A 54,737-nucleotide genomic window follows, 5' to 3' on the forward strand; every position below is an offset into this window, starting at 1 on the left:
GGGTAGAGATCATCATGAACTACGTAGGCGCGTCGGGCGCCATGGTGCGCAGCCTGGCCAAGGCGGGTGCCACGGTGCCGCCCCTGCGGGGCCTGGTGGTGGCGGGCACCGGCAACGGCACCTTGCATGGGGACCTGGAGGCCGCCTTGCTCGAGGTGCAGCAGCAGGGCGTGCAGGTGGTGCGGGCCAGCCGCTGCGCACGCGGGCAGGTGGTGGCAGGCGAGGCCACCGCCGCCTTGCCGCATTCACAGGGCTTGCCACCGGTGAAGGCGCGCATCGCGTTGATGCTGCAACTGATGGCGTAAAAAAAGCCGCGGATGCGGCTTTTTAGAGAGCGTTTGAGGCGCTTACTTGGTCAGCGCTTCAAACACCCGGCTGGTGATCGCGTCCACATCGCCCATGCCGCTGATGGCGCGGTATTGGGGAGCGGTGGCGGGGTCTTTCTGGGCCCAGCTGGAGTAGTACTCCACCAGCGGGCGGGTCTGGGCGCTGTACACGTCCAGACGCTTCTTCACGGTTTCTTCCTGGTCATCAGGGCGTTGCACCAAGGGCTCACCGGTCACATCGTCCTTGCCTTCCACCTTGGGTGGGTTGAACTTGACGTGGTAGGTGCGGCCCGAGGCGGGGTGCGAGCGTCGGCCGCTCATGCGTTCGATGATGGCGTCAAACGGCACATCGATTTCCACCACGTAGTCCAGCGCCACGCCGGCTGCCTTCATGGCGTCGGCCTGGGGAATGGTGCGGGGGAAACCGTCGAACAAAAAGCCCTTGGCGCAATCGGGCTGGGCGATGCGCTCTTTGACCAGGTTGATGATCAGGTCGTCACTGACCAGGCCGCCGGATTTCATGACGGCATCGGCCTGCAAGCCCAGGGGTGTGCCCGCCTTCACGGCAGCGCGCAGCATGTCACCGGTCGAAATTTGTGGAATTCCGTACTTTTGACAAATGAATGTGGCTTGCGTGCCTTTGCCAGCGCCAGGCGCGCCCAACAGAATGAGTCTCATGGATACCCTCGGATAAAACAAAACTTTTTGGCGTTGCGGTTGGCACCGCTTCGGTGCACTTTTTGAACGCGCGTACAGCGTCGGAGAATAGCACGGGCTTCCCCGCAGCCAGCTTACAGCTGCGCCTGCTGTCCCTGGATGATGGCGCGCACGCGGGCCAGGTCTTCTGGGGTGTCCACACCGGGGCCAGGTGCAGCGTCGCTCACGTGCACCGCAATGCGGTGGCCATGCCACAGCGCACGTAGCTGTTCCAGTGCTTCGGTCACCTCAATCGGTGCCTGCGGCAACAGGGGGAACTGGCGCAGAAAACCCACGCGGTAGGAGTAAATGCCAATGTGGCGCAACGGCGCGAGCGGCGGCAGCGACTGGATGCCCTGGGCAAACCCGTCGCGCCACCACGCGATGGGTGCGCGGCTGAAATACAGGGCCAGCTTGGCGGCGTCCAGCACCACCTTCACCACATTGGGGTTGGTGAAGTCGGCCACCTCGGTGATGGCGTGGGCCGCTGTACCCATGCTGGCCTGGGGCGTGGCCTGCAGCAGCGCGGCCACGGCGGTCACCAAGGCGGGGTCGAGCAAGGGCTCATCGCCCTGCACGTTGACCACGATGCTGTCGTCCGGCAGGCCCAGCAGATCGCAGGCCTCGGCCAGACGGTCGCTGCCAGAGGGGTGGTCTTCGCGCGTCAGCACGGCGTCGATGCCGTGCGCCTGGCAGGCTTGCAAAATGGAATCGCTGTCGCCAGCCACTACCACGCGGGTGCCGGGCGGCACGCCTTCGCGCACGCGCTGGGCCACGCGCACGACCATGGGCACGCCGCCCAGGTCGGCCAGGGGTTTGTTGGGCAGGCGCGAAGAGGCCAGGCGGGCCGGAATTAAAACGGTAAAGCTCATGGCCGGTGTTTACAGGCCGAGTTCGGTGTCGCTAAGCACGCGGGCTTCGTTTTCCAGCAGGATGGGGATGCCATCGCGCACTGGGTAGGCCAGGCGGGCGCTGCGCGAAATCAGTTCCTGCTTTTCGCGGTCATAGTCCAGCGGCCCCTTGGTCACGGGGCAAACGAGCAATTCAAGAAGTCTTGTGTCCATGGGGGGATGATAGCGGTGGCACCAGCGGCTGCAGGCACTGGTCTAGGTGGGTGTAGAAGTCGGCCGGCAGGGTTTGCAGCAGCGGAACGGCCAGGGCGTCTGGCACGCTTTGCCATAGCTTCACCGCATCCTTTTCGGTGCAAATCAGCTGGTAGCCCCCGTCGATACTGCGCGAGAAGCTATCAAAATCATAGTGATCCGGTAACGCCTGGGTGTTGGCAATGGGCATGCCTGCAGCCCGCAGCATGGCGAAGAAGGCCTCAGGCTGGGCGATGCCCGCCACCGCTAGTAGCGGCGCAGCGCCTTGCGCTCGCAAGGTGTGCAGGGGAGTCGCCTGGCCCTGAGCGTTCAGCGCATGGTCGGCCAGCGCGCGCTGGGCTTGCCAACCCGCCACTGCCGATGGGCCGGTCTTCAGTACCAACAGGCGCGCATCGTCTTGCCCCGCCGCGGCCAGGGCCTTGCGCGGCCAAGGCTCACGCAGCGGGCCAGCGGGCAGTACCCAGCCATTGCCCACGCCGCGGGCGTCGAACACGCAGACCTCCAGGTCGCGGTACAGCTCGTAGTGTTGCAAACCGTCGTCACAAACGATTAGTTGGGTGTTCGGATGCCGGGTCAGCAAGGCCGACGCGGCGGCGTAGCGGTCGCGGCCCACAAACACTGGCACCTGGGTCTTGCGACGCAGCAGCAGGGGTTCGTCGCCCACGGACTCTGGTGCGGAATCTGTCCGCACCTCCTGGCACTCCGTGCTGTTGCGGCCATAGCCACGCGACACGATGCCGACCTGTAAGCCCTGCGCCTGCCAATGCGTAACCAGTGCCAGCACGGTGGGGGTTTTGCCGGCACCACCCGCGATGGCATTGCCCACCACGACCACCGGTACAGGCAGGCGCTGAGACTTCTTGATGCCCCAGCGGTACAGCCACCAACGTAACGCGACGAGGCTGCGATACAGCAATGCGAGGGGGAGCAGGGCGCAGGCCAAGGCGCCGCGGCCCGTCCAAGCCCGCAGCAGGGCTTTTTCCAGGCCTGCGCCCATGGGGCTTATTTGCCGCCCGCTTGGGCGGAAGACTGGGTGGCGAAGGTGATCTGGTTCAGGCCCGCACGGCGCGCCGCTTCCATCACGGTGACCACGGCCTGGTGCTTGGCGCTGGCATCGGCGCTGATGATGACCACGGTGTCTTTGCCGGCCTTGGCGTTTTCGGTCAGGGCGATGGCCAGGCTCTCCAGGCTGCGGCCAGCCAGCGGGTTGCGGTTCACGGTGTAGGCGCCATCGGCGCTGACCAGCACGATCAGTTCCTTGGGATAGTCGCGCTGAGCGTCCGCGTCGGCCACCGGCAGCTTGAGCTGAAGCTCGGTGAACTTGCTGTAAGTGGTGGAGAGCATCAAGAAGATGAGCACCACCAGCAGTACGTCGATGAAGGGGATCAGGTTGATCTCGGGCTCTTCGTGGCGGCGGGGGCGAAAGTTCATGGCAGTTGGCTAGAGAATTCGCGCCTTATTTGCGCATGGCTTTCAGGTGCCGCGTCAGGTGCTCGGCAGCCAGTTCCAGCGTCAGCAAATACGCGTCCACGCGTCCGCGGAAGTAGCGCCAAAAGATCAGCGAAGGAATCGCCACGATCAGGCCAAACGCGGTGTTGTACAGCGCAATGGAAATGCCGTGCGCCAGCTGGGCCGGGTTGCCGCCGCTGGCGCCACCCGGTGCTTGCGAGCCGAAGATTTCGATCATGCCGACCACGGTGCCAAACAGGCCCATGAGCGGCGCAGCCGAGGCGATGGTGGCCAGCGCGCTCAGGTAGTGCTCCAGGCGCTGCGTTACCACGCGGCCTGCGCCTTCCATGGTGGCGCGCAAGTCGTCGTCAGAGCAATGCGGGTTGCTGTTCACGGCGCGCAGGCCACTGGCCAGCACCTCGCCCAAGGCCGAGTTCTTTTCCAACTGGGTCACCACATCGGGGGCGGGCAGGCTGGTGCGTGTCACGCTCAGCACTTCTTCCAACAGCCGGGGCGGCGCCACCTTGGAATCCTTGAGGTTGATGAAACGTTCAATGACGATGGCCAGGGCCAGGATGGAGCATGCAATCAGCGGCCAAATCGGCCAACCAGCGGCTTGTATGATGGAAAACAAAAGGTGAACTCCGCGCAGTTGAAAAGCTGGCCGATTATGGCGTACCGCTGACCACCAACCGCCCACAATTCTTGTGGATAACTTTGTGCAAAAGCACACCTGCGTGCCGCGCCAAGCCGCGCCAATGCGTGTTTTTGACACATTGATGACAAATGCAGCAGAAAAATACCTAATGAATTCAATAGCTTACAACGCAGCGCCGTGCTTCCCACGGGGGGCGGTCGTGCTGGGGGCTCACTCCCCCGAGGTGTGGAGCAATTGGGTGCGTGGCACCGGCAAGCTTCACCATGCTTGACACCACATCAAGTGCTCCCAGCGCGTCGGGTCGGCGTGTCTGGCAAGTCGCCGCCCTGTGTCAGGCGCTGGCGGACACGCTGAATGCGCGCTTCAACCCGGTGCGGGTGAGTGGCGAAATTGCCAGCTTTACCCGCGCCACCAGTGGCCATTGCTATTTCTCGCTGAAAGACCCCAACGCGCAACTGCGCTGCGCCATGTTCAAGCGCGCCGCCAGCCAGCTGGACTTTCAGCCCCGCGAGGGGGAGTTGGTCGAAGTAACAGGGCGCCTGGACGTGTACGGCCCGCGCGGTGATTTGCAACTGATTGTGGAAAGCATGAGCCGCCAGGGCCAGGGCAATCTGTTTGAGCAGTTCATGCGGCTCAAGGCGCAGTTGGAGGCCCAGGGGCTGTTCGATGCGGCCCGAAAGCGGCCACTGCCCGCGATGCCCCAGCGTGTGGGCGTGGTCACCTCGCTAGGCGCGGCGGCCTTGCATGATGTGGTGACGGCCTTGCGCCGGCGTGCACCCCATTTGCCGGTGCTGCTGGCACCCGCGGCGGTACAAGGCGCTGCGGCGCCCGCCGAGCTGGTGCGCGCGCTGGAGTCTCTGTACGCCTATGTGGACGCACAGGGGCAGGGTGTGGATGTGATTTTGCTGGTGCGCGGCGGGGGCTCGATGGAAGACCTCTGGTCCTTCAACGACGAGCAACTGGCCCACGCCATTGCGCGCAGCCCGGTGCCTGTTGTGGTGGGGGTAGGGCATGAGACCGACTTCACCATTGCGGACTTTGTGGCCGACCTGCGCGCGCCCACGCCCACGGCGGCGGCTGAACTGGTGTGCCCACCCACCCAGGCGCTGGAAAGCTTGCTGGACCAGACGCAGGACCGCATGCAGTCGGCATTGGAGCGCTATGCCGACCGACAGGCGCAGCGGCTGGATGTGGTGACCTCGCGTCTGGGCCGCCCCTCGTCGCTGGTAGCCCAGCGCCAGGCGGCCCTGGTGGCTGCCCACCAGCGCATGCGCCAAGCCCTGCGCAGCGATTTGCAGTGGAAGCAGTCGCAGTGGATGCAACAGCAGCAGCACTGGCAGCCTACGGCTCAGCGCGCACTGCGCACGCTGCAGGAACGCACGGCCCGGGCCGATTTGCGCTTGGGCTTGTTGGACCCGACGTTGGTCCTGCGCCGTGGTTACGCCTGGTTGCACGATGCCCAGGGCAATGCGGTAACGTCGGTAGCGCAGGCGCAGGCAGGCGACGCGCTGCGTGCATCCCTCGTCGACGGTACGGTTGATCTCCGTGTGGTCGATTCGTCGCCCAATTAGTTTCTACAATTCACGTTTACCCACCCACTTACCAACCGAGAGGATTTCATGGAACACACCTTGCCCGCTTTGCCTTACGCGATTGACGCACTTGCTCCCGCCTACTCCAAAGAGACATTGGAGTTCCACCATGGCAAGCATCACAACGCGTATGTGGTCAACCTCAACAACCTGCAAAAGGGCACTGAGTTTGAAAACCTGTCTCTGGAAGAAATCATCAAGAAGTCCAGCGGCGGCATCTACAACAACTCCGCGCAGATCTGGAACCACACCTTCTTCTGGAACTGCATGAAGCCCGCTGGCGGTGGTGAGCCCACCGGTGCGCTGGCCACGGCCATCAACGCCAAATGGGGCAGCTACGCCGCGTTCAAGGAAGCCTTCGTGAAGTCTGCTGTGGGCAACTTCGGTTCCGGCTGGACCTGGCTGGTGAAGAAGCCTGATGGCTCGGTGGACATCGTCAACACCGGCGCTGCGGGTACTCCCCTGACCACCGCTGACAAAGCGCTGTTGACCGTGGACGTGTGGGAACACGCCTACTACATCGACTACCGCAACATGCGTCCCAAGTTCGTGGAAACCTTCCTGGACAAGCTGGTGAACTGGGGCTTTGCAGAAGCCAACTTCGCCTGAGGCTGGTTCAGCTTCGCAAAAAGGGCTCGAGGGGTAACCTTCGGGCCCTTTTTGCTGGACGGCCTGGGCTTGTGCACAAAAAAATATTTCCTCCAATGGTTTTAAATTTCATTAAATGAAATTTCATTGCAAAAAAGCGGGTTCGGGTCAGACCGCTGAAAGCACAATCACGCACTATCCGACGACTACAGCTTGCGACCCCAGCAGGCAGGCGGCATTTGCCCTATCAATTTTTGGAGACAAAAGATGACTACCCAGCAACCCACCATCATCTACACGCTGACCGATGAAGCCCCGCGCCTGGCCACGGCCTCTTTCCTGCCCATCATTCGCGCCTTTGCGGCGCCCGCAGGTGTCAATTTTGCGGAGGCCGACATTTCGGTGGCTGCTCGTGTCCTGGGTGAGTTTCCGGAAAGCCTGACGGAGAGCCAAAAGCTGCCGAACACGCTGGCCGAGCTGGGCAAGAGGACTCTGAGCCCGGACGCCAACATCATCAAGCTGCCCAACATCAGCGCCTCGGTGGGCCAACTGCAGGCGTGCATCAAGGAATTGCAGTCCAAGGGCTACGCCATACCGGACTACCCCGAAGCACCCCAGACCGAAGAAGAAAAATCCATCCGTGCCCGCTACGCCCGCTGCATCGGCTCCGCCGTGAACCCCGTGCTGCGCGAAGGCAACTCGGACCGCCGCGCCCCCAAGGCCGTGAAGGAATACGCCCGCAAGAACCCGCACAGCATGGCTGAGTGGAGCCAAGCGTCGCGTTCACACGTGTCGCACATGCATGCGGGCGACTTCTACCATGGTGAAAAGTCCATCACGTTGGACCGCGCCCGTGACGTCAAGATGGAGCTGCTTACCAAGAGCGGCAAGACCATCGTGCTCAAGCCCAAAGTGTCGCTGCTGGACCGCGAAGTCATCGACAGCATGTTCATGAGCAAGAAAGCCTTGCTGGAGTTCTACGAAAAGGAAATCGAAGACGCACGCAAGACCGGCGTGATGTTCTCGTTGCACGTCAAGGCCACCATGATGAAGGTCTCGCACCCCATCGTGTTTGGTCACTGTGTCAAGATCTTCTACAAGGAAGCGTTTGAAAAACACGGCGCTTTGTTCAAGGAGCTGGGCGTCAACGTCAACAATGGTATGGCCGATCTGTACACCAAGATCGCCACCTTGCCGCAAAGCAAGCAGGACGAGATCAAGCGCGACCTGCACGCCTGCCACGAGCACCGCCCTGAGCTGGCTATGGTGGACTCTGCCAAGGGTATTACCAATTTCCACTCGCCCAACGACATCATCGTGGACGCTTCCATGCCCGCGATGATCCGCAATGGCGGCAAGATGTGGGATGCCAATGGCCGCTTGAAGGACGTGAAGGCCGTGATGCCCGAATCGACCTTCGCCCGCATTTACCAGGAGATCATCAACTTCTGCAAATGGCATGGTGCCTTCGACCCCAAGACCATGGGCACGGTGCCCAACGTAGGCTTGATGGCCCAGCAGGCCGAAGAGTACGGCTCGCACGACAAGACGTTTGAGATCGCCGAAGACGGTGTGGCCAATATCACCGATCTGGCCACTGGCGAAGTGCTGCTGAGCCAGAATGTGGAGGCGGGCGACATCTGGCGCATGTGCCAGGTCAAGGACGCCGCCATCCGCGACTGGGTGAAGCTGGCCGTCAACCGCGCACGCAACTCCGGAATGCCAGTCGTCTTCTGGCTCGATGCGTACCGTCCGCACGAAGCGCAGCTGATCACCAAGGTGAAGATGTACTTGCACGAGCACGACACCACCGGTCTGGACATCCAGATCATGAGCCAGGTGCGCGCGATGCGCTACACGCTGGAGCGCGTGATCCGCGGCCAGGACACCATCAGTGCCACCGGCAACATCCTGCGCGACTACCTGACTGACCTGTTCCCCATCATGGAACTGGGCACTTCGGCCAAGATGCTGTCCATCGTGCCCTTGATGGCCGGTGGCGGCATGTACGAAACCGGTGCTGGTGGCTCGGCCCCCAAGCATGTGCAGCAGCTGGTGGAAGAAAACCACCTGCGTTGGGATTCCCTGGGCGAGTTCCTGGCATTGGCGGTGTCCTTGGAGGACTTGGGTCTGAAAACAGGCAATGCCAAGGCCAAGGTGCTCTCGAAGACGCTGGACGCCGCTACGGGCAAATTGTTGGACAACAACAAGAACCCTTCGCCCAAGACCGGCCAGCTCGACAACCGTGGCAGCCAGTTTTACCTGGCTCTGTACTGGGCGCAGGAGCTCGCAGCCCAAACCGACGATGCGGCATTGGCCAAGCAATTTGCTTCACTGGCCAAGCAATTGGCCGACAACGAGCAAACCATCGTGGCCGAGTTGGCTGCCGTGCAAGGCCAACCCGCTGACATCGGTGGCTACTACCTGCCCGATGTGGCGAAGCTGGACGCCATCATGCGCCCCAGCGCGACGCTGAACAAGGCGCTGGCTTCTGTGAAGGCTTGAGGAGTTTCGCAGGCCAGGTGCCTGCGCCCCAACGCTTAAAGGCGATCCGGACTACTGTCCGGATCGCCTTTAAGCGTTGGGGGAGTGAAGCTTATTTAAACGGTACGCCGCCCAACTTGCTTCCGGCCTTGATGCCACGCTTGGTGAACCAGCCCTGGTTCATTTCCAACACGTAGCGTACCGGTTTGATGGCGCAGTGGGTGTCCGTGGTCTGCGGTTTCATGTCCGCCAGGTTGACGATGGTGCCATCGTCCGCCACGAACGCCGCGGTCAATGGCAGCACGGTGTTCTTCATCCAGAAGCACAAACCCGATGGCTGCTCGAAGACGAACAGCATGCCTTCTTGCTGGGGCATCTCGCGGCGAAACATCAGGCCCGTGGTGCGTTGCTCGGGCGCTTGCGCGACCTGTGCATCGATTTGGTAGATGCCGGCCGTGATCTGGACTCGCGGCAAATTAAGCTGGGGACTGTCCTGCGCCAAGACAGGACCTGCTAGTACCAGAGCGATCGGAATGAGGTAGTTGACTAAGGGTTTCATGCGTTGTGCGGTTGCCAATAGGGGGTGTCCAATAGCGTGGGGATTGTCTGTCATCCATGTAAAGGACAGGTTTCAATTTACAACTAAAATTGTTTGGCTAACGCGAAGGCTCCCACGAGGGGGCCGTAGTTCATTGTCATCGCACCGAACACGGAGTTCTATGTACCAGCACATTAAGGTGCCCGCCGAAGGCCAAAAAATAACTGTCAATGCCGACATGACACTGAATGTGCCAGATCAACCCATCATTCCTTTTATTGAAGGTGACGGTACCGGCGTGGACATCACGCCGGTGATGCTCAAGGTGGTGGATGCGGCTGTGGCCAAGGCCTATGGCGGCAAACGCAAGATTCAGTGGATGGAGGTCTATGCAGGTGAAAAATCCACAAAAATTTACGGCCCCGATGTGTGGTTGCCCCAGGAAACGCTGGATGTGGTGCGCGAATATGTGGTGTCCATCAAGGGCCCATTGACCACTCCGGTGGGTGGTGGTATCCGCTCACTCAACGTGGCGCTGCGCCAGGAGTTGGACCTGTATGTTTGCCTGCGCCCCATTCAATACTTCAAGGGCGTTCCCAGTCCGCTGAAGGAGCCCGAGAGGACCAATATGGTCATCTTCCGCGAAAACTCGGAAGACATCTATGCGGGCATCGAGTTCGAGGCTGAGTCTGACAAGGCTAAAAAGCTGATCAAGTTCCTGCAGGACGAATTCGGCGTCAAGAAAATTCGCTTCCCCAATACCTCGGGCATTGGCATCAAACCCGTGTCGCGCGAGGGAACCGAGCGTCTGGTGCGCAAGGCCATCCAGTACGCCATTGACAACGACAAGCCCAATGTGACGATTGTTCACAAGGGCAACATCATGAAGTTCACCGAAGGTGGTTTCCGTGATTGGGCCTACGCGCTGGCGCAAAAAGAGTTTGGTGCTGAACTGATCGATGGCGGCCCTTGGTGCAAGTTCAAGAGCCCGAAGACGGGCAAAGACATCACCATCAAGGACAGCATCGCAGACGCCTTCTTGCAGCAAATTCTGCTGCGTCCTGCCGAGTACAGCGTGGTGGCCACGCTCAACCTGAATGGCGACTACATCTCCGACGCGCTGGCCGCGCAGGTGGGTGGCATCGGTATCGCACCGGGTGCCAATCTGTCTGACACCGTGGCCATGTTCGAAGCCACGCATGGCACGGCACCCAAATACGCGGGCAAAGACTATGTCAACCCTGGTTCCGAGATTCTGTCTGCCGAAATGATGTTGCGCCACATGGGCTGGAAAGAGGCGGCGGACCTGATCATTAGTTCTATTGAGAAATCCATTGCCAGCAAAAAAGTGACGTACGACTTTGCACGTCTGATGGACGGTGCTAACCAAGTGAGTTGCTCCGGCTTCGGGCAGGTCATGATCGACAATATGTGACTGAACGCCGTGCCGCCCCTGTGCAGCGCGGTCGAATCCCGTAAAACCGCTGCGGTGCCTTGGCCTCGCAGCGGTTTTTTCTTCTGCTGCTTGAAATCGGCGTAACCGCCTCCAAGTCATCTTCAACGAGCAAGGCGGTCTGGTGCTCTATAGAATCTTTTGCATGGCTACCAACAACCCTCCCAAACCGGTTACTTCACCCCCATCTACCGGAGACGGCGCAGGCTCCGTGGTTTTGGAGCGGTTGACACAGCGTGTGCAGCCGCCTTCGATGTACCAGGTGGTCATGCTCAACGACGACTACACCCCCATGGAGTTTGTGGTGGTGGTCCTCCAGGAGTTTTTCAGCAAGGATTTGGAGGCAGCGACGCAAATCATGCTGAAGATCCACCTCGACGGTCGTGGAGTTTGCGGGGTGTATTCCAAAGATATTGCCGCCACCAAGGTCGATCAGGTGCTGGAAGCGGCACACAAGGCAGGACATCCCCTCCAATGTGTGTGCGAGCCAGTCGATTTGTAGGGTATTAATCTTTTAAGACCAAACGTCGGCCCAAAACGGATTACAGTTATTCAACACAGCAAGGCGAAAAAGGAATTCACATGATTGCCCAAGAATTGGAAGTCAGCCTGCACATGGCGTTTGTGGAAGCGCGGCAGCAACGGCATGAGTTCATCACCGTGGAGCACTTGCTGCTGGCTCTGCTGGACAACCCCAGCGCCGCCGAAGTATTGCGCGCCTGCGCGGCCAACATCGATGACCTGCGCAAATCGCTCAGCAACTTCATCAAGGACAACACGCCCCAGGTGGCGGGTACCGACGAGGTAGATACGCAGCCCACGCTGGGTTTTCAGCGCGTGATCCAGCGCGCCATCATGCATGTGCAATCCACCGGCAGTGGTAAAAAAGAAGTGACCGGCGCCAATGTGCTGGTCGCCATCTTTGGCGAAAAAGATTCGCACGCGGTGTACTACCTCCACCAGCAGGGCGTGACCCGCCTCGACGTGGTGAACTTCATTGCGCACGGCATCAAGAAGAGCGATCCTCCTGAAGCTACCAAGTCCAGTGAAAACCCCGCCGAAGCGGAAGAGGGGGGCTCCGAGAAGAGCGAGAAGGCCTCTCCGCTGGAGCAGTACACCCAAAACCTGAACCAGCTCGCCAAGGAAGGCAAGATCGATCCGCTGATCGGCCGCGAGTACGAAGTGGAGCGTGTGATTCAGATCCTGTGCCGCCGCCGCAAGAACAACCCGCTGTTGGTGGGTGAGGCCGGTGTGGGCAAGACGGCCATCGCTGAGGGCTTGGCATGGCGCATTTCGCAGAATGATGTGCCTGAAATTTTGGCCGATTCAGTGGTCTATTCCCTGGACATGGGCGCGCTGCTGGCCGGTACCAAGTACCGGGGCGATTTTGAACAACGTCTGAAGGGCGTTCTCAAGGCGCTGAAGGACCGACCCAATGCAGTGCTGTTCATTGATGAAATTCACACGCTGATTGGCGCGGGTGCAGCCTCGGGCGGCACATTGGACGCGTCCAATCTGCTCAAGCCCAGCCTGAGCTCGGGTCAGCTCAAGTGCATTGGTGCAACCACCTTCACGGAGTACCGCGGCATTTTCGAGAAAGACGCCGCACTCTCTCGCCGCTTCCAAAAAGTGGATGTGGTGGAACCCACCATCGACCAGACCGTGGAAATTCTCAAAGGCTTGAAGTCGCGCTTTGAAGAGCACCACAATGTGAAGTACGCCGTGGCCGCCCTGCAAGCCGCCGCGGAGTTGAGTGCCAAGTACATCAACGACCGCCATTTGCCGGACAAAGCCATTGATGTGATCGATGAGGCCGGTGCGGCACAGCGCATTCTGGCACCCAGCAAACGCAAGAAGACCATCACTAAGACCGAGGTGGAAGACATCGTGGCAAAGATTGCGCGTATTCCCCCGGCCAATGTGTCGAACGATGACCGCGGCAAGCTAAAAACGCTGGAGCGCGATCTCAAGAGCGTGGTCTTCGGCCAGGACAAGGCGCTGGACATATTGGCCTCAGCGGTCAAGATGGCACGCTCTGGCTTGGGCAAGGGCGACAAGCCGATTGGCTCCTTCTTGTTCAGCGGCCCCACAGGCGTTGGCAAGACCGAGGCCGCCAAGCAGCTGGCCTACATCATGGGCATCGAGTTGATTCGCTTTGACATGAGCGAGTACATGGAACGCCATGCGGTAAGCCGCCTGATTGGTGCGCCTCCGGGCTATGTTGGGTTTGACCAAGGTGGCCTGCTCACGGAAGCGGTAACCAAGAAGCCCCATGCCGTCCTGCTGTTGGACGAAATTGAAAAAGCCCACCCGGACATTTTCAATGTGCTGCTGCAGGTCATGGACCATGGCTCGCTGACGGACAACAACGGCCGCAAGGCAGACTTCCGCAACATCATCGTCATCATGACGACGAATGCGGGCGCCGAGACCATGAACAAGGCGACCATTGGCTTCACCAACCCGCGTGAGGCGGGCGATGAAATGATGGACATCAAGCGACTGTTTACACCGGAGTTCCGCAACCGTTTGGACGCCATCGTCGGCTTCAAGGCGCTGGACGAAGTGGTGATCCTGCGCGTGGTGGACAAGTTCTTGCTGCAGCTGGAAACCCAGTTGGCCGAGAAAAAGGTCGATGTGACCTTCACCGACAAGCTGCGCAAGCACTTGGCCAAGAAGGGTTTCGATCCGCTCATGGGTGCACGCCCCATGCAGCGGCTGATCCAGGACACGATTCGCCGGGCACTGGCCGACGAGTTGCTGTTTGGGCGCCTGGTGGACGGCGGTCGCTTGACGGTGGATATCGACGACCAGGAAGACGGCAAGGCCGAGGTCACGCTGGATATCCAGCCACTGCCGAAGAAAGAGGGAAAGTCCAAGCCCGAGGAAGCGACTGCAGGCTAAGCCCTGCAGCGCATTCGGTCTCAGTTCTGCATGAACTGGGACCGAATGGCTTCTACCCGGTTGCGGTTAACGCCCCAATCACCGCGTCCAATGCGGCTTGCGGAACGCACATGAATCACCTTCGCGGTGTCGTCTAGCCAAAACTCCACGTCGTCAGTAAAGCGCAGCCAGCGGGTGCTGCTTTGTGCATACAGATATTGGTCTGTGGCGGTAAGCACCACGGTACCGGTCGTATTTTTCAGAATGCCGGTGAGTTTTGCCATGGCCACCGGGCCGTCACCCTGGTACGCCAATGGCGCAATGCTGGCGTAGCCAAGCTGCGGATGATCGGGGTACAGGCTGGCTTGGCTGCTGACACTGTTAGGCGCCAAAGATGGAGGCTTGAGCCGGCCGGCTTTCACGCCAAGATCTGTCGGTGCAGTGCCCGCCAGGAACCCCAACTGTCCCACCACCAACAGCAGCACAGCCAAGACAGAGAGGGCAATCACAAACAGGCGCAGGGTTTTCATGGCCCCATCCTAGTATTTGGAAGGCACGCAGTCCATCGGTTTTTCCTTGCCACAGTCGACCGGGCCCGACCCGCCAGATAATGTCGGCTGGCGACGCACCACCATCCGCTTTCAGGCGGGCGAGAATTTCGGCCCCATCCGGGTGCCCTTGGTTTAAGCGCAAGTCATTTTTAACGAAACAGGGGCATTCATAGTGAAGTGGGACAGTGTTCGGGGTTGGTTGGCCGTTGCAGGCATGGGGTTGTTGTTGGCGGGATGTGCTTCCGCACCTTTGGTGGAGAAGAGTCCGGTGCCCGTGGTCATCGTGCCTCCGGTGGGGGACTTGCCACTCCTGGTGGTGCCGCCCAAGTTGCCACCGCGGATTGGCCTCGCCTTGGGCGGTGGTGCGGCCCGCGGCTTTGCCCATGTGGGGGTGATTCAGGTGCTGGAAGAAAACGGCATTCGCCCCGTGCTCGTCACCGGCACATCCGCCGGCAGCCTGGTGGCGGCTATCTATGCCAGTGGCAAGACCGGTGCCCAGCTGCAGCGTGTGGCGGAAACTATGGAGGAGGCCGCAATCACCGATTGGACCTTGCCCATTTTCAGCCGCGGCATGCTGCGCGGTGAGGCGCTGGCCCGGTATGTGAACAGCCAAGTGGGTTCGCGTCTGATTGAGGATTTGCCCATGCCGCTGGGTATTGTGGCCACCGACCTCAACACCGGCAAAGACATGGTGTTTCAACGTGGCGACACGGGCACGGCCGTGCGTGCTTCCAGCGCCGTTCCTGCCGTGTTCCAGCCGGTGCGGATTTCGGGGCACGACTATGTGGACGGTGGGCTGGTGTCGCCAGTGCCCGTGCGGGCGGCGCGGAAAATGGGCGCAGAGCTAGTGATCGCGGTGGATATTTCCAGCATGCCCGAGGGCAGCCTCACGGGAGGGACGCTGGAAATCCTGCTTCAGACCTTTTCCATCATGGGCAAGAGCATCAACAACTTTGAATTGCGCGACGCCGACATCGTGGTGCGCCCAGCGCTCATGGGCGTCAGCAGTGCCGACTTTAGTGCTCGCAAACGCTCGATCGAGGCGGGGCGCCAGGCCATGTTGCGACTGATACCGGATCTGAAGGCGGCGATTGCGGCGCGTATGCGCTGAGCTGTTCCTCAGTCTTGGAACCTACTCAACCGAAGGAGTGCTTATGTCCACAGTCCTGACCATCGTTTTGTTGCTTTTCGCCGCCGCGCTTGGCGGCTTGGTGTGGTGGCGGCTGTTCAACACCCCCGACGGAGAGCGTTATTTAAAGATGCGCACCCAAGGCCCGTTTGCCCCCATTCATTCGGATGATGCCGATCCAGTGCAGGTCGGCGATAAGGCAAATTGATCGGCCAAAAAAAAGGCCCCGTTTTGCAACGAGGCCTTGAAGGGATCCCTGAACCTGAAGGTTTCGAAAGGACCCGAGGAGACAACCGGGGGAAACAAAAATAAAGCTTTGTTTCCGTTGACTGAATTATCTCAGGGTTTTCCCTTGGTAGCTAGGGAAAAGGCTCAAATTTTTGAAAAATCTTTAAGCCCTTGCCTGAATTAACGCTTTTTGGCAGCGGCCTTGGTGGCGTTGGTCGCGGTGGCGGCCACAGCGTTGAAGTTGGCTTCGGCCACATCAGTCGCTTGCTTCACAGCCTTTTGCACGGATTCCAGAGCGTTGTTGGCAGCAGCCACCGAGCTCTTCAAGATCGCCACAGCGGCTTCGGAACCAGCGGGTGCGTTCTTGGCAGCGCTGTCGACCAGGCCGGCAAATTTCTTTTGGGCTTCAGCCGCTTGGCCTTCCACAGTCTTGGTCAGCTCGGCGCTGGCGCCGGAAGCGATGTCGTACAGGTGGCGGCTGTAAGCAGCAGTCTTTTCAGCCAAAGGCTGCAGCAGGCCGGATTGCAGGGCCAGCAGTTCTTGGGCGTCTTTCACGCTCAGGATGGACTGGGTGTGACCAGCGACTTCAGACAGGGCTGCCTTGGAAGCGGTCAGGTTCAGTTCAACGATTTTTTCCACGCCTTCGAAGGCCTTGTTGGTCAAGCCAAACAGGGTTTCGATGTTGGCTTTGTGGGATGCGATTACTTGTTCGACGGTCAGCATGTTCATTCTCCAGTAGTTAAGATGAAATTCACTATCTGCTCCGTAACCTGGCCCTGAGGCTTGTTTATGTTGCAGTGCAGCATGGGTTGAATTGTAGCGATGCTGCGGTGCAATGCAAGTATTATTTGTTGCGGTGCAACAATTTAGATGCAAAGGCCTAGAACCCCGGCAATTCACATCCGTGTCACGCCGCTGTGCCAGCCTGCCAAGCCGTGGCCATGGCACTGGCAAAATGGAACCATGGACAATGCCGCCCCCGCCAAACCCCACCCCGAACCGCGCAGCGCCTACAAGGCCTTTCGACCCATTGCCACCCGCTGGTCCGACAACGATGTGTACGGCCATGTGAACAACGTTGTGTACTACAGCTGGTTCGACACCGCGGTGAACGCCTACCTGATAGAGCAAGGTGTGCTCGATATCCACGCGGGCAGCACCATTGGCTTGGTGGTGGAGACGCAGTGCAACTACTTTGCTTCGCTGGCATTTCCGCAGACCGTACACGCGGGTATCCGCGTGGCCAAGCTGGGCACGTCCAGCGTGCGCTACGAGGTGGGCATTTTTGGCGACGGCGAGCTGACCGCGGCCAAGGGCCACTTTATCCATGTGTATGTAGACCAGGTGACCCGCAAGCCGGTGGCGCTGCCGGCCGACCTCAAAAAAGTACTGGAGACTCTTGTATGACCGCTTCCGTGGTGGACCACGCCATTACCTCGCGCATGTCGGCGCGGGCCTTCACTCCCCAGACCGTGGCACGCGCGGACATCGAGGCCATTCTGGAAGTGGCCAGCCGCGCACCCAGTGGAACCAACTGCCAGCCCTGGAAGGTGTACGTGCTGCAAGGCGCCAGCCGCGACAGCCTGGTGGAGCAGGTATGCACGGCACACGACGCCATCCGCGCGAACCCCGCGCTGGCGGCCGAATACCAGGAGGCCTACGACTATTACCCCGCGCAGTGGGTCAGCCCCTATATCGATCGCCGCCGCGAAAACGGCTGGGGCTTGTACGGCCTATTGGGCATTGGCAAGGCCGACAAGGACAAGATGCACGCCCAGCACCAGCGCAACTTCCGCTTCTTTGACGCGCCTGTGGGCCTGATGTTCACGGTGGACAAGGTCATGGGCCGCGGCTCGCTGGTGGACTATGGCGCGTTTTTGCAGAGCATCATGGTGGCCGCGCGCGGGCGTGGGCTGCACACCTGCCCGCAAGCCGCGTGGAATGGCTTTGCCAAGATCATCCTGCCGCACATTGGTGCGGGTGAGGGCGAAATGCTGGTCTGCGGCATGTCGCTGGGCCATGCCGACCCACAGGCGCCGGTGAACGAATTCCATACGCCCCGCGTGCCGGTGGCCGATTTCACGCGCTGGCTGGACTGAAGGCGCTGAATTTGTAAGAAAATGGGCTCTAGCCCCCGGGGACGCTGCGCAAGCAGCTACTAAAAGAATAGCAATCCATCGGCCCACTCATGGGCCTTCTGTCACACCATGATCATCACCAGCCTTCTGGACACGGACCTCTACAAGTTCACCATGATGCAGGTGGTGCTGCACCAATTCCCCGGTGCGCAGGTGGAGTACCGCTTCAAATGTCGCAACCCCGGCGTCAACTTGGCGGCGCACGCCGCAGAGATTCGGGAGGAAATCCGCTCGCTGTGCGGGCTGCATTTCCAGGACAGCGAGCTGGCCTACCTGCGCTCGATGCGCTTTATCAAAAGCGACTTTGTGGATTTTCTGGGCTTGTTCAAGCTCAACGAAAAGTACATCACCGTCACCCCGCTGCCCACGGGCGAGCTGGAGATCGTGATTGAAGGCCCCTGGCTGCACACCATCCTGTTCGAGATCCCGGTGTTGGCCATCGTCAACGAGGTGTACTTCCGCAACACCCAGCAGGTGCCTGATTTTGTAGAGGGGCGCAAGCGGCTGGACACCAAGATTGCCGAGCTGCACGCCGATGGCTTGGCCGAACTGAAGATTGCCGACTACGGCACACGCCGCCGCTTCTCGCGCGCCTGGCATGACGAGGTGTTGCGCGTGCTGACCGCCAAGCTGGGTACCTTGCAAAGCCCGGGCCAGGCCAAAGGCCAGCCGGGGCAATTGGCGGGCACCAGCAATGTGTTGCTCGCCATGAAGCTGGGGCTGATTCCGTTGGGCACCATGGCGCACGAGTATCTGCAGGCTTCACAGGCGCTGGGTCCACGGCTGCGCGACAGCCAGATTTTTTCGTTCGAATCGTGGGCGCGCGAGTACCGCGGCGACCTGGGCATTGCGCTCAGCGACGTGTATGGCATGGACGCCTTTCTGCGCGACTTTGACATGTACTTCTGCAAGCTGTTTGACGGCGCCCGCCACGACAGCGGCGATCCGTTCAGCTGGGGCGAGCGCATGCTGGAGCACTACAGTCGCAACCGTGTAGACCCGCGCACCAAGACACTCATCTTCAGCGACGGCCTGACTGTGCCGCGCACCATTGCGCTGTACCAGCAGTTTCGTGGCCGTTGCCAACTGGCGTTTGGCATCGGCACCAACCTGACGAATGACCTGGGTTACGAGCCTTTGCAAATTGTGATCAAGATGGTGCGCTGCAACGGCCAGCCGGTGGCCAAGCTGTCGGATACTCCTTCCAAGAACATGTGTGATGATGAAAAGTACCTGGCCTACCTGCGCCAGGTGTTCCAAATCGCCACGCCCGCCTGAGCGACTCCGCTGTCCCTGCCTGCTGTCACAACCCTTCGTACTGCCATGACCTTGCCCCGCATCCTCGTCACCCGCGCCATTTATCCCGATGTGCTGGCGCACCTGACCCAGCATTTCGAGGTCGAGTCCAACCAGGCCGACGAGGCGTGGAGTCCCCAGCAGCTCGTCGACAAACTGCAAGGCAAGGCAGGCGTGCTGACCACCGGCGGTGAGCGCATTGACGCGGCGTTGTTGGCGGCCTGCCCAGGCCTGAAGATCTGCGCCAACATGGCGGTGGGCTTCAACAACTTCGACGTGCCCGCCATGACGGCTGCTGGCGTGCAGGGCACCAACGCCCCCGACGTGCTGACCGAGACCACAGCCGACTTTGGCTTTGCGCTGCTGATGGCCACGGCCCGCCGACTGACGGAGAGCGAACACTATCTGCGCGCAGGCCAGTGGAAGCGCTGGCGCTACGACATGTTTTGCGGCACCGACATCCACGGCTCCACCCTGGGCATCATCGGTATGGGCCGCATTGGCCAGGCCATTGCGCGTCGCGGTGCGCTGGGCTTTGGCATGCAGGTGATTTACCACAACCGCAGCCGCCTGGACGCGGCCACCGAGGCCGCCTGCGGTGCCCGCTACGTGGACAAAGACACACTGCTGCAGACGGCCGACCACGTGCTGCTGGTGGTGCCGTACTCGGCCGCTTCGCACCACACCATCGGTGCGGCCGAACTGGCCCGCATGAAGCCCACGGCCACGCTCATCAATATTGCGCGCGGCGGTATCGTGGACGACGCCGCGCTGGCCGTGGCCCTGCGTGAGCGGCGCATCGCCGCGGCGGGGCTGGACGTGTTTGAGGGCGAGCCCAGCGTGCACCCCGACCTGCTCACCGTGCCGAATGTGGTGCTGACCCCGCACATCGCCAGTGCCACCGAGCGCACGCGCCGCGCCATGGCCAAGCTGGCGGCGGACAACCTTGTGGCCTTTCTGCTACAGGGCAAGCCGCTCACGCCGGTGAATGCCTTGCCCAGCGCGGTGGCTGCACCATGAGCAAGTGGCGCGCCCTCTGGCTGGAGGAGCCCGGCACGGCTGCAGTAGCCCCTGACGCGCAGGGCATGGCCGGCATAGGTGCCGTGGCGCGTGGCTTCAACGCCACCATCTTCCTGACCTGTGGGTTGGTGGTGGTGGTGGCCTATGTGCTGGGCCTGTTCTCGGATGCGCCCAACCTGGTCACCATGGCGGTGCTGGTGACTATGGCCGCGCTGGTGCAGGTGTTCCTGGTGCGCGGCTGGGTGCGATCCAGCTCGGTGGTGGTGCTGTTGCTGTTGTTCACCGGGGTGTTTTCTTCCATGGTGCGCTTTGGCACCATCAACATTGCCCAGGCCGCGCTGGCTGGCATTCCGCTGATTTACTGCGTGGTGATTTTGGGCGAGCGCGCGGGGCTGGCGCTGCTGCTGCTGTCGGCGGCGGGCAGTGGCTGGATCACCTGGGCGCAGGTGCATGGCACGCTCAAGCCTTCGGCCCCCACCATTCCTGCGGCGCAGTGGGTCATCCTGTCGATGGGCTTTGTGGTGGCCTACCGCATGGCGGTGCTGATCAAGCGGCATTTGCTGGACACCTCGCAGCGCGTCAATGCGGCGCAGAAGATGTTGCTCGACGAGCGCGAAGCCAGCAACGCGCGCGTGCTCAAGGCCCTGTCGGAGCTGGAGCGCCAGCGCTTTGTGATCGACCAGCACGCCATCGTCAGCATCATGGACCTGAACGGTCTGCTGACCTACGGCAACCAGAAGTTCGTGGAAGTTACCGGCTATGTGCCACAAGAGTTTTTGGGCAAGCACTACCGAATGATGGATTCGGGCCAGCATGGCGAGCGCTTTTTTGCCGACCTGATCCACACCATTTCGCAGGGCAAGGTGTGGCGTTCGGAGCTGTGCAACCGTGCCAAGGACGGCACGTTGTACTGGCTGGACACCACGGTGGCCGCCTTCATGAACAGCGACGGCACGCCACGCGAGTACATCACCGTGAGCACCGACATCACCCAGCTGCGCCAGGCCGAGCAGTCGGCCCACGCCGCCAGCCGGGCCAAGTCCGAGTTTTTGGCGAATATGAGCCACGAAATCCGCACGCCCATGAACGGCGTGGTCGGCATGGTGGACATCTTGCGTGCCACCGAGCTCACGCGCGAACAGCGCCGCATGGTCAGCACCATCCACGACTCGTCCATCGCGCTGCTGCAGATCCTCAACGACATTCTGGATTTTTCCAAGATCGAGGCCGACAAGCTGGAGGTCGAAGCCATGCCCACCCACCTGCGAGAGCTGGTGGAGGGGGTGGCCCAACTGATGGTGACCATCTCGGCCGGCAAAGACATTGACCTGTCGGTGCTGGTGGACCCCGACCTGCCCGAATGGGTGTGGGTAGACCCCACGCGCATGCGCCAGGTGCTCTACAACCTGTTGGGCAATGCGCTCAAGTTCACCCCCGGGCGGCCCGAGCGGCGTGGCAATGTGCGGCTGTATGTGCGCGCGGCGCAGCAGACGCAGGGGCCGTCCACGCTGGAATTCAGCGTGATGGACAACGGTATTGGCATGGGCCCCGAGCTGGTGGATCGCCTGTTCGAGGCCTTTACCCAGGCCGATGTGGGCACGGCGCGCCAGTACGGTGGTACGGGCCTGGGGCTGTCCATCAGTCGCCGCCTGGTGGAGATGATGCACGGCCGCATTCTGGTGCACAGCACGCTGGGCGAGGGCTCGATCTTCACCATCCTGCTCCCGCTGTACGTGGCCACGCCCGAGACCGCCACCCCGCGCAGCCTGAGCCTGGCCGGCGTGCAGGTGATGCTGGTGACCGACGACAACGACTGCGCCCAAGTGCTGCCCGGCCATTTGCGCGCAGCGGGCGCCATGGTGCAGACGGCGCTAAGCCCGCAGCAGGCGCAGGGCTGGCAGGCCACGGCGGTGGGGCCGGCGGTGCTGGTGCTGGATGTGGATACGCCCTGGGACGAATCGACCGATCTGTGGAGCCAAAGCACCACCGGGCGCGGCGTGGTGCGCCTGGTGCGGCAAAACCAGAGCAGCGTGCCGGGTCGCTCGGTCACGGTGTGCGCGCGGCCGCTGCAGGTCAACGAACTGGTGCGGGGCGTGGCCCTGGCCTGTGGCCGCCTGAGCGTGCCCGCCATGCTGCCCAGCCATCAGCTGACCGAGAGCGTGGCCTTGGTCGTGCCCTCGGTGCAAGAGGCGCGCGAGGCCGGGCGGCTGATCCTGCTGGTGGAGGACAACGAAACCAACCGCGATGTGATGCTGGAGCAACTGCGCATCCTGGGCTACGCGGCTGAGTGCGCGCCCGATGGCGCCACCGCACTGAAGATGTGGGTGGTGGGCCGCTACGGCCTGATGCTGACCGACTGCCACATGCCGCAGATGGACGGCTTTGCGCTGACCGAGGCGATCCGCCAGGCCGAAGACCCGCACGAACACATGCCCATCGTGGCCGTGACGGCCAACGCCATGGACGGCGAGCTGCAGCACTGCCTGGAACGCGGCATGGACGACTACCTGACCAAGCCCCTGCGCCTGAGCGAGCTGGGCGCGATGCTGCTCAAGTGGCTGCCGCGTGATACGGCGCCCGGGGAGGCGCTGCCCATGTGGGACGGTCTGGCCCTGAGTCGCATGGTGGGGGAGAACCCGACTATGCACCGCCGCTTGCTGGACCGCTACATCACCACCACCACCGAGCAGATGGCCGAACTGGATGTACTGCGTGCGGCGGGTGACCTCAAGGGCCTGGGCGCACTGGGGCACAAGCTCAAGTCGTCCTCACGCACCGTGGGGGCCATGCAGCTGGGCGCGCTGTGCCAGGCGCTGGAGTCGCTGGCGCGCGAAGGGCAGGGCGCTCAGGCGCTGGAGCAAGTGGCGGCCATCCAGCAGGCCTTTGCCGAGGTGGAGCCGCTGCTGCAAGGCAACTAGGGCGCTATCGAATCAGGAGCTGCTGGCGCATATTCCACGGGGGCTAGCGCCCTGTTTGATCTATATTTGAGTGAGAGTGAGGGCGGGATGCAAGGGCTGGAGTGGGTGTTGGTGGCGCTGGCGGTGCTGCAACTGGGGTTGTTGGCCTTTGGCCTGATGCAGCGCGGGCGGCCTGTGCCGCCCACGGCGCAGCAAGAGGCGCAGCGCCAGGAGTTACTGACGCTGGTGAAGGCCAGCAGCGAGCGGCTGGAGCGCGAATTGCGCCGCGAGGTGACCGAGTCTGCCCGCGACGGCCGCCAGGAGCTGTCGCACAACCTGGCCCTGTTTCAGAAGGCGCTGGTGGAACAAAGCGGCGAGGCCACGCGCACCCAAAACACCCAGATCGACGCCTTTGGCCAGCAGTTGGCCCTGCTGCAAAAAACGCTGTCTGACACTTTGACGAACCAGCTCTCCAACCTGAGCGAATCCAACGCACGGCGCATGAACGAGGTGCGTGAGACGCTGGAGAAACAACTCGCGCAGCTGCAAACCACCAACGCCGCCAAGCTCGACGAGATGCGCGCCACCGTGGACGAGAAGCTGCAAACTACGCTGCAGGCGCGCCTGGGCGAAAGCTTCAAACAGGTGGCGGAGCGGCTGGAACAGGTGCACAAGGGCCTGGGCGAAATGCAGACGCTGGCACAGGGCGTGGGCGATCTCAAGCACCTGCTGACCAATGTGAAAACCCGCGGCATCTTTGGCGAGGCCCAGCTGGCCAGCCTGCTGGAGCAGGTGTTTGTGCCCGACCAGTACGCGGTGCAGGTGGCTACGCGCCCGGGCAGCAAAAACGTGGTCGACTTCGCCATCAAGCTGCCGGGCCGTTCCGACAACGGCGAGCCACTGTGGCTGCCCATCGACGCGAAGTTTCCCAACGAAGACTACGAGCGCCTGCTCGATGCCCAGGGCCGGGCCGATGTGCTGGGTGCCGAGGTAGCCGGCAAGGCGCTGGAGATGCGCATTCGGTTGGAGGCCAAGTCGATTGCCGACAAGTACGTGGAGCCGCCCTACACCACCGACTTCGCCATTCTGTTTTTGCCCACCGAAGGCCTGTACGCCGAAGTGCTGCGCCGCCCTGGCCTGATGGAAAGCCTGCAGCGCGACTACCGCATCACACTGGCCGGCCCCACCACGCTGCTGTCCATGCTCAGTTCGCTGCAGATGGGCTTTCGCACGCTGGCGCTGGAGAAGCGCTCCAGCGAGGTCTGGCAGGTGCTGGGCGCGGTCAAGACCGAGTTCGGCAAGTTTGGCGATGTGCTGGCCAAGGTCAAGGCGCAAACCCAGACCGTGCTCAACACGCTGGACAACGCCGAAACGCGCAGCCGCGCCATGGGCCGGGCCCTGAAGAAGGTAGACGCCTTGCCCGAATCGCAGGCGCAAGCGCTGCTGCCCGCGGACCGCGACTTTGACCGCGACGCGGACACCAGCAACCTATGACCCCTGCCGAGGCAGACGCTAGCGAACCTGGCGGCGGCGAGCGCGTCTGGGGCCTGCTGCGCCTGGTGGCAGGCCAGGTGTGCCTGCACGCCAGCATGGCCGGCATGCGCATGGCCGCGCCGCTGTGGGCGCTGCAGCAGGGCTATGGCGCGCTGGCGGTGGGCTTTCTGCTGGCCCTGTTCTCATTGACCCAGGTGTTTCTGGCGCTGCCGGCGGGGCGCTATGCAGACCGGCATGGCCTGCGCCGGCCCGTGGCGCTGGGCATCGTGGTGGCTATGACAGGGGCTGCGCTGGCGGCGCTATTTCCACAATTTTCCGTGCTGTGCTTCAGCGCGTTGTGCATGGGCGGTGCCACGGGCACGGCCAACATTGCGCTGCAACGCCATGTGGGCCGCGCAGCACGCGGGGCGGAAGACCTGCGCCGTGTGTTCAGCTGGCTGTCCATCGGGCCGGCGGTATCCAACTTTCTGGGGCCAGTGTGCGTGGGCCTGTTGATTGACCACGCGGGCGTGTGGATGGGCGGGCAGGCGGCCGACCACAACGGGTTTGTCGCGGCCTTTGCGCTCACGGCGCTCGTGCCAGCCTTGGCCTGGCTGTGCGTGCGCCACACGCCCGAGCTGCCACCGACGCAGGTGGCCGATGGCGCGCACCCCAGCGTGTGGCCACTGCTGCGCGAGCCGCTGATGCGCCGTCTGTTGCTGGTGAACTGGTTGTTGTCCAGCTGCTGGGATGTACACACCTTTGTCGTGCCGGTGATTGGCCACGAGCGCGGCTTCAGTGCCTCGGTCATTGGCACCATCCTTGGTGCCTTTGCGGTAGCCGCTGCGTCGGTGCGGGTGTTGTTACCCCTGGTTGCCGCGCACCTGCGCGAGTGGGCGGTGGTAACCGGGGCGATGGTCGTCACAGCCCTGCTGTTTGGTGCCTACCCCTTCATGCCCACGGCTTGGGCCATGGGCCTGTGCTCGGTGCTGCTGGGGCTGGCGCTGGGCACGGTGCAGCCCATGATCATGAGCACGTTGCACCAGATCACGCCGCACGCACTGCATGGCCAGGCCATTGCGCTGCGGCTCATGAGCCTGAACCTCTCCAGTGTGCTCATGCCCATGCTGTTTGGCACGGCGGGCGTGGTGGTGGGCGTGTCGGTGGTGTTCTGGACCGTGGGCACCTTGGTGGGCCTGGGCGCCCACGCGGCCTGGAAACTGCGGCCTGCCTGAGCCGCACAGCACCCCGGCCCGCGCCGCGCGCTACAGCGGCAGGTCGTAGAAAGTGCGGATGATTTCCCAGGCTTCCTGCGGGTCGTCGGTGTAGTGGAACAGGTTCAGGTCTTCGGGCGAGACCGCGCCTTCCTCCACCAGCACATCCATGTTGATCAGCTTCTTCCAATACTCCGTGCCAAACAGCACGATGGGCACAGGCTTGGCCTTTTTGGTTTGCACCAGGGTGATGACTTCAAACAGCTCGTCCAGCGTGCCAAAGCCGCCTGGGAAGGCCACCAGCGCCTTGGCGCGCATCATGAAATGCATCTTGCGCGTGGCGAAGTAGTGGAACTTGAAGCTCAGTGACGGTGTGACGTACGGGTTGGCCTTTTGCTCGTGGGGCAGGGCGATGTTCAGGCCCGGCGTGAGTGCGCCCATTTCAAACGCGCCCCGGTTGGCCGCTTCCATGATGCCGGGGCCGCCGCCGGTGCAAATGAACAGGCGGTCCTTCAGCGGCTTGCGTGCGCTGTAGCCGGCCACCAGGCGGGCAAACAGGCGGGCGTTGTCGTAGTGCTTGGCATTGCGCACATGGCGCTCGGCCAGTGCCAGTTGCTTGGCATCGCCGCTGGCCTTGGCAGCCTTCAGTGCGGCGCTGGCATCTTCGGGGGAGGGAAAGCGGGCACTGCCAAACACCACCACGGTGTTCTCCACACCCTGCGCGGCCTGGTCCAGATCGGGCTTGAGCATTTCCAACTGGATGCGCATGCCACGGGTCTCGCGGCGCAGCAGAAACTCGGGGTCGGCAAACGCCAGTCGGTAGGCATCGGCCTCCAGCATATTGCCCAGGTCGGCGTGGGCTTGCAGGTCAGCCCAGGCGTTGGCCAGGCGGGCTTCGTTGAGGTTTTGGGTATTTTCCATGGGCGCATTGTCGTCCCATTTCAAGGCGGTTTGGCGCGCTGATAATTTGCATCTCCTCTTGTGCCCGCCACCCCATGCCGCCAGAACCTGTGAATCCCACTTCGCTACCGAATGAAGCCCCGGCCTGGGGCGAGCGTCTGCAGCATTGGCTGCAGGCCTTCTGGCCCGCGCCTGTGATGATTGACGCGCGTGAACGCTGGCGCTCGGTGCTGGGCGCACTGGTGGGTGTGGGGCTCACCGCGTGGCTCAGCCACTGGCTGCTGGGCACGCATCCCGGCAGTATCTGGATGTTGGCGCCCATGGGGGCCAGTGCGGTGCTGGTGTTCGGTGTGCCCGCCAGTCCGCTGGCGCAGCCCTGGGCCGTGCTGGGCGGCAACGGTGTTTCGGCGCTGGTGGGTGTGGCCTGCGCGCGCTGGATCGACAACCCGGTACTGGCAGCGTCTGTGGCCGTGCCGCTGGCCATCCTTGTCATGCTGCGGCTGCGTTGCTTGCACCCCCCAGGCGGGGCCATGGCCTTGTCGGCGGTGCTGAGCCATTGGGTAGGGCTGGACATCGCCTGGGTACCGCTGGCGGTGAATGGCGGTCTGATGGTTGCCGCCGGCGTGGCCTACAACAGCCTCACCGGCCGCCCCTATCCCCATGTGCAGCGGCGTGCGGTGGGGCCGGTGGTCAGTGCGCAGGGGCGGTTTACGCCCGGTGACCTGGACGCTGCGCTGACCCACTACAACCAGATTCTGGATGTGAGCCGCGACGACCTGGAGAACCTGCTGCAGCACGCCGAGATGGCCGCCTACCGCCGCAACCTGGGGGCCCTGCTGTGCGCGGATGTGATGTCCCAAAGCCCGGTGGCGGTGCAGTTTGGCACGCCGTTGCACGAGGCCTGGGCGCTGCTTCAGCAGCATGGTGTGAAGGCTTTGCCGGTGGTAGACCGGGTGCGGCGTATTGTGGGCATCGTCACCGTGGCCGACTTTATGCGCCATGCGGGGCTGGCGCAAGCAGACGGGCTGGGTCAGCGCCTGCGGGACTTTATCCGCCCCTCTGGCAAGGTGAGTGCCGACAAGCCCGAGGCCGTGGGCCAGATCATGACGCGCCAGGTGCGCGTGGCCAGCGCGCACCGCCCGCTGATGGAACTGGTGCCTCTGTTCTCTGAAGGCGGCCACCACCACATTCCTATCATCGACACTGAATCGCGGCTGGTCGGCATCATCACCCAGTCGGACCTGGTGCGGGCCCTGTACCGCGCGGTGCGGGTAGATGGCTAAGGCTGCGTTGGCGGCAATAAAAAAGGCTCCCGAAGGAGCCTTTTTTATTCGCGGCGTGGGTTAGACGCGTTTACGGTATTCGCCGGTGCGGGTGTCGATTTCGACCTTGTCGCCTTGGGCCACAAAGATTGGCACACCGATTTCGAAACCGGTGGCGATCTTGGCAGGCTTCAGAACCTTGCCCGATGTGTCGCCCTTGACGGCGGGCTCGGTCCAGGTGATTTCGCGTTCCACGCTGGTGGGCAGTTCCACCGAGATGGCCTTGCCTTCGTAGAACACCACTTCGGCCGTCATACCGTCTTCGAGGTAGTTCAGCGAGTCGCCCATGTTTTCGGATTCGACTTCGTACTGGTTGTAGTCCGCGTCCATCCAGACATACAGGGGGTCGGCGAAGTAGGAGTAGGTGCAATCCTTCTTGTCCAGAATGATCTGGTCAATCTTGTCGTCGGCCTTGAACACGACTTCGGTACCGAAGTTGGCGATCAGGCTCTTGAGCTTCATGCGCACGGTGGCAGAGTTGCGGCCGCCGCGGCTGTATTCGGTTTTCAGGACGACCATGGGGTCTTTGCCGTGCATGATCACATTGCCGGCGCGGATTTCTTGAGCGATTTTCATAGGGTTGCAGGAACGAATGTCGCGTGGTGCGACTGTAGGCCGCAGTCTGCGGCGGGGCATGACTTGCCCCAAAACTCAGGCGGCAAATTCAGCTAAGCCTCGGATTTTATCTTTTTTTCTGCACGAAATTGGTGAGCTGGCTGGTCAGGTCGTCCATTTGCAGCAGGCGGTGGCGCCAATCGTGTGCAGCAGCCGACCATTCCGCCAGGGGCAAGGTGCCCCAATCCAGCGTGGGCTGGTTGGACCCTGCCATGCCATTCAAGTCGTTCCAAGCCAGCTGTGCCGCGCGCAGCGAGGCGGGGGCCTGCATCTGGTCCAGCAGCGCGTTCAGCTTGTCGGCATGCGCCCCATCGTCCTGCGGGTAGATCTGCCAGAGCCAGGGCCTGCCGGCCCAGATGGCGCGCACCAAGGAGTCTTCCCCGCGCACCAAGTTCAGGTCGCAGGCCCACAGCAGCTCGTCAAATTCGGGTTGGGTTGACGGCTCCAGCCAGTGCAGGGCGAGTGCGCCCGCGCCGGTGGTGGGCAGATCCATCTGCGCCAACATGGTTTGCACCGCACGGTGGGCCCGGCCCGGCGTGACTAGCAGCAGCGTGGGCGTGGCCCCGTTTACCAGACCTTGCAGCAGCGCCGCCAGTGCAGGCGGGTCGTAGCAAAACAGCGATACCAGGCGCTGGCCCTGCCACGCAATGCCGCGCTGCGCCAACCAAGCCTGGCGTGCGTTGTCGTCAAACGCGGCCTGTCGTGCCAGATAGTCCGCTTCGCGCAGCAGGCCGCCGGTGCGTTCCGTGAAGCCGGGGTAATAGAAATGCTTGGTCCAGCCCTGGGCGGGGCCCTGCATCACGGGTGAGGGCAGGGCGTGGCAGCGCTCTACATAGGCCTCGGCTGACAGGTACTCCAGGTTGATCCACACCGGAGGTTTATGGCGTATTTGGCCGTTAGCCCCCGTATCCATTGTGCGAGCAGCTATGAATTCAGGAGCAATCTCGCAACCAAAACCTTCAATCCACACGTCTGCGGGCGGCAACTGCTGCAGCATGGCCGGGTTCTGCGCATCCGCCCAGTCGCGCACCTGCACGCCGGGCCAGCGGCCTTCTGCCGCACCTGGCGCCATCCAGGCCAGGGCGCTGGCGTCGTCCACCCACAGGCGCACCGCGTGGCCACGGCGGACCAGGTCCGCACACAGGCGCCAACACACGCCGATGTCGCCAAAGTTGTCGATGACCTTGCAGAAAATATCCCATTGCATGGCGGCTATTGTCCATGCGGTGCCAGCGTGCTCAAGGAGCAAGCACAATAGCGTCCCATGTCTGAAGCACCCTCCGCAGAAACCCATTCCGACGCGCTGTTGCGCGAGGTGGCGGCCTTGCCGTCGCTGCCTGGGGTGTACCGCTACTTTGATGCGGACAACCAGCTGCTGTACGTGGGCAAGGCGATCAGCCTGAAGAAGCGGGTCAGCAGCTATTTCCAGAAGGACCACGGCGGCACGCGCATCGGCCACATGGTCAGCAAGATTGTGCGCATGGAGACCACGGTGGTGCGCTCCGAGGCCGAGGCCCTGCTGCTGGAAAACAACCTCATCAAGACCCTGAACCCGAAATACAACATCCTGTTTCGGGACGACAAGAGCTACCCCTACCTGAAGATGACCGGCACGCCGCCGGTGCCGAAAAATCTGGCGCCGTCCGATGCATCGGGCAAGCCGCGCCCCCCGCAGCCGGTGGAGTTTGCCCGCGTGTCTTACTACCGCGGTGGCGTGGAAAAAAAACACCGCTACTTCGGGCCCTACCCCAGTGCCTGGGCGGTGAAAGAAGCCATTCTGCTGATGCAAAAGGTGTTTCGCCTGCGCACCTGCGAAGACTCGGTGTTCAGCAACCGCACGCGGCCCTGCCTGCTGTACCAAATCAAGCGTTGTTCTGCGCCCTGCGTGGGCCATATCAACCCGGCCGACTATGCGGAGGACGTGGCGAATGCCGAGCGTTTCTTGCGCGGCGAGGCGCAGGATGTGATGCGCGGCCTGGAGGCCCGCATGATGGCCCACGCCGACAAGCTGGAGTTCGAACAGGCTGCCGAGCTGCGCAACCAGGTGGCGGCATTGTCGAACGTGCTGCACCAGCAGTCGGTCGACAACGTGTCGGACCGCGACGTGGACATCCTGGCGGTGAAGGTGCAGGGCGGACGGGCCTGTGTGAACCTGGCCATGGTGCGCGGTGGTCGCCATCTGGGCGACCGGCCTTATTTCCCGGTGCATGTGGAAGACGCCACGGTCATGGGCGAGGCGGTCGATGACAGTGAGGTAAAGAAGTCGGTCGAGGCCCAGGTGCTGGAGGCTTTTCTGTCGCAGCACTATATCGACGTGCCCATGCCCGGCGCCCTGGTGGTCAGCGAGCCCGTGAGCAAGGGGTTGCTGCAGGCACTGTCTGAGCAAACCGGTATCAAGGTTACCGCCGTGCACCAGCCACGTGAACAGCGTCGCGCCTGGCTGGATATGGCACAAACCAATGCTGCGCTGCAGCTGGCCCGCCTACTGGCCGAAGAAGGCTCGCAGCAGGCGCGTACGCGCGCGCTGGCCGACGCACTGGACCTGGCGCTGGACGATCTGGACGCGCTGCGGATCGAATGCTTTGACATCTCGCACACCGCGGGGGAGGCCACGCAGGCGTCGTGCGTGGTGTTCCAGCACCACAAGATGCAGAACAGCGAATACCGCCGCTTCAATATTGAAGGCATCACCGGGGGTGACGACTATGCGGCCATGCGCCAGGTGCTGACGCGCCGCTACAGCAAACTGGCCGAGGCGTTGCGCGAAGCCAAACACCAGGGCACCACGCCCAGCGGCACGGCACGCCTGCCCGATCTGGTGTTGGTGGACGGCGGCAAGGGCCAGGTGGCCATGGCGCGTGAGGTGTTTGAGAGCCTGGGGCTGGACCTGTCGCTCATCGTGGGTGTGGAGAAGGGTGAGGGCCGTAAGGTGGGGCTGGAGGAGCTGGTGTTTGCCGATGGCCGCGAGAAGGTGTACCTGGGCGCGGATTCCGCCGCGCTCATGCTGGTGGCGCAGATTCGCGACGAGGCGCACCGCTTTGCCATCACCGGCATGCGCGCCGCGCGCGCCAAGGTGCGCACCGGCGGCGGCAAGCTCGAAGAAATTCCGGGCATCGGCCCCAAGCGCCGCGCCAAACTCTTGCAGCGTTTTGGCGGTGTGCGTGGCGTGGCGCTGGCCAGTGCACAAGACATTGCCACGGTGGACGGAATATCGCGCGAACTGGCCGATGAAATCTACCGTGCACTGCACTAGCCGTGCCACAATCCCGCCATGTTTATGACCATCCCCACCCTCATGACCTGGACGCGAATTTTCGCGATTCCCCTCATCGTGGGCGTCTTCTACCTGCCCGACACCATGGCGTCGGCGTACGAGCGAAACCTGGTGGCCACCATCATGTTTGTGGTGTTCGCGGCAACGGACTGGCTGGATGGCTACCTGGCCCGCAAGCTCAACCAGACCTCATCGTTCGGTGCCTTCCTGGACCCTGTGGCCGATAAATTTTTGGTGTGTGCCTGTGTGCTGGTGCTGGTGCACCTGCAGCGCGCCGATGTGTTCGTGGCCCTCATCATCATTGGCCGCGAGATCGCCATCTCCGCCTTGCGCGAGTGGATGGCGCAGATTGGTGCATCCCGCAGCGTGGCCGTGCACATGATTGGCAAGGTCAAGACCGTGGTGCAAATGGTGGCCATTCCCTTCCTGCTGTTCGACGGTTTGCTATTTGGAATCATCAACACCCACCTCTGGGGTGTGTGGCTGATTTGGGCTGCGGCCGTGCTCACCGTGTGGTCCATGGTGTACTACTTGCAGAAGGCCTTGCCGGAGATTCGGGCTCGTACCAAGTAGCCTTACGCCGAGCTTGCGCCCCGAAGCGGTGCGCTGTATTCAGCACATCCTGTTGCATTTGCGACAGTACAGCCCTGCAGAAAAAACTTCCCGCCGCCGGGCGGTTTTCCAAAAATTTGCGTCTAGAATTCGCCTCCGCGCTGTCGCAATGTTGCACGGCATATTGACACGGTATTAGCCCGTGGCTTTAATGCAATGCAGCGGTCACCACTGCTACCGCTGAAAGCTGTTTTGTTTTTGGGTCGTGTTTCATCACATGCCACCACCAAGGCAATCCGGTACAACAAAATTTTGAAGAGACAATCGATTAACTCGCTTCCGTACAAGGGGTCTTTGTGAATAAAACTGAACTGATTGAGCACATTGCAAAACATGCCGATATTTCCAAGGCCGCTGCTACGCGCGCTCTGGAGTCGACCATTGGTGCAGTGAAAACCACCTTGAAAAAAGGCGGCACTGTTTCCCTGGTAGGTTTCGGTACTTTTGCAGTGGGCAAACGTGCTGCTCGCACGGGTCGCAATCCACGTACCGGCGCTGCGATTAAAATCAAGGCTGCCAAAGTTCCAAAGTTCCGTCCAGGCAAAGCATTGAAAGATGCCCTGAACTAAAATTAGGTCTACGTTTGGGTGATTAGCTCAGTTGGTAGAGCGTCTGCCTTACACGCAGAATGTCGGCGGTTCGAGCCCGTCATCACCCACCACCACACCCAGCAAAGGCGAACACAATTGTTCGCCTTTTTTGTTGTATTCATGGAGAGTTAGCGCATGTTCGATTTTGTCCGCAAGTACACCAAGGTGATTGCCATACCTTTGTTCTTGCTCATCATCCTGGCGTTTGTCATGGTGGGTGTGGATGGTTACAAGGGCATGAGCCGGGGTGCCACCGTAGCCACCATTGGCAGTGCCAAGGTGACCCAGGAGGAGTGGGACTACGCCCACAAGAATGAAGTCGATCGCCTGCGTGCCTCGGTGCCGAATGTGGATCCCAAACTGCTGGACTCTCCGCAGGCCCGCTACGCCACGCTGGAGCGCCTGGTGCGCGAGCGCGTAATGGCCGCTGCCGTGAAAGATGCGCACTTCACCACCTCGGATGCGCGCCTGGCCCGTGAGCTCCAGCAGAACCCCACGATTGCCGGTCTGCGCAAGCCGGATGGCACCATGGACATTGAACGCTACCGCCAGCTGGCCGCCAGCCAGGGCATGACGCCCGAGGGCCTGGAGGCCCGTGTGCGCAGTGACCTGACCCTCATGCAGGTCGAGTCCGGTATCTCGTCCACCGCGTTCTCCGCCAACGCCGTGGCCGACTTGGCGCTCAATGCCTTCTTTGAGCGCCGTGAAGTGCAGATCGCCCGCTTTGCCCCCGCTGACTTTGCCAGCAAGGTCAATCCGTCAGATGCAGATATCGAGGTGTTCTACCAGGCCAATGCGCCGTTGTTCCAGTCCACCGAATCCGCCAACATCGAATACGTGGTGCTGGACGTAGATGCCATCAAGAAGACGGTGACGGTGAACGAGGCAGACCTCAAGTCTTACTACGAACAGAATGCTGGTCGCCTGAGCAGCAAGGAAGAGCGTCGTGCCAGCCACATCCTGATCAACGCGCCCAAGACCATGCCTGAGGCCGAACGCCAAAAGGCCAAGGAAAAGGCCCAGGCATTGCTGGAGCAGGCGCGCAAGGCGCCCACCACCTTTGCTGACCTGGCCAAGAAGAACTCGCAGGATGTGGGCTCGGCCCCTCGCGGTGGCGATCTGGACTTCTTTGCCCGTGGTGCGATGGTCAAACCGTTTGAAGAAGCCGTGTTCGCCATGAAGAAGGGTGACATCAGCGATCTGGTGGAGTCCGACTTTGGTTTTCACATCATCAAACTTACCGATGTGAAAGCGCCCAAGCAACCCAGCTTTGAGGAGCTGCGCGCGGGACTTGAGAGCGAACTGCGCGTGCAACAAGCCCAGCGCAAATTTGCCGAAGTGGCCGAGTCGTTTACCAACGGTGTGTACGAGCAGTCGGACAGCCTGAAGCCCATCGCCGAACGCTTGAAGCTGGAAGTCAAGACCGCTGCCAATGTGCAACGCACTCCCGCCAAGGGCGCCACTGGCGTACTGGCCAACCCCAAGCTGTTGGCTGCCGTCTTTAGCCCCGATTCGGTGGAGAAGAAGCGCAACACCGAAGCCATTGAAACCGGCTCCAGCCAGCTGACTGCCGCCCGTGTGGTGAGCTACAGCCCCGCACGCACCTTGCCTCTGGCCGAGGTGCGCGCCCAGGTGCGCGAGCGTCTGGTGGCGAGCCGTTCGCAAGAACTGGCAAAGAAAGAAGGCGCCGACAAGTTGGCTGCCTGGCAAGCCACGCCGGCCAGCGCCAGCTTCCCCGCGGCGGTGACTGTGTCGCGCGAGCCTGGCCAGCCGGTGCAAGGCACTTTGCTCGACGCCGCGCTGCGTGCTGACCCTGCCAAGCTGCCTGCGCTGGTGGGTGTGGACCTGGGTGCCCAGGGCTATGCGGTGGTCAAGGTCAATAAGGTGCTGCCGCGCAACCCGGTGAACGATGCCGTGGCCAAGCAAGAGCGCAACCAATATGCCCAGTGGATGGCCAATGCCGAGAGCCAGGCGTACTACCAGACCCTGAAAGACCGTTTCAAGGTGCAAATCAAGGTGCCGACGCCGGCACGGATGGGATCTGCACCGGTGGTTGCGGAATAAGCCCTTTTTATCGGGTTATAATCATGCGCTTACGGTGGCTGTAGCTCAGTTGGTAGAGTCCAGGATTGTGATTCCTGTTGTCGTGGGTTCGAGCCCCATCAGCCACCCCAAAATATGAAAAACCCTGCATTCGCAAGAATGCAGGGTTTTTTTCTGCGCGCTTGCAGGGCTGTAAACAGGGTTTATGGCCCGAAATTCGAGGTATTTGCCGGGTTGATGGAACTTTGGCACTGGCCTAAAGTTCCTATGCTGAACCTGGGCTGGTAGCGTGCATCCGCGCACCCGTCTGAAACAGGTCGTTGGACGGAGCAATAAAAATGGTTGAAGACAGCGTCTATTTCAAGACGATTGATGCGGCCTTTCCGAACATCGGGAAGAAGATCAAGCTGTTCTGGGGACACCCGGAGTTTGTGGCGCTGATGCACGAGTTGCAGCACGACACCAGTGAGCGGCCGCGCGCCGGGTTTCCCGCAGACGTGTTGATGGCTATTCATGAACTGTCGAATGACCACGACGCGATTTACCCGCAGCTGGCACGCAAAGACGCCAATCTCTGGAATCTTTGACGCGCTGTGATGTGCGTGGCCTAGTTCACCATCACCAGTTTGCCCATCACGCCGCGTGAGCCCATGTGGGCGTAGGCGGCCTTGAGTTCGGCCATGGGCATGGTGCGGTCAATCACCGGTTTGATCTTGCCCTGGCCATACCACTGGGCCAGTTCGCCCATCATGGCCGCGTTGGCCTTGGGTTCCTTCTTCGCAAAGTCGCCCCAGAACACACCGACAATGCTGGCGCCCTTGAGCAGCGCCAGGTTGAAGGGCAGCGCGGGAATGGGACCGGACGCAAAGCCCACCACCAAGTAGCGGCCTCGCCAAGCAATGGAGCGGAAGGCTGGCTCGGCAAAGTCGCCACCCACGGGGTCGTAAATCACATCCGGGCCTTTGCCGTCGGTCAGCGCCTTCAGTGCTTCACGCAAGTTCTCGGTGCTGTAGTTGATCGTGGCATCTGCGCCAATCGATTTGCAGAGATCACATTTTTCTTGCGTAGAAGCGGCCGCAATCACGCGTGCGCCCATGGCCTTGGCGATCTGGATGGCCGAGGTGCCCACGCCGCCTGCAGCGCCCAACACCAGCACCGTTTCGCCCGCCTTGAGTTGTGCACGGTCCACCAGCGCGTGGTAGGAGGTGGCGTAGATCATGATGAAAGCCGCAGCATCCACCATAGGAAAACCGGGGGGCAGTGGCATGCACAGCGCGGCGGGTGCAATGGTGTGCGTGCCAAAGCCGCCAGTGCCGCTGAGGCAGGCCACCGGTTGCCCAACCTTCAGGTGCGTCACACCTTCGCCCACGGCCTCCACAATGCCGGCGTATTCCGAGCCCGGCACAAAGGGCAGGGCGGGTTTCATCTGGTATTTGTTTTGCACGATGAGGATGTCGGGAAAATTCAGACTGGCGGCCTTGATCTCCAGCAGCACCTCACCGGCTTTGGGCTGTGGCATGGGCAGCTCTTTCCAGGTCAGGGCGTCAATGCCGGTGGGGGTTTCACAAAGCCAGGCGTGCATGGGGGTGTCTCCAAAAAAGTTGGCAAATGATAGGCCCCACCCCCTGGGGAAAATGTCTCTCGGGCGACCTGCGCACCACCCCCACCCTACAATGGCCGCACACTCCCTTTGAATATGAAAATCCTGATTTCCAACGACGACGGCTACCAGGCCCCCGGTATCGTGGCGCTGTATGAGGCGCTCAAAGACATTGCCGAGGTCGAGGTGATTGCCCCCGAGCAAAACAACAGCGCCAAATCGAACGCACTGACCCTGCATTCGCCGCTGTATGTGCACCGCGCGGCCAATGGTTTTCGCTATGTGAACGGCACCCCGGCGGATTGCGTGCACATTGCACTCAGTGGCTTGCTGGATTACCGGCCCGATCTGGTGGTGTCCGGCATCAACAACGGCGCCAACATGGGTGATGACACGATTTACTCTGGCACCGTAGGCGCGGCCATGGAGGGTTTTTTGTTTGGCATCCCGGCTATTGCGTTTTCGCAGGTGGAGAAGGACTGGGTGGAGCTGGCTTCTGCCGCGCAAAAGGCACGCGAACTGGTGCTTTCCATGCAACAGCAGCAGCTGATCACCCCCACGCCCTGGCTGCTGAACGTGAATATTCCCAACCTGCCCTTTGACCAGATTGGCAGTGCGAAGCTGTGCCGCCTTGGCAAGCGCCATGCCGCCGAAAAAGTGATCCAGCAGCAAAGCCCGCGTGGCGAAACCATGTACTGGATTGGCGCGGCCGGCCCGGTGAAGGACGATGCTGAGGGCACCGACTTCCACGCCACGGCGCAGGGCCATGTGGCCATCACGCCGCTGAAGGTGGACCTGACCGACCACGACAACCTCGGCTACTGGGCGCAGACCGCGTCCCGGCTGGCGGCTCCACCTGTGGCGGTATGAAGCAACGCCCCTCGTTCCCCGCCCGGCTGGACGCCACGCTGGCGAAGACACGGCCCAACCCGCATGGGGCGGTGGCCACCGGCGCGACGCCTGTGGCCAAGCCGGTTCTGAATACGGTGTCTGCCTCCATGCCTGCCAAAGCCGCGGTGGCACCTGTGGCGCGTGCCAAACCCAGTCCGGCGCCGCAGGCGCCCCAAGGCCACGGCATGGATTCGCAGGCCGTGCGCCAGCGCATGGTGCAAAAGCTGGCTGGCCAGGGCGTGACCGACCGCCTGGTGCTGGGTGCCATGGGGGCGATAGAGCGCCACCGCTTTGTAGACAGCGCGCTGGTGAACCAGGCCTACGAAGACACCAGCCTGCCGATTGGGCTGGGGCAAACGATTTCCAAACCCGGTGTTGTGTCGCGCATGATCGAGCTGCTGCGCAACGGCGCCACGGGCCGATTGGGCCGGGTGCTGGAGATTGGCACGGGCTGCGGCTACCAGGCCGCCGTGCTGAGCCTGGTGGCGGACGAGGTGTACAGCATCGAGCGCTTGCGCGGCCTGCACGAGAAGGCACGCGAGAACCTGCGCCACCTGCGCCTGGCCAATGCGCATTTGCTGTTTGGCGATGGCATGGCGGGCTATGCCAAGGGCGCGCCCTATGCGGCCATCATTGCCGCCGCGGGCGGTGAAGCGGTGCCCCAAGCCTGGGTGGACCAATTGGCCGTGGGCGGGCGCCTGGTGGCGCCAGTGGTAACGTCAGGACCTGGCGGCGGCGGGCAGGCGTTGTTGGTGCTGGACAAGACCCCGCAGGGGGTGCGCCAAACCCTGTTGGAGGCGGTGCATTTTGTCCCTCTAAAATCAGGCGTTGCCTAAAGGGAATTCAAATTATGTTCGGTATGCGTCAATGGGGTGGATCTGCGGTGGGTGTGGCTGTGCTGGTGCTGTCTGGCTGCGGCTCTACGCCCATGAACCACGCCCCTGTGGAAGACCGTAATACCGCGGGTAGCAAGCCTGGGGTGGTGATGGATGCGCGCACCGCGGCGGTCAAGCAGCCCCCGGGCTTTGAGAATGCAGGCAAGGCCGGCTACTACACCATCAAGCCCGGCGACACGCTGATCCGCATCGCGCTGGAAACGGGCCAAAGCCACAAGGATATTGCGCGTTGGAACGCGCTGGACAACCCCAACAAGATTGAAGTGGGCCAGGTGATCCGCGTGGTGGCGCCTGTGGCAGGCGAGACTCCGGTGGCGACTGCCAAACCCGTGGCGGCCCCGGTGGCCACCACCACAGCCCTGCCGGCGGCCTCGGCACCGGCTGCTGCACCTGCCGCGGCTTCTTCCTCGGCCACGCCTGCGCCCGCAGCTTCTGCCGCCGCGGCAACCAAGCCGGTGGCGCCGGCTCCCGCCCCCGCTTCGGGTGGTGATGATGAAGTGGCCTGGATCTGGCCTGGCAGCGGTACCGTGCTTGCCGGCTTTGACGAAGTGAAGAACAAGGGCTTGGACATCGGTGGCAATGCGGGCGACCCCGTATTGGCCGCGGGCGAGGGCAAGGTGGTGTATGCCGGTGCCGGCCTGCGCGGCTATGGCAATCTGATCATCCTCAAGCACAACAACACCTACCTCACGGCTTATGCCCACAACCAGACGCTCTTGGTCAAGGAAGACCAGACCGTGAAGAAGGGCCAGAAGATCGCCGAGATGGGCAACAGCGACGCCGACCGTGTGAAGCTGCATTTTGAGGTGCGCCGGCAAGGCAAGCCGGTGGATCCGGCCAAGTACTTGCCCGCCAGATAGCAGGCCTGCCATGAAAAAGCCCCCCAGCGCACACCCATTCGACCCCACGGTCGACCAGCGTAGCGCGGGGCTGGGTTTAGAGCCAAATATGGCGATGGCCCCCATGGACGCTGCGCCTGCAGCTCCTGAAATCATAGCGGCCACAGAGCTGGAGCGCCTGGCCCGCGAGGTGCAACCCGGCGACGAGTCGGCCGATGCGCTCGCCATCTACCTGCGTGGCGTACGTCGCACCACGCTGTTCACCCCCGAAGAAGAGTTTGCTGCCGCCACCCGTGCCCGGGCCGGCGACTTTGCCGCGCGGCAAAGCATGATCGAACACAACCTGCGCCTGGTCGTCAGCATTGCCAAGGGCTACACGGGGCGTGGCGTGCCCATGTCCGATTTGATCGAAGAGGGCAACCTGGGGCTCATGCACGCCATTGACAAGTTCGAGCCTGAACGGGGTTTTCGTTTCTCCACCTACGCCACCTGGTGGATACGCCAGTCGGTAGACCGTGCGCTGATGTACCAGGGCCGTGCCGTGCGCCTGCCGGTGAACGTGGTGCGCGAAGTGCAGCAGGTGCTGCGCGCACGCCGGGCGCTGGAGAATGACGCCGCCCTGGTGGCCAGCCGCCCAGAGGGCATACGCGCGGAAGACATTGCGGCCCTGCTGGGGCGTGAGTCGTCCGACATTGTGGATTTGCTGGCCATGGCCGAGGCACCGCGTTCGCTGGATGCCTCGCTGGACCCCTCGGGCGACGAGCATTCGCTGGGCGACAGCTTGGTGGACGAGTTGGCGCTGGACCCCGAGGACTCGGCCCATGCCCATGAGGTGGACACCCTGCTGGAAAGCTGGATTGCCACGCTCTCGCCGCGCGAGCGCGAGGTGCTGGAGGGTCGCTTTGGCCTGCACGACCGCGAGCCTGAAACGCTGGACGTGATCAGCAGCCGCTTGGGCCTGACGCGCGAACGCGTGCGCCAGGTGCAAAACGAGGCCCTGTTCAAGCTCAAACGCCACCTGGCCCGCCGTGGCATCAAACGCGAATTTTTGATGTAGCCCGTGTGCCGCCGCGGGCCCGATGTGCGTACCTGAGACAATTCAGGCATGAGCGACGTAATTTCCCCAGACACCCTTTCCCCGATCTCCCCTGAAACCTCGACCGAAGCCGCACTGCCCGAAGGCTGGCTGCGCGTCAAATCCCTGGACCTGGAAGCCCAGGGCGTAGCCCACCGGCCCGATGGCAAGGTGGTGTTCATTGATGGCGCACTGCCGTTTGAGGTGGTGAGCGCCCAGATCCACCGCAGCAAGAGCAGCTTTGAGAAGGGCACGCTGACCGAGATCCACCGGGAATCGTCCCAGCGCGTGCGCCCGACTTGCCCGCACTTTGGCCTGCACGAAGGCGCCTGTGGCGGTTGCAAGATGCAGCACCTGCACGAGAGCGCCCAGGTGGCGGTGAAGCAGCGCGTGCTGGAAGACAACCTCTGGCACATCGGCAAGGTCAAGCCCGACAACATCCTGCGCCCCATCGAAGGCCCGGCCTGGGGCTACCGTTACCGCGCCCGCCTGTCGGTGCGCCATGTGCGCAAAAAGGGGCAGGTGCTGATTGGCTTTCATGAGCGCAAGAGCCGCTATGTGGCCGACATGAAGGAATGCCATGTGCTGGCGCCCCATGTGAGCGCCATGCTGGTGCCGCTGCGCCGCCTGATCGAGTCCATGGACGCGGTGGAGACGCTGGCCCAAATCGAACTGGCTATGGGCGATATGGCACCCACAGCGGGCGCCAATGGCGGCGAGGGCGAGGTGATTGCCATGGTGCTGCGCCATCTGGAGCCACTGTCTGACGGCGATTTGAACCGCCTGCGTGCATTTGCGGCGATCAACCCCGGCCTGCAATGGTGGCTGCAGCCCAAGGGGCTGGAGACCGTGCACCGGCTGGACGAACTGCCCGGCCACACCACGGGCCAGCTGGCCTACCAGTTGCCCGACTTTGGCATCACGATGCCGTTTCGCCCCACAGATTTCACCCAGGTGAACCCGCACATCAACCGTGTGCTGGTGTCGCGCGCGCTGGGCCTGCTGGCGGTGCAGAAGACCGAGCGCGTGATCGACTGGTTCTGCGGCCTGGGCAACTTCACGCTGCCGCTGGCCACGCAGGCGCGTGAGGTGCTGGGCGTGGAGGGCGCCGAGGCGCTGGTGGCACGTTCGCGCGAGAACCTGGCGCTCAATGTGGCTGCTGGCTCAGAGCCAAACAACCCTCTAGCCCCCGTAAAACATGCGCTGGCAGCTACCAAATTTGTAGCGCGCAACCTGTTTGAGATGACGCCGGAGTTGCTGATTGGTGATGGCGCAGCCGACAAGTGGCTGGTGGACCCACCCCGCGAAGGCGCGTTCTCCCTGGTGCAGGCGCTGGCCGCGTTGCACCAGCAGCCCGAGCTGCGCAAGGGTTGGACGCCGCCCCAGCGCATCGTCTACGTGAGCTGCAACCCAGCCACGTTGGCGCGCGATGCCAGCGTGCTGGTGACGGAGGCGGGCTACCGCTGTACCAAGGGGGGGGTGGTGAACATGTTCCCCCACACGGCGCACGTGGAGAGCATTGCGGTGTTTGAGCTGGCCTGAGCGGCTTAGTGCGCTGCGGGCTTCTCCGCGGCCTTGTCGGTGACTTTGGCCACTGACTTGGCTTTGGGCTTGGCCTTGCCATCGTCGGCAGGCTTGTCTTCCTTGGGCTCGGTGATCATGGCTTCTTCGGCCCCCACGGGCTTGAGGCCCTTGGGGGCGACGCCCTCGATCTTGTTGTCCCGCATGTACTGGTCCATGTCCTTCCAGCCCGCGAATACGGCGGCCTTGGAGGCTTTTTCGTTCATGGCGTAACAGTCTTCCAGGCTGCGCAGGCCGTGGCGGCAGGCGCCGCCAATGGCCTTGGCATCGGCCTCGCGCTGGGCCACACGCGGGTCGGCCAGCAGGGCTTGCAAATCGCAACCCGACAGGAAGAGGGTCAGGGCCAGAAGAAAGGGGCGTACGGTCATGAAGGCTAGTAGTGGTCTAGGTCTTTTATCGGCAGATTTTGGCGCGTATTGAGGTGAACCGGCCTTGCGCCCAAAGAAAAAGGCCCCGAAGGGCCTTGTCCTATGCGCGCGCGGGGCGCTCAGTTCGGGGCTTAGTCGCGCTCACCACCAAAGATGCCGAGCAGGGCCAACAAGCTCTGGAACACGTTGATGATGTCCAAGTACAGGGCCAGTGTGGCGGTGATGTAGTTGGTCTCGCCACCATCGATGATCTGCTTGATGTCGTACAGCATGTAGACGCTGAAGATGCCGATAGCAGCCATGGACATGGCCATCATGCCGGCAGTGCTGCCCACAAAGATGTTGATCACGCCACCCACCAGCAGCACCAGGGTGCCCACAAACAGCCACTTGCCCAAGCCCGAAATGTCACGTTTGATGACGGTAGCCAAGCTGGCCATGACCAGGAACACACCCGCAGTGCCACCAAACGCGGTGAACACCAGCTGGGCGCCGTTGCTGAAGCCCAGTACGTGGCCAATCAGGCGCGAGAGCATCAGGCCCATGAAGAAGGTGAAGCCCAACAGCACGGGCACGCCTGCTGCGGAGTTTTTGGTCTTCTCGATGGCGTAGATGAAGCCAAACGCGCCGGCCAGAAACACGACCATGCCCAGAATGCCGTTCAGGGACTGGGTGATGCCGGTGGCCACGCCGATCCAGGCGCCCAACACGGTGGGAACCAGGCTCAGGGACAGAAGCCAGTAGGTGTTGCGCAGCACTTTGTTGCGCTGTGCGTTGGATGCACCATAGCCCAAGCTTTGGCCCATGGTGGTTGTGCGATCGGTCATAGTGATCCTCCAGAAAAACTGCAATGTGCAGATGCAGTCATTCTAGGGTTTAACAAGGGCAAGACCGTGAAATTGCCCTGTATTGGCCGGGTTTTATGCAGGGCTGTTATGCGCGGCAGGCGTTTAAAACGCCCCGCGCAAACGGTATGCTCAGGGTTTTCACCCATCTGCAGAGAGTGCACACCATGAAAACCAAGCCTGTTCTGGAATTTGCCGACATCAAAGCCATTGCCGCCGCGGCCGAAGCCGAAGCGCTGAAAAACAACTGGGCCGTGAGCATCGCCATCGTGGACGATGGTGGCCATTTGCTGTCCTACCAGCGCCTGGACGGTGCGGCCCCCATCTCGGCACACATCGCCCCCGCCAAGGCCCGCACGGCCGCGCTGGGCCGCCGCGAGAGCAAGGTCTATGAGGACATGATCAACGGCGGCCGCGTGTCCTTCCTGAGCGCGCCTGACCTGGATGGCATGCTGGAAGGTGGCGTGCCCATCCTGAAAGACGGCCAGTGCCTGGGCGCCGTGGGTGTGAGCGGCGTGAAGTCCAGCGAGGATGCGCAAATTGCCAAGGCTGGCATTGCCGCCATCGGCCTGTAATCCACTTTTGCTACCAAAATCATAGCTGCTGGCGCCCGTTCCACGGGGGCTAGCGGCTATTTTTATGTCTACTTGGTTAGGATGAGCTTGCCCGACTTGGTGCTCTGCAAGCGGTAGCGCTGGCCGTTGTGCTCGATCTCGATGGCCTGGCGTGCACCCAGCAATTCGCTGGACTGCAGCACAGCCTGGCCGGACTGCGCGGCCGTCTGCGGCACAGAGGGCAGCGGGGCGGGGGACGGAGGAATGGCTGCGTCAGGCATAAGAGAAGTTCCTGCGAATCAGCTGCTGCCAGCGCTGCTGCCGGTGCCGGTAAAAAAACCAGGCAAACAGCCAGACGAAGGGCGTGAGCAAACCAGCGCGAATGTCCACCTGGTCGGTGTAGTCACAACCCTTATCCGCCGCCGTGATGAGGATGCGGTGGTCCCAGCGCTGGATCAGCGTGCCAGAACCGTTGTCGCGCAGCTCCACCGAAAACTTGCCCGCGGTGGCCGTGTGGTCCTGGCCCGAGATGCGCACCACCTGGTAGCCCATGGGGACCAACCCCAGCAGGTGCATCGCCACTTTGTACTCGCGCTCTTCCCACTGCGCTGGCAAGGTGGCGGGTTCCACGGGCGTGAAGTGGACCAGCGGCTGGGCGATGTGCATGAGCAGGCGCGTGGTTTTGACTTCGTCAAAGCAACGCTCTGCAGAGCAGGCAAACCGGGTTTTCAGCACGAGCAGCATGGGGGGCGGCCGTCAGTTCTTCGGTTCGGTGATGAAGCCGATCTTGCGCAGGCCGGCCTGCTGTGCCGCGGCCATGGCCTGGGCCACAAACTCGTAGCGCACGGCCTTGTCACCGCGGATGTGCAGCTCGGGCTGAGGGTCCTTGGCGGCCTCGGCCTGCAGCACGGCGGGCAGGGTGTCCACTGCCACGGCGTTCTGGTTCAGGAAGTAGGCGCCTTGGGCATCCACGCTGAGCTGCAGGGTTTCGGGCTTGGTGTTTTGTGGCTGGCTGGTGGCCGTGGGCAATTCCACGTTCACCGCGTGTTTCATCACCGGCACGGTGATGATGAAGATGATCAGCAATACCAGCATCACGTCCACCAGAGGCGTCATGTTGATTTCGTTCATCACCTCGGAATCACCGTCCGAGGTGGCGTCTTGCATTCCGAAGGCCATAGGTGTTCCTCAGGCCTTCTTCATGGCAACGACCTTGCCATCGACATTGCTGTTGCCCACGCGGGCGCCGGTCACAAAGTAGGCGTGCAGGTCGTGTGCAAAGCGGTTCAGCTTGGTCAGGATGGACTTGTTGCCACGCACCAGCGCGTTGTAACCCAGCACGGCGGGAATGGCCACGGCCAGGCCCAGTGCCGTCATGATCAGCGCCTCGCCAATGGGGCCAGCGACCTTGTCAATGGTGGCCGAGCCGGCAGCGCCGATGCCCATCAGCGCGTGGTAAATGCCCCAGACCGTGCCAAACAGACCCACAAATGGCGCGGTGGAACCGACGGAGGCCAGGATGGCCAGGCCGCTCTGGAAGCGGGCCGTGCTGTCATCAATGCTGTTGCGCAGGGAGCGGCTGATCCAGTCGCTGATGTCCAGCGCGTCGTGCAGCTGGGTTTGCGTGTTGCGGTGGTGGGCGGTGGCTTCTTTGCCGGCGTGAGCCAGTTCCACAAACGGGTTGCCGTCTTGCTGGCCCAGGGCCTTCATGCCGGTGCTGAAGTCTTCGCTGTGCCAGAAGGTTTCGGTGCGCTGGCCCAGCGATTTGTATTTGAAGATGTCCAGTGCCTTGATCAGGATCACGATCCATGACGACAGTGACATGACCAGCAGCAGCACTGCAACGGATTTGGTGACCCAGTCGCCTTGGGTCCAGAGGGTGATGAGTCCGAGTTGCGATTCCATTTAACTACTCCAAAAAATTCAAGAAAAATCAGTTCAATACCCAGTTCACGGGCACGTCAAACCACATGGCCTCGGCCACGCCACCGCGCTTGCCGGGGACATAGCGCCATTTCATGACGGTGGTCAAAGCCGCTTGGTCCAGGCGTTCAAAGCCGCTGGACGTTTTGATGCTGGGTTGCGAGGCCTGGCCGTCAGTCCCAATCAGCACGCGAATGACTACCTTGCCTGTTTCGTGCAGGCGTTTGCTGATGGCGGGGTAAGCGGGCTTGGGGTTGTTCAGGTAGTCCGCATCGCTGGACGGCAGTTCCACCTTAGGCGGTGCAGGGGGCGAAGGCGGTGCGTTGGAGGTGTGGCCCGTGTTGGTGCTGGCCGGGGTCGCCGCTACCGCGGTGGGCGCTGCTTCCGATGGCGCGGGGACATTGGCCGATGGGGCGATCGCCAGAGGTGTGGGCGCGGGTTGTTGTGCGACGGCCGGGGTTGGGGTGGGCAACGTCGGCTTGGGTGTGGGCGCCTTGACCTGGACTTTGGGTTGCGGCAGCGGCTGGGGCTTTTGCTCCGGGGCTGGCGGCGCCATCATCTCCACCAGAATTTCCGCAGGCACGATCACTTCGGCCACACGGCGCAGCAGGCCGCTTTGCATGGCCCATAGCACGGCAACGTGAAACACGACCACACTGATGACGATGGTGGTGTTGCGGCTCACCGTGGGCAGTGCGCTGGGAGAACGTAGGGCGTTGGTAGACATTGTTTGGGCAGGCGTCAAAACAGCAATCGGGCGGTCGGAATGGGGGGGGGGAGGATTCAGGTGTCTGCCCACATGCGCAGCAGGTTGTGGTACACGCCGGTGAGCGCCGTGGTTTCATCCGACTCCCCCAGGCGCTGGCGCAGGCCCAGCAGGTTCATGTCCAGCTCGTACAGGGTGCGCCGCTGCTCATCGCTGCGCACCATGCTCTCAATCCAGAAAAAACACGCGACGCGGTGGCCCCGCGTGACCGGCTTCACCTGGTGCAGGCTGGTGCCGGGGTAGAGCACCATGTGGCCCGCGGGCAGCTTGATCGCCTGCTCGCCATAGGTGTCGGCAATGCACAACTCGCCACCGTCATAGTCTTGCGGGTTGGACAGGAACACGGTGCACGACACATCGGTACGCACACGCACGCCGGTGCCCGGGGTGTAGCGCACCGAGCCGTCGATATGGTTGCCGTAAAAATTGCTGTCGCCGCCATAGCGGTTCAAGCGCGGCGGAAACACTTTCTTGGGCAAGGTCGCCGAGAAAAACGTAGGACTGCGGTCCAGTGCGCGCAGCACCATCGCACGGATGGTGCGCGCCGCTTCGCTGTCATGGTCCAACTGCTCGTTGTTCTTCACCTGCTTGGCCTGCTCCCCCGCCCCCGCCTTGCCATCCACCCAAGGGGCTGCGGCTAGCAGGGTTTGGGCTAGGGCAACTTCTTCAGGATTGAGGATGTCAGGCAGGTGCAGGAGCATGGCGGCGGCTAGCTTTGGTGGACTAAAAGGCTTTAGAACTTGATGTTCATGGTGACCTGCAAATTACGACCGGCACCTGGCAGGTAGTGGCCGTTGTAGACGGCATCCGCGTACAGCTTGTCGGTGACATTGATCAAGTTGCCTTTGAGAGTGACTTTCTCAGAGAACTTATATTCGGTCATCAGATCCAGCGTGGCGTAGGGGCGGGTTTGAACGTCACGGTTGGTATTTGCGTACTCTTCACTGCGGAAGTTGATGCCGCCACCGAAGCGAAATTCGGGGGTCAGCTGGTATGTGCTCCATACGGTGCCACTGTGGACCGGGGTCAATCCTGGGCGCGAACCTTCTGCGTTGGTACTGTTTGCCGCTTGAGTGCAATTGCCCGTCGCGGGGCAGGGAGCCGCTGCTTCCACTTTAGCGTGAGGCATCCACATGTAGGACCCAAATATCTCCCACTTATTGGTCAGCATGCCTGAAATGTCTAGTTCTACGCCCGCAGTGCTGCGCCGGCCGGATAGTAGCTGGGTAGCCGCAGCCGAATCTGGATCCGTGTTACGTTCATTGAATTTTGTGGAATGGAATATTGCCCAGCGTGTGCTGAAACGCTTGTCAGCACTATCAAGCTTGGCTCCCAACTCAATATTTCTACTTTGCTCAGGTGCAGCGTTTGCAGTGTTCGCCGCATAGGAGTATGTGTCAGCAGAGGTATTGAACGACGTGCCGTAGGAGAAGTGATAAGAAGTGAGCTCATTGGGTTGATACAACGCACCTAGACGTTGGCTCCAGTCGCCAATACTTTGGTCGTATGCGCCGTTCATCTTGCCGGTGGCAGTGTCGTAGCTTGCGAAATTCCCACGCATACGGTCATAGCGAAGTCCGCCCAAGACCTTCCAATGTTCCGCCACTTGCACCAAGTCTTGGGCGTAGAAACCGATGTTGTCAGCCTCAAAGACACCAGATTTTGCAATCGGGCGACCGTTCTCGTCGTACGACGCGTTGGTGTTGGGGGTTCCTACGGTGGTCGCCGCCTTGTTAGATGTTCCAGTGGGGGTGTAGGTGTTTTTTGCCTCCATGGCTAGGTCCACCCCAGTCAGCAGCTCATGTTTGTAGCCTAAAGCAATGAACTTGTTGCTGTAGTCACTCTGCGCGTAGGTGCCATGAAAATCTTGAATCTTGTTCCGACCGTTGTTATTGCTGTGGTTCAGCACGGTAGAGTCAGAAACATTGCTCGCGTTAGTACCAGCGGCGTAATTTAGAGTGTCCGTGCGCATATCCCGGGTGTAAACCCCATTACGCACTTGGGTTTTGAGTTCGCTGTCGTCATCGAAGCGATGGGTGTGGCTAAGCGTCAAATGGTTGGCTGTGCTTCTGTTGTAGTCGCTGGCCAGACCATAATTGTTGGACGGGTTCACGTTCAACATTGCGCGCTCGGATGAGCCTGGGGCTGCCAAAAGCCACGGCACACCAAGGTTCATGCCATTGTTGTTATCTAGGGTATACACACTGACGGAATATTCGTCCGTGGTACCAATACCGAAGCGGTAATTTGCGGCCAAGCCTTTTTTGTCGATTTTGGCGCCAGCAGCGTTGTTGTCCGCTTTGGTCACCATGGCGTTGATTCGCAGACCTGCGTCTTCGCCAGTCTTGATGTTGAAGTCACCGGCAACGCGGCGATAGTTGTAGCTACCCAATGCAGTGGTGACTTCGCTCTCGTCAATGGCACGTGCCTGTTTACTTACCTGATTGACTGCCCCCCCCGTGGAGCCACGACCAAACAACATGGACGCGGAGCCTCGCAAAAGTTCAATGCGGTCGTTGTTAAAAGTGTCACGGTCATAGAACGCAGGGTCGCGCAAGCCATCCAGAAAAATGTCGCCGGTGGTCGCGAGTGAAAAGCCTCGCAGGCGAATGTCTTCTTCGCCACCTTCGGCGGCCTGGAAGGTCACACCAGCGGTGTTGTGCAACACGTCCTTCAAGGTCTCTTGATTGCGATCATCCATCAGCTTCTCGGTTACCACGGTGATGGATTGCGGGATATCACGTAAATCCTGCTTGCCTTTGCCGATCGTGGTGGTCGTGGCGCGCACCGAGTCTTTGCCCTGGGCTTCTTCGGCTTTTTCAACGATCGTGACCGGCTTGAGAGTTTTGACCTCAGCGTCGTTGACTTGTTGCGCCATAGCACTCATGGAGCCGGCTAGGAGCATGGCGCCCAACGGAAGCAAGGGGGCCGTGTGCGGGGTGTTCGGGCGGGGGAGGGGAGAAGCAGGGGCAAGTTGTGGCATAGCGCTAAGTCGTCTGGGTGGAGGGCTGGCTGGCTATGTCAGAACTGCCTAAAAAGGCCGCCTGAAGTGGCTTGCTATAAAAAACTAACGGGGTGTAAACAAGAAGCGTTCTTGTTTGCGGTAAAAAAAAGCAACTGATTACCGGTGCATGGACAACGCGATGGGCATCCAGGTTTGCGTTGCAAGGCTGGCTTGGGCATGGCATTGGTCGATAACTTCGCGGGCGCAGTCTTCGCACCGTCCGCACTGGGAGGCAACCCCCAGTTCGAATTGGATGTCGTCGAAGCCCTTGCCTTCGCTGGCGTGCAGAGCGATCTCTTTTTCCGTGACGCGGCGGCAAACACAAACAATCATGGTGAATCAGTAAGTGGCTAATTTTTGATAAGTGAATTCTAAATGAGAATCCATCGCATTTGTATTCAGTGTAAAGAAATATGTCGATTTTTTTGCCATTTATGTGACATTGGCCACCGCGCGACAACTCGGCTTGCAGCGGGGCTGGGTGATACTGCGGGCAGTCGTTGTGAATGGAGTCACCATGAAACCGCCCGCTACAAGGGGGACGTGGGACGAGGGCGGGCGTTGGCTAGGGGCCATGCTGGCCGGATGGGTCCTGCTGATTGCTGCATGCGCTGCGCATGCCCAAGTGCCGCCTCTGCTGGTGCTGGGAACCTCGCGTCCGGATAACAATTATGTGGGGCGCCTGCTGCGCCGTACCTACCAGGAGCTGTTCAGCCGCCTGGGCATTCCGCTGGAGATTCGCACCACGCCCTCAGCACGCCTGAGCATGGAGCTGGCGTCGGACCGCATTGATGGGGATGTGGCGCGCCCTTTGGCATTTGCCGAGAGCCAGCCCGGCCTGATTCGCGTGGACGAGCAGATCTTGTCCATCGGGTTTGCACTCTGGGCCGTCAACCCCAAATACACGTTGCAGCGACTGGACCAGTTGCCGGACTCGGGATGGTCGGTGAACTTCACGCGTGGGGTGGTGGAGTGCGAACGCCTGCTGCAAGGCTTGTTGCCGGCCAGCCGTGTGGTCGACGTCACGACAACTATCAATGCGCTGAACCTGCTGCACCATGGGCGCAACGACCTGCACTGCGGGATCGACCTAGCTGTGTTGTCGGATGCCAGTGGGCAGGAGTTGAATGGCCTGCCGCCGCCCATCAAGGTGCTCAGCATCGGTGAGCCACTGCCGCTGTACTTTTACCTGCAACGCAAGCATGCCGCCTTGCTGCCGCAGATTGAAACCACGCTGAGAAAAATGAAGGCCGAAGGCTTGCTGGAGCAGTACCGCAAAGAGGCCATGGTGGAGTTCAAACTCCTGCCAGCTCCCAAACCGGCGGCGGCAAGCCGTTAAGAAAGAAATGGGGCTCTAGCCTCCATTTTCATTGCGCGAGTAGCTACTAAAACGATAGCAATGTGGCGTGGTTATCCCACGGTGTGTGCACACCGTAACGCAGGGGTTGTTGCGCACCGTCACGGTAGAGCAAGGCGGCTTCGTCCCCGCCCACCATCCACCGCCCGCCATCGGCCGCCAGCGCACCTGCACCGGGCAACACCTGGCTTTGCGGGCTGTGGCCCTGGTGCGTCCACGATGCCAGCCAGCCCGCATGCGGGGCGCTGATCCAAAAGCGGTCTGCCGTGCAGCAGACGTCGCCCGCATAGCCATCCCAGGCGGGTGGCGCACCGGTGGCCGCATCCCAAGGGATGGCACGCAGTTGCTCTCCCTCCAGCAGCGCCAGTGCCGGGGCGCGGCTGCGTGCTACGGGGGCGGCGTGTTCGGCCTGCAAGGCTACGGCCACGGTGCCGTTGGGCGCGATGGCCAGATGGCGCAGGCTGAGATAAGGGTCTTCAAGGCGGTACTGCGCAAGTGCGGCCCCCGTTGCCGCATCGAGCCGCGTGAGGTTGGGCTCCATGCGGCCCACGTTGAGCTTGCGCCGCCCGGTTTCGGGCAGGTTCAGAATGCCACCGTTGGCCACCAGCACGGTGCCGGCAGGCTCCAGCAGCAGGGCGTGGGGGCCAATGCCGCCGCTGGGAAATTCACGCAGCTTTTCCAGGCTCAGCAGATCACGCTCGGCAAGCAGGCCCTGGCCGGTTTCGCCATCGGTCTCGGTGGTGAAAAACGTCTTGCCGCTGGCCGACAGCGCAACGTGGCCGCCCAGGTAGCGGTCGTCTTCCATGGTGTGCCATTGCAGGGCCCGGCCGCGCTGCACATCCATGCGCATCAGGTATTCGCCGGGACGCCGCGCGAGCACCAACGCCTGCTGCGCCGGGCCACGGCTGCTGGGCACCAGCAGCAACTGGTGGGCCCGCGCGGGGAGGGCGATGCCGCGGGGTGGCTGGCCGGGTGACCACACCCCGGCCCAAGATTGCTCGCCGCGCATCCAGGCGGTCAGCACACGGGGTGGGGTGGGTGGGGCGGCCTGGCTGCCCCAGGCGCTGGCGCCCAGGCCCAACAGGGCCGCCTGGGCCAACAGGCTGCGGCGCGTGGGGTGTTCAGTCACCATCAGCGTCGGTAAAACCCATGCTGATGTGCAGCACAGTGTCGGCCAGGCCGCTCAGGAACTGCGAGAGTTGCGCAAGCGCCTGATGGGCTGTGCGCAGTGATGCGGCATTGTCGGGCCGTGCACGCGCACCGCTGCGCAGTGCCGCCAGGGTGAGGCGTTGCAGCTGTCGGCTGGGCTGGGGCGTGTCATTGCCCAGCAGCAAGCCCTGCAGGCTGCCGGCCACCGGCCAGTCGGGCCGTGCGGCCTGTGCGGCGGCAGATCCGACCAGAAACGCCTGTAGGCCTTGCAGCTGGGCCTGCCAGGCGGCGGCGGTTTGCCCGCTCACGCCGCGCACCCACAGCGAGACTTCTTTGCCACGCGTATCGGGCACCATCTTCTTGATGCGCAGCTGGTCCAGTCCGCCCACGGCTTGGCCATACCACTCGCCATAGAGTGCCGCGGCCTCTTCTTCGCTGCGTGGCGCCGTGGCCATGGTGCGGTAGCCGTCCAGCAAGAGGGTGCATTCGTTCAGGATGTGCTGTGTCAGCAGCTGGGCGTAGTGTTGGCTGGATGGGGTGGCGGGCAGACGCCAGAACATCCACTCCAGCGCGGGCAGTCCCCGGGCAGCGCTGCCTACGGATTCAATCTGTTCGGGTGTCAAAGGGCTGGCCGCGTTGGCATCCAGCTGGCGCTGGATTTGCGCGGGCCGCGTGGGCCAGAAATCGATGGACCGTGCGGCGCGGCGCTCCAGCAGCGGCCCGACGGCCACGGCGGCCAAGCGCTCCCAATGCAACATGGTCTGCACCCACAAGGGTTGCTGGGTTTGCCACTGCGTGGCGGGCTGGGCCAACGATTGGTAAAGCGCGGTCGCGCTTTGCTGCAAGGCTTCGGCCGCCGGAATGTAATGGCCCTGCAAGAGTGCCTGCACCCGTTGGCGCGCAGACAGGAAGGGACCCGTGCTGGCCGACGTTCCGGCGCAGCTGTCAAACGAGGTTTGGGCTGCTACGCTTTTAGGAGCTGCTTGCGCAATATCCATGAGGGCTAGCGCGCCAAAAGGCATGCAGGCGAGAAGGGCGCGTCGTTTCACAGGGACTCCACAAAGGCGATCAGCGCCTGCCGGTCGCGGGCGTTGAGTTGCAGCACATTGTGCTTGGCAGCCTGCGCTTCACCGCCGTGCCAGAGGATGGCTTCCAGCACGCCGTTGGCGCGACCGTCGTGCATCAGTCTGCGGTGGCCGTTCACCTCATGCACCAGGCCCACGCCCCATAGCGGCGGTGTTTTCCATTGCTGGCCGTTTGCAGCAAAGTCCGGGCGGCCGTCGGCTAGGTCCGGGCCCATGTCGTGCAACAGCAGGTCGGTATAGGGCCAGATCTTCTGGCCCTGCACTTTGGGGCTGGTCAAACGCGGGAACGGCGCTTCGCCCGTGGTGTAGCTGGGGCGGTGGCAGGCACTGCACTGGGCCTGGGCAAACAGGGCTTGGCCGCGCAGCACATTCACATCGTTCACATTGCGTCGCGCGGCGGGGGCCAGGGTGGACTCGTAGAAGATGACGTCGGACAGTGTGCGGTCGTCGATCTCGGGGGCTTTACCCAGGGCGCCACGCGGTGCGGCGAGGCAATCTTTCTGCGTGGGGGTGCAGGCCTCATCTGGGTGCTGGGTGGAGGTGATTCCCATGTCCCCCAGGAAGGCGCCCGCCGTCTGGCTGGCCACGCTGGCCTGGTTGGCTTTCCAGCCAAAGCGGCCAATGCGCAGGGCCTGGGCAAAGTCGTCCCACACGCGGTTGGGCTGGCCTTTGACCGGGCCCGGCGCGGCAGCCTGAACTGCGGCGTTGGCCAAAATGTCTTGTTCGGCAATCGCTTCAAGCAGTCCCACGCCTGCCATTTGCGGCGCAATGCGCGGGCTCAGCAGGGCGCCGGGCGCCAGCGGACCGTAGGCCAGGTTCGTCAGGCTGTAAAGCGGCTTGCGCAAGGTGTACGCCGTGCCGTCGGCGAATTTCCCGTGCAGGTTTTGGTAGCGAATGCGTACCTGGCCTTCGGGTTGCACGCCCTGGATGGCCGCGTTGTTGAGCTGGTCGCCATACACAGGGTCGGGCACCACGCCGCCATGTTCACCCACGCCAGGGACGGACAGGCGTATCAGCAGGGCCACCGGTGGTTCGCTCAGGCCCTTGCGGAAATCGGGCGGGGCACCACGGCCGTCCTGCACATGGCAGCCGCCGCAGGAGCGGGCGATGAAGTGCGGCCCCAGGCCATCGCGGGCGGTGGTGGAGGCGGGGGCCTCCACCCAGTTGCGGCGGAAGAAAGAATTGCCCACGGCAAAGCGCGCACGCTCGTCGTCGTCCAGCGTGGGCAGGGGCATGGAAAAGGCGTTGCGCCCGGTCGCAAAGGCAGTGGCCTCGCCGGCCGTGAGTTCACCCTGAACCACGCCGGAGAGGTCGGTATCGCTGTGGCCCCATAGGGGCCATGTCAACGCTGCAATGGCGCCCGCCACAGTCAGCGCCATGCCGACTTTTTGACGGGCCCGCATCATTTGGTCTGGGCCAGTTTGGTGATGCCCAGGGCCGCTGCGGCCTCGGTGATGTCTTTGGACTGTTGCACCAGGCTGTCAATCGTCTTTTGCACGCGGATGCGGCCAGGCGCGTCCTTGTTGCCCACGATTTCGCGGTCAAACGGGGCCTGGATGGCGTTGGCGTTGGCCACGCTTTGGGCGATCTGCTTGCTCACCTTGTCGGCCAAAGCCGCATCTTTGACGGCCACCAGGTCCTTGAGCGAAGCCCCTTGCACCACGCTACCGTCCAGGCGCTTATAGCTGCCCAACCAAACGTTTTCAATGCCCTGGGCATTGGCCACTACATC

The 54,737-nt window shown here is 62.1% G+C and carries 56 protein-coding genes and 2 tRNA genes (2 of these 58 running past the window's edge); 31 read left to right on the forward strand and 27 right to left on the reverse strand.

What is annotated here, in order from left to right; genetic code table 11:
- Positions 1-305, forward strand: the 3' portion of a protein-coding gene (locus AC097R_RS11065; RefSeq protein ID WP_479598171.1) for an asparaginase. 667 nt of this gene lie to the left of the window's left edge; the window shows 305 of its 972 coding nt (coding positions 668-972); the start codon falls outside the window, past its left edge; the stop codon is at positions 303-305.
- A gap of 42 nt (positions 306-347) precedes the next feature.
- On the opposite strand, the gene adk is transcribed toward AC097R_RS11065, so the two are convergent.
- The 6 genes from adk to AC097R_RS11095 all read right to left on the reverse strand — a co-directional run bounded on the left by adk (position 348) and on the right by AC097R_RS11095 (position 4,208).
- Positions 348-1,004 (reverse strand): adenylate kinase, encoded by a 657-nt coding sequence (adk, locus tag AC097R_RS11070; protein ID WP_479598172.1) that lies wholly within the window; start codon positions 1,002-1,004, stop codon positions 348-350.
- A 113-nt stretch (positions 1,005-1,117) separates the two neighbouring features.
- Positions 1,118-1,894, reverse strand: coding sequence for a 3-deoxy-manno-octulosonate cytidylyltransferase (gene kdsB, locus AC097R_RS11075; RefSeq protein WP_479598173.1), 777 nt, complete (start codon positions 1,892-1,894; stop codon positions 1,118-1,120).
- Between the two features lie 9 nt (positions 1,895-1,903).
- The gene (locus tag AC097R_RS11080) at positions 1,904-2,086 is read right to left on the reverse strand and encodes a Trm112 family protein (RefSeq protein WP_310338631.1); all 183 of its coding nucleotides are present in this window, start codon (positions 2,084-2,086) and stop codon (positions 1,904-1,906) included.
- Positions 2,067-3,122, reverse strand: coding sequence for a tetraacyldisaccharide 4'-kinase (gene lpxK, locus AC097R_RS11085; RefSeq protein ID WP_479598174.1), 1,056 nt, complete (start codon positions 3,120-3,122; stop codon positions 2,067-2,069). Before lpxK ends, AC097R_RS11080 begins: the two co-directional genes overlap by 20 nt.
- A gap of 5 nt (positions 3,123-3,127) precedes the next feature.
- Entirely contained in the window at positions 3,128-3,556 is a 429-nt protein-coding gene (locus AC097R_RS11090) for an ExbD/TolR family protein (protein WP_479598175.1), read from the reverse strand.
- A 25-nt stretch (positions 3,557-3,581) separates the two neighbouring features.
- Positions 3,582-4,208, reverse strand: a complete 627-nt coding sequence (locus AC097R_RS11095; protein ID WP_479598176.1) for a MotA/TolQ/ExbB proton channel family protein — start codon at positions 4,206-4,208, stop codon at positions 3,582-3,584.
- A gap of 287 nt (positions 4,209-4,495) precedes the next feature.
- On the opposite strand from AC097R_RS11095, the gene xseA reads away from it, so the two are divergent.
- The 3 genes from xseA (at position 4,496) to AC097R_RS11110 (ending at position 8,917) form a co-directional block, all read left to right on the forward strand.
- Positions 4,496-5,803 (forward strand): exodeoxyribonuclease VII large subunit, encoded by a 1,308-nt coding sequence (gene xseA / locus AC097R_RS11100; RefSeq protein WP_479598177.1) that lies wholly within the window; start codon positions 4,496-4,498, stop codon positions 5,801-5,803.
- Between the two features lie 48 nt (positions 5,804-5,851).
- On the forward strand, positions 5,852-6,433 hold the full coding sequence (locus tag AC097R_RS11105; protein ID WP_479598178.1) for a superoxide dismutase: 582 nt from the start codon (positions 5,852-5,854) through the stop codon (positions 6,431-6,433).
- A 246-nt stretch (positions 6,434-6,679) separates the two neighbouring features.
- Positions 6,680-8,917: an NADP-dependent isocitrate dehydrogenase gene (locus AC097R_RS11110; RefSeq protein ID WP_479598179.1), complete on the forward strand. Its 2,238-nt coding sequence runs from the start codon at positions 6,680-6,682 to the stop codon at positions 8,915-8,917.
- 91 nt (positions 8,918-9,008) lie between these two features.
- Here AC097R_RS11110 and AC097R_RS11115 read toward each other — a convergent pair whose 3' ends face one another.
- Complete coding sequence (locus AC097R_RS11115) at positions 9,009-9,455, reverse strand: DUF192 domain-containing protein (protein ID WP_479598180.1); 447 nt, start codon at positions 9,453-9,455, stop codon at positions 9,009-9,011.
- 160 nt (positions 9,456-9,615) lie between these two features.
- Here AC097R_RS11115 and icd point away from each other — a divergent pair, with 160 nt between their 5' ends.
- From icd to clpA, 3 genes are all read left to right on the forward strand, one after another.
- Positions 9,616-10,869 (forward strand): NADP-dependent isocitrate dehydrogenase, encoded by a 1,254-nt coding sequence (icd, locus tag AC097R_RS11120; protein WP_479598181.1) that lies wholly within the window; start codon positions 9,616-9,618, stop codon positions 10,867-10,869.
- Between the two features lie 163 nt (positions 10,870-11,032).
- Positions 11,033-11,389, forward strand: coding sequence for an ATP-dependent Clp protease adapter ClpS (gene clpS / locus AC097R_RS11125; RefSeq protein ID WP_479598182.1), 357 nt, complete (start codon positions 11,033-11,035; stop codon positions 11,387-11,389).
- A gap of 80 nt (positions 11,390-11,469) precedes the next feature.
- Positions 11,470-13,791, forward strand: coding sequence for an ATP-dependent Clp protease ATP-binding subunit ClpA (gene clpA / locus AC097R_RS11130; protein ID WP_479598183.1), 2,322 nt, complete (start codon positions 11,470-11,472; stop codon positions 13,789-13,791).
- A gap of 20 nt (positions 13,792-13,811) precedes the next feature.
- Here clpA and AC097R_RS11135 read toward each other — a convergent pair whose 3' ends face one another.
- The gene (locus tag AC097R_RS11135; RefSeq protein WP_479598184.1) at positions 13,812-14,300 is read right to left on the reverse strand and encodes a DUF1499 domain-containing protein; all 489 of its coding nucleotides are present in this window, start codon (positions 14,298-14,300) and stop codon (positions 13,812-13,814) included.
- 235 nt (positions 14,301-14,535) lie between these two features.
- Between AC097R_RS11135 and AC097R_RS11140 the strand changes: the two genes are divergently transcribed.
- Complete coding sequence (locus tag AC097R_RS11140) at positions 14,536-15,432, forward strand: patatin-like phospholipase family protein (RefSeq protein ID WP_479598185.1); 897 nt, start codon at positions 14,536-14,538, stop codon at positions 15,430-15,432.
- A gap of 43 nt (positions 15,433-15,475) precedes the next feature.
- Positions 15,476-15,658 (forward strand): hypothetical protein, encoded by a 183-nt coding sequence (locus AC097R_RS11145; RefSeq protein ID WP_479598186.1) that lies wholly within the window; start codon positions 15,476-15,478, stop codon positions 15,656-15,658.
- A gap of 200 nt (positions 15,659-15,858) precedes the next feature.
- Here the strand turns inward: AC097R_RS11145 and AC097R_RS11150 are convergent, their stop codons facing one another.
- Entirely contained in the window at positions 15,859-16,401 is a 543-nt protein-coding gene (locus AC097R_RS11150; RefSeq protein ID WP_310338651.1) for a phasin family protein, read from the reverse strand.
- 240 nt (positions 16,402-16,641) lie between these two features.
- Between AC097R_RS11150 and AC097R_RS11155 the strand changes: the two genes are divergently transcribed.
- From AC097R_RS11155 to AC097R_RS11185, 7 genes are all read left to right on the forward strand, one after another.
- A complete protein-coding gene (locus AC097R_RS11155) occupies positions 16,642-17,085 on the forward strand; it encodes an acyl-CoA thioesterase (protein ID WP_479598187.1) in 444 nt (147 codons plus the stop codon).
- Positions 17,082-17,777: a nitroreductase gene (locus AC097R_RS11160; protein ID WP_479598188.1), complete on the forward strand. Its 696-nt coding sequence runs from the start codon at positions 17,082-17,084 to the stop codon at positions 17,775-17,777. The genes AC097R_RS11155 and AC097R_RS11160 overlap by 4 nt, the downstream gene beginning before the upstream one ends.
- 108 nt (positions 17,778-17,885) lie before the next feature.
- On the forward strand, positions 17,886-19,094 hold the full coding sequence (pncB, locus tag AC097R_RS11165) for a nicotinate phosphoribosyltransferase (protein WP_479598189.1): 1,209 nt from the start codon (positions 17,886-17,888) through the stop codon (positions 19,092-19,094).
- A gap of 45 nt (positions 19,095-19,139) precedes the next feature.
- Entirely contained in the window at positions 19,140-20,132 is a 993-nt protein-coding gene (locus tag AC097R_RS11170) for a 2-hydroxyacid dehydrogenase (protein ID WP_479598190.1), read from the forward strand.
- Positions 20,129-23,050 carry a PAS domain-containing hybrid sensor histidine kinase/response regulator gene (locus AC097R_RS11175; protein WP_479598191.1) on the forward strand — a complete coding sequence of 974 codons (2,922 nt, stop codon included), beginning with the start codon at positions 20,129-20,131 and terminating at the stop codon, positions 23,048-23,050. The genes AC097R_RS11170 and AC097R_RS11175 overlap by 4 nt, the downstream gene beginning before the upstream one ends.
- Before the next feature lie 156 nt (positions 23,051-23,206).
- Positions 23,207-24,523 carry a DNA recombination protein RmuC gene (locus AC097R_RS11180; protein WP_479599536.1) on the forward strand — a complete coding sequence of 439 codons (1,317 nt, stop codon included), beginning with the start codon at positions 23,207-23,209 and terminating at the stop codon, positions 24,521-24,523.
- Positions 24,520-25,737 carry an MFS transporter gene (locus tag AC097R_RS11185; protein WP_479598192.1) on the forward strand — a complete coding sequence of 406 codons (1,218 nt, stop codon included), beginning with the start codon at positions 24,520-24,522 and terminating at the stop codon, positions 25,735-25,737. Before AC097R_RS11180 ends, AC097R_RS11185 begins: the two co-directional genes overlap by 4 nt.
- A gap of 30 nt (positions 25,738-25,767) precedes the next feature.
- Here AC097R_RS11185 and AC097R_RS11190 read toward each other — a convergent pair whose 3' ends face one another.
- Positions 25,768-26,637: an LOG family protein gene (locus AC097R_RS11190; protein ID WP_479598193.1), complete on the reverse strand. Its 870-nt coding sequence runs from the start codon at positions 26,635-26,637 to the stop codon at positions 25,768-25,770.
- Positions 26,638-26,711: 74 nt separating this feature from the next.
- On the opposite strand from AC097R_RS11190, the gene AC097R_RS11195 reads away from it, so the two are divergent.
- Positions 26,712-27,899 carry an HPP family protein gene (locus AC097R_RS11195; protein ID WP_479598194.1) on the forward strand — a complete coding sequence of 396 codons (1,188 nt, stop codon included), beginning with the start codon at positions 26,712-26,714 and terminating at the stop codon, positions 27,897-27,899.
- Positions 27,900-27,959: 60 nt separating this feature from the next.
- Here the strand turns inward: AC097R_RS11195 and efp are convergent, their stop codons facing one another.
- Positions 27,960-28,514 (reverse strand): elongation factor P, encoded by a 555-nt coding sequence (gene efp, locus AC097R_RS11200; RefSeq protein WP_105260659.1) that lies wholly within the window; start codon positions 28,512-28,514, stop codon positions 27,960-27,962.
- 106 nt (positions 28,515-28,620) lie between these two features.
- A complete protein-coding gene (earP, locus tag AC097R_RS11205) occupies positions 28,621-29,760 on the reverse strand; it encodes an elongation factor P maturation arginine rhamnosyltransferase EarP (protein WP_479598195.1) in 1,140 nt (379 codons plus the stop codon).
- 57 nt (positions 29,761-29,817) lie between these two features.
- Between earP and uvrC the strand changes: the two genes are divergently transcribed.
- The 7 genes from uvrC (at position 29,818) to AC097R_RS11240 (ending at position 35,659) form a co-directional block, all read left to right on the forward strand.
- Positions 29,818-31,806, forward strand: a complete 1,989-nt coding sequence (gene uvrC, locus AC097R_RS11210; RefSeq protein WP_479598196.1) for an excinuclease ABC subunit UvrC — start codon at positions 29,818-29,820, stop codon at positions 31,804-31,806.
- Between the two features lie 18 nt (positions 31,807-31,824).
- Positions 31,825-32,400: a CDP-diacylglycerol--glycerol-3-phosphate 3-phosphatidyltransferase gene (gene pgsA, locus AC097R_RS11215; protein WP_479598197.1), complete on the forward strand. Its 576-nt coding sequence runs from the start codon at positions 31,825-31,827 to the stop codon at positions 32,398-32,400.
- A gap of 335 nt (positions 32,401-32,735) precedes the next feature.
- Positions 32,736-33,008: an HU family DNA-binding protein gene (locus tag AC097R_RS11220; protein ID WP_066709320.1), complete on the forward strand. Its 273-nt coding sequence runs from the start codon at positions 32,736-32,738 to the stop codon at positions 33,006-33,008.
- A gap of 16 nt (positions 33,009-33,024) precedes the next feature.
- Positions 33,025-33,100 (forward strand) — tRNA-Val (locus AC097R_RS11225).
- A gap of 64 nt (positions 33,101-33,164) precedes the next feature.
- On the forward strand, positions 33,165-35,093 hold the full coding sequence (locus tag AC097R_RS11230) for a SurA N-terminal domain-containing protein (protein WP_479598198.1): 1,929 nt from the start codon (positions 33,165-33,167) through the stop codon (positions 35,091-35,093).
- 34 nt (positions 35,094-35,127) lie between these two features.
- Positions 35,128-35,203: transfer RNA gene (locus AC097R_RS11235), tRNA-His, on the forward strand.
- A 207-nt stretch (positions 35,204-35,410) separates the two neighbouring features.
- Positions 35,411-35,659 carry a hypothetical protein gene (locus AC097R_RS11240; RefSeq protein WP_479598199.1) on the forward strand — a complete coding sequence of 83 codons (249 nt, stop codon included), beginning with the start codon at positions 35,411-35,413 and terminating at the stop codon, positions 35,657-35,659.
- A 20-nt stretch (positions 35,660-35,679) separates the two neighbouring features.
- Here the strand turns inward: AC097R_RS11240 and AC097R_RS11245 are convergent, their stop codons facing one another.
- Positions 35,680-36,654, reverse strand: coding sequence for an NADPH:quinone oxidoreductase family protein (locus AC097R_RS11245; protein ID WP_479598200.1), 975 nt, complete (start codon positions 36,652-36,654; stop codon positions 35,680-35,682).
- A 114-nt stretch (positions 36,655-36,768) separates the two neighbouring features.
- Here AC097R_RS11245 and surE point away from each other — a divergent pair, with 114 nt between their 5' ends.
- The 5 genes from surE to rlmD are packed head-to-tail and all read left to right on the forward strand — an operon-like array spanning position 36,769 to position 41,915.
- The gene (gene surE, locus AC097R_RS11250) at positions 36,769-37,542 is read left to right on the forward strand and encodes a 5'/3'-nucleotidase SurE (RefSeq protein ID WP_479598201.1); all 774 of its coding nucleotides are present in this window, start codon (positions 36,769-36,771) and stop codon (positions 37,540-37,542) included.
- A complete protein-coding gene (locus tag AC097R_RS11255; protein WP_479598202.1) occupies positions 37,539-38,399 on the forward strand; it encodes a protein-L-isoaspartate(D-aspartate) O-methyltransferase in 861 nt (286 codons plus the stop codon). Before surE ends, AC097R_RS11255 begins: the two co-directional genes overlap by 4 nt.
- Before the next feature lie 14 nt (positions 38,400-38,413).
- The gene (locus tag AC097R_RS11260) at positions 38,414-39,319 is read left to right on the forward strand and encodes a peptidoglycan DD-metalloendopeptidase family protein (RefSeq protein WP_479598203.1); all 906 of its coding nucleotides are present in this window, start codon (positions 38,414-38,416) and stop codon (positions 39,317-39,319) included.
- A gap of 10 nt (positions 39,320-39,329) precedes the next feature.
- Positions 39,330-40,355, forward strand: coding sequence for a sigma-70 family RNA polymerase sigma factor (locus AC097R_RS11265; protein ID WP_479598204.1), 1,026 nt, complete (start codon positions 39,330-39,332; stop codon positions 40,353-40,355).
- Between the two features lie 48 nt (positions 40,356-40,403).
- Positions 40,404-41,915: a 23S rRNA (uracil(1939)-C(5))-methyltransferase RlmD gene (rlmD, locus tag AC097R_RS11270; RefSeq protein WP_479598205.1), complete on the forward strand. Its 1,512-nt coding sequence runs from the start codon at positions 40,404-40,406 to the stop codon at positions 41,913-41,915.
- Between the two features lie 5 nt (positions 41,916-41,920).
- Here rlmD and AC097R_RS11275 read toward each other — a convergent pair whose 3' ends face one another.
- Entirely contained in the window at positions 41,921-42,322 is a 402-nt protein-coding gene (locus tag AC097R_RS11275) for a hypothetical protein (protein ID WP_479598206.1), read from the reverse strand.
- Between the two features lie 131 nt (positions 42,323-42,453).
- A complete protein-coding gene (locus AC097R_RS11280) occupies positions 42,454-43,149 on the reverse strand; it encodes a Bax inhibitor-1 family protein (RefSeq protein WP_479598207.1) in 696 nt (231 codons plus the stop codon).
- A gap of 185 nt (positions 43,150-43,334) precedes the next feature.
- On the opposite strand from AC097R_RS11280, the gene AC097R_RS11285 reads away from it, so the two are divergent.
- A complete protein-coding gene (locus AC097R_RS11285) occupies positions 43,335-43,742 on the forward strand; it encodes a GlcG/HbpS family heme-binding protein (RefSeq protein ID WP_477887493.1) in 408 nt (135 codons plus the stop codon).
- 68 nt (positions 43,743-43,810) lie between these two features.
- On the opposite strand, the gene hemP is transcribed toward AC097R_RS11285, so the two are convergent.
- The 8 genes from hemP to AC097R_RS11325 form a co-directional block, all read right to left on the reverse strand.
- On the reverse strand, positions 43,811-44,002 hold the full coding sequence (gene hemP / locus AC097R_RS11290; protein ID WP_479598208.1) for a hemin uptake protein HemP: 192 nt from the start codon (positions 44,000-44,002) through the stop codon (positions 43,811-43,813).
- Positions 43,995-44,465: a hypothetical protein gene (locus AC097R_RS11295; protein WP_479598209.1), complete on the reverse strand. Its 471-nt coding sequence runs from the start codon at positions 44,463-44,465 to the stop codon at positions 43,995-43,997. Before AC097R_RS11295 ends, hemP begins: the two co-directional genes overlap by 8 nt.
- Before the next feature lie 12 nt (positions 44,466-44,477).
- Positions 44,478-44,900: an ExbD/TolR family protein gene (locus tag AC097R_RS11300; protein ID WP_479598210.1), complete on the reverse strand. Its 423-nt coding sequence runs from the start codon at positions 44,898-44,900 to the stop codon at positions 44,478-44,480.
- 9 nt (positions 44,901-44,909) lie between these two features.
- On the reverse strand, positions 44,910-45,626 hold the full coding sequence (locus AC097R_RS11305; RefSeq protein WP_479598211.1) for a MotA/TolQ/ExbB proton channel family protein: 717 nt from the start codon (positions 45,624-45,626) through the stop codon (positions 44,910-44,912).
- Between the two features lie 28 nt (positions 45,627-45,654).
- Entirely contained in the window at positions 45,655-46,371 is a 717-nt protein-coding gene (locus AC097R_RS11310; protein WP_479598212.1) for an energy transducer TonB, read from the reverse strand.
- A 56-nt stretch (positions 46,372-46,427) separates the two neighbouring features.
- Positions 46,428-47,111: a Fe2+-dependent dioxygenase gene (locus tag AC097R_RS11315; protein WP_479598213.1), complete on the reverse strand. Its 684-nt coding sequence runs from the start codon at positions 47,109-47,111 to the stop codon at positions 46,428-46,430.
- A gap of 32 nt (positions 47,112-47,143) precedes the next feature.
- A complete protein-coding gene (locus AC097R_RS11320) occupies positions 47,144-49,288 on the reverse strand; it encodes a TonB-dependent receptor (protein ID WP_479598214.1) in 2,145 nt (714 codons plus the stop codon).
- A 243-nt stretch (positions 49,289-49,531) separates the two neighbouring features.
- Positions 49,532-49,747 carry a (2Fe-2S)-binding protein gene (locus AC097R_RS11325; RefSeq protein WP_479598215.1) on the reverse strand — a complete coding sequence of 72 codons (216 nt, stop codon included), beginning with the start codon at positions 49,745-49,747 and terminating at the stop codon, positions 49,532-49,534.
- A gap of 184 nt (positions 49,748-49,931) precedes the next feature.
- On the opposite strand from AC097R_RS11325, the gene AC097R_RS11330 reads away from it, so the two are divergent.
- Positions 49,932-50,753, forward strand: a complete 822-nt coding sequence (locus AC097R_RS11330; RefSeq protein WP_479598216.1) for a substrate-binding periplasmic protein — start codon at positions 49,932-49,934, stop codon at positions 50,751-50,753.
- 46 nt (positions 50,754-50,799) lie between these two features.
- Here AC097R_RS11330 and AC097R_RS11335 read toward each other — a convergent pair whose 3' ends face one another.
- The 4 genes in view from AC097R_RS11335 to AC097R_RS11350 are tightly spaced (each overlapping or abutting the next) and all read right to left on the reverse strand, a layout consistent with a single transcriptional unit that may run on beyond the window.
- Positions 50,800-51,900, reverse strand: a complete 1,101-nt coding sequence (locus AC097R_RS11335; RefSeq protein WP_479598217.1) for a DUF1513 domain-containing protein — start codon at positions 51,898-51,900, stop codon at positions 50,800-50,802.
- A complete protein-coding gene (locus tag AC097R_RS11340; RefSeq protein WP_479598218.1) occupies positions 51,893-52,969 on the reverse strand; it encodes an imelysin family protein in 1,077 nt (358 codons plus the stop codon). The genes AC097R_RS11335 and AC097R_RS11340 overlap by 8 nt, the downstream gene beginning before the upstream one ends.
- Entirely contained in the window at positions 52,966-54,411 is a 1,446-nt protein-coding gene (locus AC097R_RS11345; protein ID WP_479598219.1) for a di-heme oxidoreductase family protein, read from the reverse strand. The genes AC097R_RS11340 and AC097R_RS11345 overlap by 4 nt, the downstream gene beginning before the upstream one ends.
- Positions 54,408-54,737, reverse strand: partial view of an imelysin family protein gene (locus tag AC097R_RS11350; RefSeq protein WP_479599537.1) — the end only. 783 nt of this gene lie beyond the right edge of the window; the window shows 330 of its 1,113 coding nt (coding positions 784-1,113); the start codon falls outside the window, past its right edge — the gene reads right to left on this strand; its stop codon occupies positions 54,408-54,410. The genes AC097R_RS11345 and AC097R_RS11350 overlap by 4 nt, the downstream gene beginning before the upstream one ends.

The sequence above is a fragment of the Rhodoferax sp. ZS1R25 genome (assembly GCF_056521335.1).

What these genes read in the sequence shown, in the direction of transcription:
- kdsB (WP_479598173.1), bottom strand. Translation starts at nt 1,894, where the DNA reads ATGAGCTTTACCGTTTTAATTCCGGCCCGCCTGGCCTCTTCGCGCCTG.
- AC097R_RS11265 (WP_479598204.1), top strand. Translation starts at nt 39,330, where the DNA reads ATGAAAAAGCCCCCCAGCGCACACCCATTCGACCCCACGGTCGACCAG.
- AC097R_RS11285 (WP_477887493.1), top strand. Translation starts at nt 43,335, where the DNA reads ATGAAAACCAAGCCTGTTCTGGAATTTGCCGACATCAAAGCCATTGCC.
- adk (WP_479598172.1), bottom strand. Translation starts at nt 1,004, where the DNA reads ATGAGACTCATTCTGTTGGGCGCGCCTGGCGCTGGCAAAGGCACGCAA.
- AC097R_RS11320 (WP_479598214.1), bottom strand. Translation starts at nt 49,288, where the DNA reads ATGGCGCAACAAGTCAACGACGCTGAGGTCAAAACTCTCAAGCCGGTC.
- AC097R_RS11090 (WP_479598175.1), bottom strand. Translation starts at nt 3,556, where the DNA reads ATGAACTTTCGCCCCCGCCGCCACGAAGAGCCCGAGATCAACCTGATC.
- AC097R_RS11115 (WP_479598180.1), bottom strand. Translation starts at nt 9,455, where the DNA reads ATGAAACCCTTAGTCAACTACCTCATTCCGATCGCTCTGGTACTAGCA.
- AC097R_RS11145 (WP_479598186.1), top strand. Translation starts at nt 15,476, where the DNA reads ATGTCCACAGTCCTGACCATCGTTTTGTTGCTTTTCGCCGCCGCGCTT.
- AC097R_RS11280 (WP_479598207.1), bottom strand. Translation starts at nt 43,149, where the DNA reads ATGACCGATCGCACAACCACCATGGGCCAAAGCTTGGGCTATGGTGCA.
- AC097R_RS11175 (WP_479598191.1), top strand. Translation starts at nt 20,129, where the DNA reads ATGAGCAAGTGGCGCGCCCTCTGGCTGGAGGAGCCCGGCACGGCTGCA.
- AC097R_RS11105 (WP_479598178.1), top strand. Translation starts at nt 5,852, where the DNA reads ATGGAACACACCTTGCCCGCTTTGCCTTACGCGATTGACGCACTTGCT.
- xseA (WP_479598177.1), top strand. Translation starts at nt 4,496, where the DNA reads ATGCTTGACACCACATCAAGTGCTCCCAGCGCGTCGGGTCGGCGTGTC.
- AC097R_RS11255 (WP_479598202.1), top strand. Translation starts at nt 37,539, where the DNA reads ATGAAGCAACGCCCCTCGTTCCCCGCCCGGCTGGACGCCACGCTGGCG.
- AC097R_RS11295 (WP_479598209.1), bottom strand. Translation starts at nt 44,465, where the DNA reads ATGCTGCTCGTGCTGAAAACCCGGTTTGCCTGCTCTGCAGAGCGTTGC.
- surE (WP_479598201.1), top strand. Translation starts at nt 36,769, where the DNA reads ATGAAAATCCTGATTTCCAACGACGACGGCTACCAGGCCCCCGGTATC.
- rlmD (WP_479598205.1), top strand. Translation starts at nt 40,404, where the DNA reads ATGAGCGACGTAATTTCCCCAGACACCCTTTCCCCGATCTCCCCTGAA.
- AC097R_RS11190 (WP_479598193.1), bottom strand. Translation starts at nt 26,637, where the DNA reads ATGGAAAATACCCAAAACCTCAACGAAGCCCGCCTGGCCAACGCCTGG.
- AC097R_RS11300 (WP_479598210.1), bottom strand. Translation starts at nt 44,900, where the DNA reads ATGGCCTTCGGAATGCAAGACGCCACCTCGGACGGTGATTCCGAGGTG.
- AC097R_RS11330 (WP_479598216.1), top strand. Translation starts at nt 49,932, where the DNA reads ATGAAACCGCCCGCTACAAGGGGGACGTGGGACGAGGGCGGGCGTTGG.
- AC097R_RS11155 (WP_479598187.1), top strand. Translation starts at nt 16,642, where the DNA reads ATGGACAATGCCGCCCCCGCCAAACCCCACCCCGAACCGCGCAGCGCC.
- clpS (WP_479598182.1), top strand. Translation starts at nt 11,033, where the DNA reads ATGGCTACCAACAACCCTCCCAAACCGGTTACTTCACCCCCATCTACC.
- efp (WP_105260659.1), bottom strand. Translation starts at nt 28,514, where the DNA reads ATGAAAATCGCTCAAGAAATCCGCGCCGGCAATGTGATCATGCACGGC.
- pgsA (WP_479598197.1), top strand. Translation starts at nt 31,825, where the DNA reads ATGTTTATGACCATCCCCACCCTCATGACCTGGACGCGAATTTTCGCG.
- AC097R_RS11260 (WP_479598203.1), top strand. Translation starts at nt 38,414, where the DNA reads ATGTTCGGTATGCGTCAATGGGGTGGATCTGCGGTGGGTGTGGCTGTG.
- AC097R_RS11305 (WP_479598211.1), bottom strand. Translation starts at nt 45,626, where the DNA reads ATGGAATCGCAACTCGGACTCATCACCCTCTGGACCCAAGGCGACTGG.
- AC097R_RS11110 (WP_479598179.1), top strand. Translation starts at nt 6,680, where the DNA reads ATGACTACCCAGCAACCCACCATCATCTACACGCTGACCGATGAAGCC.
- AC097R_RS11345 (WP_479598219.1), bottom strand. Translation starts at nt 54,411, where the DNA reads ATGATGCGGGCCCGTCAAAAAGTCGGCATGGCGCTGACTGTGGCGGGC.
- pncB (WP_479598189.1), top strand. Translation starts at nt 17,886, where the DNA reads ATGATCATCACCAGCCTTCTGGACACGGACCTCTACAAGTTCACCATG.
- AC097R_RS11275 (WP_479598206.1), bottom strand. Translation starts at nt 42,322, where the DNA reads ATGACCGTACGCCCCTTTCTTCTGGCCCTGACCCTCTTCCTGTCGGGT.
- AC097R_RS11135 (WP_479598184.1), bottom strand. Translation starts at nt 14,300, where the DNA reads ATGAAAACCCTGCGCCTGTTTGTGATTGCCCTCTCTGTCTTGGCTGTG.
- AC097R_RS11195 (WP_479598194.1), top strand. Translation starts at nt 26,712, where the DNA reads ATGCCGCCAGAACCTGTGAATCCCACTTCGCTACCGAATGAAGCCCCG.
- AC097R_RS11185 (WP_479598192.1), top strand. Translation starts at nt 24,520, where the DNA reads ATGACCCCTGCCGAGGCAGACGCTAGCGAACCTGGCGGCGGCGAGCGC.
- AC097R_RS11230 (WP_479598198.1), top strand. Translation starts at nt 33,165, where the DNA reads ATGTTCGATTTTGTCCGCAAGTACACCAAGGTGATTGCCATACCTTTG.
- AC097R_RS11245 (WP_479598200.1), bottom strand. Translation starts at nt 36,654, where the DNA reads ATGCACGCCTGGCTTTGTGAAACCCCCACCGGCATTGACGCCCTGACC.
- hemP (WP_479598208.1), bottom strand. Translation starts at nt 44,002, where the DNA reads ATGCCTGACGCAGCCATTCCTCCGTCCCCCGCCCCGCTGCCCTCTGTG.
- earP (WP_479598195.1), bottom strand. Translation starts at nt 29,760, where the DNA reads ATGCAATGGGATATTTTCTGCAAGGTCATCGACAACTTTGGCGACATC.
- AC097R_RS11140 (WP_479598185.1), top strand. Translation starts at nt 14,536, where the DNA reads ATGGGGTTGTTGTTGGCGGGATGTGCTTCCGCACCTTTGGTGGAGAAG.
- uvrC (WP_479598196.1), top strand. Translation starts at nt 29,818, where the DNA reads ATGTCTGAAGCACCCTCCGCAGAAACCCATTCCGACGCGCTGTTGCGC.
- AC097R_RS11170 (WP_479598190.1), top strand. Translation starts at nt 19,140, where the DNA reads ATGACCTTGCCCCGCATCCTCGTCACCCGCGCCATTTATCCCGATGTG.
- clpA (WP_479598183.1), top strand. Translation starts at nt 11,470, where the DNA reads ATGATTGCCCAAGAATTGGAAGTCAGCCTGCACATGGCGTTTGTGGAA.
- AC097R_RS11160 (WP_479598188.1), top strand. Translation starts at nt 17,082, where the DNA reads ATGACCGCTTCCGTGGTGGACCACGCCATTACCTCGCGCATGTCGGCG.
- AC097R_RS11180 (WP_479599536.1), top strand. Translation starts at nt 23,207, where the DNA reads ATGCAGCGCGGGCGGCCTGTGCCGCCCACGGCGCAGCAAGAGGCGCAG.
- AC097R_RS11080 (WP_310338631.1), bottom strand. Translation starts at nt 2,086, where the DNA reads ATGGACACAAGACTTCTTGAATTGCTCGTTTGCCCCGTGACCAAGGGG.
- AC097R_RS11315 (WP_479598213.1), bottom strand. Translation starts at nt 47,111, where the DNA reads ATGCTCCTGCACCTGCCTGACATCCTCAATCCTGAAGAAGTTGCCCTA.
- lpxK (WP_479598174.1), bottom strand. Translation starts at nt 3,122, where the DNA reads ATGGGCGCAGGCCTGGAAAAAGCCCTGCTGCGGGCTTGGACGGGCCGC.
- icd (WP_479598181.1), top strand. Translation starts at nt 9,616, where the DNA reads ATGTACCAGCACATTAAGGTGCCCGCCGAAGGCCAAAAAATAACTGTC.
- AC097R_RS11325 (WP_479598215.1), bottom strand. Translation starts at nt 49,747, where the DNA reads ATGATTGTTTGTGTTTGCCGCCGCGTCACGGAAAAAGAGATCGCTCTG.
- AC097R_RS11310 (WP_479598212.1), bottom strand. Translation starts at nt 46,371, where the DNA reads ATGTCTACCAACGCCCTACGTTCTCCCAGCGCACTGCCCACGGTGAGC.
- AC097R_RS11240 (WP_479598199.1), top strand. Translation starts at nt 35,411, where the DNA reads ATGGTTGAAGACAGCGTCTATTTCAAGACGATTGATGCGGCCTTTCCG.
- AC097R_RS11150 (WP_310338651.1), bottom strand. Translation starts at nt 16,401, where the DNA reads ATGCTGACCGTCGAACAAGTAATCGCATCCCACAAAGCCAACATCGAA.